The sequence below is a fragment of the Streptomyces daghestanicus genome, from assembly GCF_020521275.1.
In the GTDB taxonomy this organism is placed as follows: domain Bacteria; phylum Actinomycetota; class Actinomycetes; order Streptomycetales; family Streptomycetaceae; genus Streptomyces; species Streptomyces griseoviridis.
This window is the reverse complement of sequence record NZ_BNDX01000002.1, coordinates 57,342-112,770: the sequence shown is the minus strand read 5'-3', so window position 1 is coordinate 112,770 and position 55,429 is coordinate 57,342. Positions and strand designations below refer to the sequence as shown.

54 protein-coding genes (2 of these 54 only partly in view) are annotated in these 55,429 nt (G+C 73.1%); 18 read left to right on the top strand and 36 right to left on the bottom strand.

The annotated features are described in order from the left end of the window. Window positions 1–612 carry the 5' portion of a DsbA family oxidoreductase gene (locus Sdagh_RS00625; RefSeq protein ID WP_189421704.1) on the bottom strand. 99 nt of this gene lie to the left of the window's left edge, so 612 of the gene's 711 nt are visible here — the first part of the coding sequence; it begins with the start codon at window positions 610–612; its stop codon lies beyond the left edge, outside the window. Between the two features lie 94 nt (window positions 613–706). Continuing rightward, window positions 707–2,236, bottom strand: a complete 1,530-nt coding sequence (locus Sdagh_RS00620; RefSeq protein ID WP_190078024.1) for an aldehyde dehydrogenase (NADP(+)) — start codon at window positions 2,234–2,236, stop codon at window positions 707–709. A gap of 103 nt (window positions 2,237–2,339) precedes the next feature. On the opposite strand from Sdagh_RS00620, the gene Sdagh_RS00615 reads away from it, so the two are divergent. The 5 genes from Sdagh_RS00615 to Sdagh_RS00595 all read left to right on the top strand — a co-directional run bounded on the left by Sdagh_RS00615 (window position 2,340) and on the right by Sdagh_RS00595 (window position 7,349). Then, the gene (locus Sdagh_RS00615) at window positions 2,340–3,113 is read left to right on the top strand and encodes an IclR family transcriptional regulator (protein WP_189421702.1); all 774 of its coding nucleotides are present in this window, start codon (window positions 2,340–2,342) and stop codon (window positions 3,111–3,113) included. Window positions 3,114–3,206: 93 nt separating this feature from the next. Continuing rightward, window positions 3,207–4,664 (top strand): peptidoglycan D,D-transpeptidase FtsI family protein, encoded by a 1,458-nt coding sequence (locus Sdagh_RS00610; RefSeq protein WP_190078023.1) that lies wholly within the window; start codon window positions 3,207–3,209, stop codon window positions 4,662–4,664. A 313-nt stretch (window positions 4,665–4,977) separates the two neighbouring features. Then, entirely contained in the window at window positions 4,978–5,538 is a 561-nt protein-coding gene (locus tag Sdagh_RS00605; protein ID WP_189421700.1) for a SigE family RNA polymerase sigma factor, read from the top strand. A 40-nt stretch (window positions 5,539–5,578) separates the two neighbouring features. Continuing rightward, window positions 5,579–6,427, top strand: a complete 849-nt coding sequence (locus Sdagh_RS00600) for a hypothetical protein (RefSeq protein WP_190078022.1) — start codon at window positions 5,579–5,581, stop codon at window positions 6,425–6,427. A 91-nt stretch (window positions 6,428–6,518) separates the two neighbouring features. Next, window positions 6,519–7,349: a pectate lyase gene (locus Sdagh_RS00595; protein ID WP_189421698.1), complete on the top strand. Its 831-nt coding sequence runs from the start codon at window positions 6,519–6,521 to the stop codon at window positions 7,347–7,349. Between the two features lie 55 nt (window positions 7,350–7,404). On the opposite strand, the gene Sdagh_RS00590 is transcribed toward Sdagh_RS00595, so the two are convergent. From Sdagh_RS00590 to Sdagh_RS00515, 16 genes are all read right to left on the bottom strand, one after another. Beyond that, a complete protein-coding gene (locus Sdagh_RS00590; RefSeq protein ID WP_190078021.1) occupies window positions 7,405–8,484 on the bottom strand; it encodes a dienelactone hydrolase family protein in 1,080 nt (359 codons plus the stop codon). Continuing rightward, window positions 8,471–9,586: a pectinesterase family protein gene (locus Sdagh_RS00585; protein WP_189421696.1), complete on the bottom strand. Its 1,116-nt coding sequence runs from the start codon at window positions 9,584–9,586 to the stop codon at window positions 8,471–8,473. The genes Sdagh_RS00590 and Sdagh_RS00585 overlap by 14 nt, the downstream gene beginning before the upstream one ends. 67 nt (window positions 9,587–9,653) lie before the next feature. Further along, a complete protein-coding gene (locus Sdagh_RS00580) occupies window positions 9,654–10,979 on the bottom strand; it encodes a pectate lyase family protein (RefSeq protein WP_189421695.1) in 1,326 nt (441 codons plus the stop codon). 28 nt (window positions 10,980–11,007) lie between these two features. Further along, window positions 11,008–11,799 carry a rhamnogalacturonan acetylesterase gene (locus Sdagh_RS00575; RefSeq protein WP_190078020.1) on the bottom strand — a complete coding sequence of 264 codons (792 nt, stop codon included), beginning with the start codon at window positions 11,797–11,799 and terminating at the stop codon, window positions 11,008–11,010. Between the two features lie 110 nt (window positions 11,800–11,909). Next, on the bottom strand, window positions 11,910–13,268 hold the full coding sequence (locus Sdagh_RS00570) for an ABC transporter substrate-binding protein (RefSeq protein WP_189421693.1): 1,359 nt from the start codon (window positions 13,266–13,268) through the stop codon (window positions 11,910–11,912). Window positions 13,269–13,352: 84 nt separating this feature from the next. After that, the gene (locus Sdagh_RS00565) at window positions 13,353–14,894 is read right to left on the bottom strand and encodes a glycoside hydrolase family 43 protein (RefSeq protein WP_190078019.1); all 1,542 of its coding nucleotides are present in this window, start codon (window positions 14,892–14,894) and stop codon (window positions 13,353–13,355) included. Next, the gene (locus Sdagh_RS00560) at window positions 14,891–15,736 is read right to left on the bottom strand and encodes a DUF6807 domain-containing protein (RefSeq protein WP_189421774.1); all 846 of its coding nucleotides are present in this window, start codon (window positions 15,734–15,736) and stop codon (window positions 14,891–14,893) included. The genes Sdagh_RS00565 and Sdagh_RS00560 overlap by 4 nt, the downstream gene beginning before the upstream one ends. A 14-nt stretch (window positions 15,737–15,750) precedes the next feature. After that, window positions 15,751–16,896, bottom strand: a complete 1,146-nt coding sequence (locus Sdagh_RS00555; protein WP_190078018.1) for a Gfo/Idh/MocA family protein — start codon at window positions 16,894–16,896, stop codon at window positions 15,751–15,753. Further along, complete coding sequence (locus tag Sdagh_RS00550) at window positions 16,893–17,792, bottom strand: carbohydrate ABC transporter permease (RefSeq protein ID WP_190011535.1); 900 nt, start codon at window positions 17,790–17,792, stop codon at window positions 16,893–16,895. Before Sdagh_RS00550 ends, Sdagh_RS00555 begins: the two co-directional genes overlap by 4 nt. Then, entirely contained in the window at window positions 17,789–18,724 is a 936-nt protein-coding gene (locus Sdagh_RS00545; RefSeq protein WP_189421689.1) for a carbohydrate ABC transporter permease, read from the bottom strand. Before Sdagh_RS00545 ends, Sdagh_RS00550 begins: the two co-directional genes overlap by 4 nt. A 203-nt stretch (window positions 18,725–18,927) precedes the next feature. Beyond that, window positions 18,928–20,649, bottom strand: a complete 1,722-nt coding sequence (gene araD, locus Sdagh_RS00540) for an L-arabinonate dehydratase (protein ID WP_190078017.1) — start codon at window positions 20,647–20,649, stop codon at window positions 18,928–18,930. Further along, a complete protein-coding gene (locus tag Sdagh_RS00535) occupies window positions 20,646–21,554 on the bottom strand; it encodes a dihydrodipicolinate synthase family protein (protein WP_189421687.1) in 909 nt (302 codons plus the stop codon). Before Sdagh_RS00535 ends, araD begins: the two co-directional genes overlap by 4 nt. Then, the gene (locus Sdagh_RS00530) at window positions 21,551–22,228 is read right to left on the bottom strand and encodes a GntR family transcriptional regulator (protein ID WP_189421686.1); all 678 of its coding nucleotides are present in this window, start codon (window positions 22,226–22,228) and stop codon (window positions 21,551–21,553) included. The genes Sdagh_RS00535 and Sdagh_RS00530 overlap by 4 nt, the downstream gene beginning before the upstream one ends. Before the next feature lie 567 nt (window positions 22,229–22,795). Continuing rightward, on the bottom strand, window positions 22,796–23,422 hold the full coding sequence (locus Sdagh_RS00525) for a TIGR03086 family metal-binding protein (protein ID WP_190078016.1): 627 nt from the start codon (window positions 23,420–23,422) through the stop codon (window positions 22,796–22,798). 444 nt (window positions 23,423–23,866) lie between these two features. Next, window positions 23,867–25,039 (bottom strand): hypothetical protein, encoded by a 1,173-nt coding sequence (locus Sdagh_RS00520; RefSeq protein ID WP_189421684.1) that lies wholly within the window; start codon window positions 25,037–25,039, stop codon window positions 23,867–23,869. Continuing rightward, complete coding sequence (locus Sdagh_RS00515; RefSeq protein WP_190078015.1) at window positions 25,036–25,980, bottom strand: 5-dehydro-4-deoxyglucarate dehydratase; 945 nt, start codon at window positions 25,978–25,980, stop codon at window positions 25,036–25,038. The genes Sdagh_RS00520 and Sdagh_RS00515 overlap by 4 nt, the downstream gene beginning before the upstream one ends. 225 nt (window positions 25,981–26,205) lie before the next feature. On the opposite strand from Sdagh_RS00515, the gene Sdagh_RS00510 reads away from it, so the two are divergent. The 7 genes from Sdagh_RS00510 (at window position 26,206) to Sdagh_RS00475 (ending at window position 33,786) form a co-directional block, all read left to right on the top strand. Then, a complete protein-coding gene (locus tag Sdagh_RS00510) occupies window positions 26,206–27,015 on the top strand; it encodes an NAD-dependent epimerase/dehydratase family protein (protein ID WP_189421682.1) in 810 nt (269 codons plus the stop codon). A gap of 338 nt (window positions 27,016–27,353) precedes the next feature. Then, entirely contained in the window at window positions 27,354–28,124 is a 771-nt protein-coding gene (locus Sdagh_RS00505; RefSeq protein ID WP_189421681.1) for a DeoR/GlpR family DNA-binding transcription regulator, read from the top strand. Window positions 28,125–28,204: 80 nt separating this feature from the next. Beyond that, the gene (locus Sdagh_RS00500) at window positions 28,205–29,575 is read left to right on the top strand and encodes an ABC transporter substrate-binding protein (protein ID WP_190011540.1); all 1,371 of its coding nucleotides are present in this window, start codon (window positions 28,205–28,207) and stop codon (window positions 29,573–29,575) included. Continuing rightward, complete coding sequence (locus Sdagh_RS00495; protein ID WP_189421679.1) at window positions 29,572–30,513, top strand: carbohydrate ABC transporter permease; 942 nt, start codon at window positions 29,572–29,574, stop codon at window positions 30,511–30,513. Before Sdagh_RS00500 ends, Sdagh_RS00495 begins: the two co-directional genes overlap by 4 nt. Next, window positions 30,510–31,364 (top strand): carbohydrate ABC transporter permease, encoded by an 855-nt coding sequence (locus Sdagh_RS00490; protein WP_189421678.1) that lies wholly within the window; start codon window positions 30,510–30,512, stop codon window positions 31,362–31,364. The genes Sdagh_RS00495 and Sdagh_RS00490 overlap by 4 nt, the downstream gene beginning before the upstream one ends. Further along, entirely contained in the window at window positions 31,361–32,350 is a 990-nt protein-coding gene (locus Sdagh_RS00485; protein WP_189421677.1) for a zinc-dependent alcohol dehydrogenase family protein, read from the top strand. The genes Sdagh_RS00490 and Sdagh_RS00485 overlap by 4 nt, the downstream gene beginning before the upstream one ends. Window positions 32,351–32,580: 230 nt before the next feature. Continuing rightward, the gene (locus Sdagh_RS00475; RefSeq protein WP_189421773.1) at window positions 32,581–33,786 is read left to right on the top strand and encodes a TerD family protein; all 1,206 of its coding nucleotides are present in this window, start codon (window positions 32,581–32,583) and stop codon (window positions 33,784–33,786) included. A gap of 42 nt (window positions 33,787–33,828) precedes the next feature. Here Sdagh_RS00475 and Sdagh_RS00470 read toward each other — a convergent pair whose 3' ends face one another. Together Sdagh_RS00470 and Sdagh_RS00465 are read right to left on the bottom strand one after the other, a co-directional pair. After that, on the bottom strand, window positions 33,829–35,286 hold the full coding sequence (locus tag Sdagh_RS00470; RefSeq protein ID WP_190078014.1) for an alkaline phosphatase PhoX: 1,458 nt from the start codon (window positions 35,284–35,286) through the stop codon (window positions 33,829–33,831). Between the two features lie 173 nt (window positions 35,287–35,459). Continuing rightward, complete coding sequence (locus tag Sdagh_RS00465; RefSeq protein ID WP_189421675.1) at window positions 35,460–36,890, bottom strand: hypothetical protein; 1,431 nt, start codon at window positions 36,888–36,890, stop codon at window positions 35,460–35,462. Between the two features lie 268 nt (window positions 36,891–37,158). On the opposite strand from Sdagh_RS00465, the gene Sdagh_RS00460 reads away from it, so the two are divergent. Further along, window positions 37,159–38,976: a DUF8508 domain-containing protein gene (locus Sdagh_RS00460; RefSeq protein WP_190078013.1), complete on the top strand. Its 1,818-nt coding sequence runs from the start codon at window positions 37,159–37,161 to the stop codon at window positions 38,974–38,976. A 62-nt stretch (window positions 38,977–39,038) separates the two neighbouring features. On the opposite strand, the gene Sdagh_RS00455 is transcribed toward Sdagh_RS00460, so the two are convergent. From Sdagh_RS00455 to Sdagh_RS00390, 14 genes are all read right to left on the bottom strand, one after another. Next, window positions 39,039–39,350, bottom strand: a complete 312-nt coding sequence (locus Sdagh_RS00455) for a DUF3618 domain-containing protein (RefSeq protein ID WP_189421673.1) — start codon at window positions 39,348–39,350, stop codon at window positions 39,039–39,041. Between the two features lie 115 nt (window positions 39,351–39,465). Further along, window positions 39,466–39,687: a hypothetical protein gene (locus Sdagh_RS00450; RefSeq protein ID WP_189421672.1), complete on the bottom strand. Its 222-nt coding sequence runs from the start codon at window positions 39,685–39,687 to the stop codon at window positions 39,466–39,468. A gap of 90 nt (window positions 39,688–39,777) precedes the next feature. After that, window positions 39,778–40,767: a 2,3,4,5-tetrahydropyridine-2,6-dicarboxylate N-succinyltransferase gene (gene dapD / locus Sdagh_RS00445; RefSeq protein WP_190078012.1), complete on the bottom strand. Its 990-nt coding sequence runs from the start codon at window positions 40,765–40,767 to the stop codon at window positions 39,778–39,780. Between the two features lie 55 nt (window positions 40,768–40,822). Then, on the bottom strand, window positions 40,823–41,362 hold the full coding sequence (locus tag Sdagh_RS00440) for a TetR/AcrR family transcriptional regulator (RefSeq protein WP_190011546.1): 540 nt from the start codon (window positions 41,360–41,362) through the stop codon (window positions 40,823–40,825). Next, window positions 41,362–41,682, bottom strand: a complete 321-nt coding sequence (locus tag Sdagh_RS00435; RefSeq protein ID WP_189421669.1) for a DMT family transporter — start codon at window positions 41,680–41,682, stop codon at window positions 41,362–41,364. Before Sdagh_RS00435 ends, Sdagh_RS00440 begins: the two co-directional genes overlap by 1 nt. A gap of 49 nt (window positions 41,683–41,731) precedes the next feature. Then, window positions 41,732–42,724, bottom strand: a complete 993-nt coding sequence (locus Sdagh_RS00430; RefSeq protein WP_190078011.1) for a sulfotransferase family protein — start codon at window positions 42,722–42,724, stop codon at window positions 41,732–41,734. A gap of 136 nt (window positions 42,725–42,860) precedes the next feature. Further along, the gene (locus tag Sdagh_RS00425; RefSeq protein ID WP_030403776.1) at window positions 42,861–43,193 is read right to left on the bottom strand and encodes a metal-sulfur cluster assembly factor; all 333 of its coding nucleotides are present in this window, start codon (window positions 43,191–43,193) and stop codon (window positions 42,861–42,863) included. Beyond that, window positions 43,190–43,663, bottom strand: a complete 474-nt coding sequence (gene sufU, locus Sdagh_RS00420; protein WP_189421667.1) for a Fe-S cluster assembly sulfur transfer protein SufU — start codon at window positions 43,661–43,663, stop codon at window positions 43,190–43,192. Before sufU ends, Sdagh_RS00425 begins: the two co-directional genes overlap by 4 nt. Before the next feature lie 11 nt (window positions 43,664–43,674). Continuing rightward, window positions 43,675–44,931, bottom strand: a complete 1,257-nt coding sequence (locus tag Sdagh_RS00415; protein ID WP_189421666.1) for a cysteine desulfurase — start codon at window positions 44,929–44,931, stop codon at window positions 43,675–43,677. Continuing rightward, window positions 44,928–45,692 (bottom strand): Fe-S cluster assembly ATPase SufC, encoded by a 765-nt coding sequence (sufC, locus tag Sdagh_RS00410; RefSeq protein WP_189421665.1) that lies wholly within the window; start codon window positions 45,690–45,692, stop codon window positions 44,928–44,930. The genes Sdagh_RS00415 and sufC overlap by 4 nt, the downstream gene beginning before the upstream one ends. A gap of 7 nt (window positions 45,693–45,699) precedes the next feature. Then, complete coding sequence (locus Sdagh_RS00405) at window positions 45,700–46,017, bottom strand: non-heme iron oxygenase ferredoxin subunit (RefSeq protein ID WP_189421664.1); 318 nt, start codon at window positions 46,015–46,017, stop codon at window positions 45,700–45,702. Further along, complete coding sequence (gene sufD / locus Sdagh_RS00400) at window positions 46,014–47,204, bottom strand: Fe-S cluster assembly protein SufD (RefSeq protein WP_189421663.1); 1,191 nt, start codon at window positions 47,202–47,204, stop codon at window positions 46,014–46,016. The genes Sdagh_RS00405 and sufD overlap by 4 nt, the downstream gene beginning before the upstream one ends. A 58-nt stretch (window positions 47,205–47,262) precedes the next feature. Beyond that, window positions 47,263–48,684 (bottom strand): Fe-S cluster assembly protein SufB, encoded by a 1,422-nt coding sequence (sufB, locus tag Sdagh_RS00395; protein ID WP_189421662.1) that lies wholly within the window; start codon window positions 48,682–48,684, stop codon window positions 47,263–47,265. Next, a complete protein-coding gene (locus tag Sdagh_RS00390) occupies window positions 48,681–49,451 on the bottom strand; it encodes a helix-turn-helix transcriptional regulator (protein ID WP_190078010.1) in 771 nt (256 codons plus the stop codon). The genes sufB and Sdagh_RS00390 overlap by 4 nt, the downstream gene beginning before the upstream one ends. Before the next feature lie 161 nt (window positions 49,452–49,612). On the opposite strand from Sdagh_RS00390, the gene Sdagh_RS00385 reads away from it, so the two are divergent. The 5 genes from Sdagh_RS00385 to Sdagh_RS00365 all read left to right on the top strand — a co-directional run bounded on the left by Sdagh_RS00385 (window position 49,613) and on the right by Sdagh_RS00365 (window position 53,882). After that, window positions 49,613–50,401 carry an AAC(3) family N-acetyltransferase gene (locus tag Sdagh_RS00385; RefSeq protein WP_190011548.1) on the top strand — a complete coding sequence of 263 codons (789 nt, stop codon included), beginning with the start codon at window positions 49,613–49,615 and terminating at the stop codon, window positions 50,399–50,401. Between the two features lie 298 nt (window positions 50,402–50,699). Then, entirely contained in the window at window positions 50,700–50,900 is a 201-nt protein-coding gene (locus Sdagh_RS00380; protein ID WP_189421659.1) for a type II toxin-antitoxin system VapB family antitoxin, read from the top strand. 214 nt (window positions 50,901–51,114) lie between these two features. After that, window positions 51,115–52,038 carry an ABC transporter ATP-binding protein gene (locus Sdagh_RS00375; protein WP_189421658.1) on the top strand — a complete coding sequence of 308 codons (924 nt, stop codon included), beginning with the start codon at window positions 51,115–51,117 and terminating at the stop codon, window positions 52,036–52,038. A gap of 56 nt (window positions 52,039–52,094) precedes the next feature. Beyond that, window positions 52,095–52,811 carry an ABC transporter permease gene (locus Sdagh_RS00370; protein WP_226534664.1) on the top strand — a complete coding sequence of 239 codons (717 nt, stop codon included), beginning with the start codon at window positions 52,095–52,097 and terminating at the stop codon, window positions 52,809–52,811. 48 nt (window positions 52,812–52,859) lie between these two features. Continuing rightward, window positions 52,860–53,882, top strand: a complete 1,023-nt coding sequence (locus Sdagh_RS00365) for a COX15/CtaA family protein (RefSeq protein ID WP_190078008.1) — start codon at window positions 52,860–52,862, stop codon at window positions 53,880–53,882. Here Sdagh_RS00365 and Sdagh_RS00360 read toward each other — a convergent pair. Continuing rightward, the gene (locus tag Sdagh_RS00360; RefSeq protein ID WP_190078007.1) at window positions 53,837–54,577 is read right to left on the bottom strand and encodes a nucleotidyltransferase family protein; all 741 of its coding nucleotides are present in this window, start codon (window positions 54,575–54,577) and stop codon (window positions 53,837–53,839) included. The two genes, Sdagh_RS00365 and Sdagh_RS00360, sit on opposite strands and share 46 nt — an antisense overlap. Before the next feature lie 78 nt (window positions 54,578–54,655). Continuing rightward, window positions 54,656–55,429, bottom strand: the 3' portion of a protein-coding gene (locus Sdagh_RS00355) for an amidohydrolase family protein (RefSeq protein WP_190078006.1). 333 nt of this gene lie beyond the right edge of the window; the window shows 774 of its 1,107 coding nt (coding positions 334–1,107); the start codon falls outside the window, past its right edge — the gene reads right to left on this strand; the stop codon is at window positions 54,656–54,658.

Below are 55,429 nucleotides of genomic sequence, written 5' to 3'. Positions count from 1 at the left end.
CCGCGCGAAGACCTCGACGGGCTGGGCGCCGGAGACGCCGTAGGCCCGGTCGAGGACGAAGAACGGCACACCCCGCGCCCCGAGCCGCGCGGCCTCCCGCTCGTCGGCCCGTACGTCCTCGGCGTGGGCGGCGGGGTCGGCGAGCACCGCGCGGGCGCCCTCGGCGTCGAGGCCGACGGCGACGGCCAGCTCGACCAGCCGCTCGTCGTCGGCGAAGACGGACCGCTCCTCGGCGAAGTTGGCGCGGTAGAACGCGTCGAGGAGCGCCTCCCGCTTCCCCGCCGCCTCGGCGAAGTGCAGCAGCCGGTGCATGTCGAAGGTGGAGCCGTGGTCCCGGCCGCGCGTGCGGTACGGCAGTCCCTCGGCGGCGGCCTGCGCGCCGAGGTTGTCCTCCCCCGCCTGCGCCTGGGCCTCGCTCATGCCGTACTTGGCGGTGAGCATGCCGAGCACCGGCTCCACGTCGTCCTTGCCGCGCCCCGGGTCCAGCTCGAACGACCGGTGCACCACCTCGACCCCGTCCCGGTGCGGGAACTCCCCGAGGGCCTTCTCGAACCGGGCCTTGCCGACGTAGCACCAGGGGCAGGCGATGTCCGACCAGATCTCTACACGCATGCCCGCGGCAACTTCGCGGCGCCGGGTGGTATTCCCGCTCCCCCCGGGCGCGGGGCCGCGGCGATGTGCGGCCCCGCGGGCCGGCCGGCGGGTCCTACCGCTCCAGGACCCCGTTGAACCGCCGGGGCAGCCCCAGCTCGTTCGCGTCCCGCAGCTCCACCGGCAGCAGCGCCTCCGGCGTGTTCTGGTACACGACCGGCCGCAGCCACCGCTCGATCGCCGTGCCGCCCACCGAGGTGGACGTCGACGTCGTCGCCGGGTAGGGCCCGCCGTGGTGCTGGGCCGGCGCCACCGCGACCCCCGTCGGCCACGCGTTGACCAGCACGCGCCCCGCCAGCGGCGTCAGCTCCCGGAGGATCTCCGCGCCCCGTCCCTCGCCGGCGGCCTCGCCGGAGGACAGGTGGACCGTCGCCGTCAGGTTGCCCGGCAGCCGGGAGAGCACGGCCTCGACCTCGCCCTGGTCCTCGTAGCGGACCACGACCGTGACCGGGCCGAAGCATTCCTCCAGGAGGAGGTCGTACTCCCCTTCCCGCGCCAGCCGGCTCGCCGGCACGGTGAGGAAGCCGGGGCTGACGGTGTGCTCGCCGCCGGCGCCCGGGGTCACCGGGGAGTCGACGTCGGGCAGCGCGGCCCGCTCGGCGACCCCGGCGATGAAGTTGTCCCGCATGCGGTGGTCGAGCAGGACCCCGGCGGCGGTGTCGCTGACGGCCTCGGTGAGCGACTTGACGAGCTGGTCGCCGGCCGCGCCGGAGGGCGCGAGGACCAGGCCGGGCTTGACGCAGAACTGCCCGACGCCCATCGTCATCGACCCGGCCAGCCCGGTGCCGATCGCCTCGGGGCGCTCGGCCGCGGCGGCCTCGGTGACCACCACCGGGTTCAGGGAGCCCAGCTCGCCGTGGAAGGGGATCGGCACGGGGCGGGCCGCCGCCGCGTCGAACAGGGCGCGTCCGCCGCGCACCGAGCCGGTGAAGCCGGCCGCCGCGATCAGCGGGTGCTTGATCAGCTCGATACCGGCCTCGAAGCCGTGCACCAGGCCGAGGACGCCCGCGGGGATGTCGTGCCGGGCGGCGGCCCGCCGCAGCACCGAGGCGACCAGCTCGGACAGGGCCGGGTGGTCGGGGTGGGCCTTGACCACGACCGGGCAGCCGGCCGCGAGCGCGCTCGCGGTGTCGCCGCCGGGGACGGAGAAGGCGAAGGGGAAGTTGGAGGCCGAGTAGACGGCGACCACGCCGAGCGGCACCTTGTAGCGGCGCAGGTCGGGGATGGGCGGCGTCGCGGTGTCGTCGGGGTGGTCGATGACGACGCCGAGGAACTCGCCCTCGTCGACGATCTTCGCGAAGGCGCGCAACTGATAGCAGGTGCGGGCGAGTTCGCCGCCCAGCCGGACCGGGCTGAGGGCCGTCTCGGCGTCGGCGACCTCTACGAGCGAGTCCTTGGCGGCCTCCAGCTCGTCGGCGGCGGTGCGCAGGAAGGCGGCGCGGACGGCGCGGTCGGCCAGCGCCGCGCGGACGTCGTGCGCGGCGCGGACGGCGGCGTCCACCTCCTGGGCCGTCGCCTCCACCGCGACCTGTTCACGCTGCTTCCCGGTACGGGGGTCGACACTCCAGACTGGTGCTGCTGCCACCGCGGGTCCCTCCAGATCTAGGGACGTTCGATATACTGAACGCTGTCTCCATTGATGAATACGCTGCGAGACTATTTCCCGTCCGACGAAGGGGTCAAGGCCGATGCCGACAGGCGAGACAGGCGGCGGAGCGCAGGTCAAGTCCGCCGTGCGGACCGTCGAACTGCTGGAGTACTTCGCCGGGCGCCCCGGCATGCACTCCCTCGCCTCCGTCCAGGAGGCCGTCGGGTATCCCAAGTCGAGTCTGTACATGCTGCTGCGCACGCTGGTCGACCTCGGCTGGGTGGAGACGGACGCCACCGGCACGCGGTACGGCATCGGGGTGCGGGCACTGCTGGTCGGCACCTCCTACATCGACGGCGACGAGGTGGTCGCGGCGGCCCGGCCGACCCTGGACCGGCTGAGCGACGACACCACCGAGACCATCCACCTGGCCCGCCTCGACGGCACCAACGTGGTCTACCTCGCCACCCGCCAGTCCCAGCACTACCTGCGCCCCTTCACCCGCGTCGGCCGCCGGCTGCCCGCCCACTCCACCTCGCTGGGCAAGGCGTTGCTGAGCACGTACACCGACGAGCAGGTCCGCAAGATGCTTCCCGAGACGCTGCCGGCGCTGACCGAGCACACCCTCACCGACCGGGAGGAGCTCATCGAGGAGCTGCGCCAGATCCGGGAGCAGGGCTTCGCGGTGGACCGCGAGGAGAACACGCTGGGGCTGCGCTGCTTCGGCGTGGCGGTCCCCTACCGCACCCCCGCGCGGGACGCGATCAGCTGCTCGGTGCCGGTGGCGCGGCTCACCCCGGCGCACGAGCAACTGGTCAAGGACGCGCTCTTCGACGCCCGCGACCGCCTGCTGCTGGCCACCCGGAGACTGTGACCCGGGTGCGGGCGCCGGGGCGTTCATGAGACGAAGATGAGAAAACGGGCGGGAGGGAACGTTTCCCTCCCGCCCCTCGTCGTCCTGGGCGGGATGAACAAGACGATCAGGCGCGCTTCGGTCTTCACGCTGCTCCTGGTGCTCGCCCTGCTGGTGCGGGCGACCTGGGTGCAGTTCTACGAGGGCCAGGCACTAGCGGACGACCAGCACAACCGGCGCAACGCGATCCAGACGTACGCGGAGCCGCTGGGCAACATCGTCGTGGCCGGCGAGGCGGTCACCGGCTCGGCCCGGACGGAGGGCAGCGACCTCGCCTACAAGCGCACGTACCCGGACGGCCCGCTGTACGCGGCGGTGACGGGCTACGCCTCGCAGGCGTACGCGCCGACCCAGCTGGAGGGGATCTACGAGGATCTCCTCAACGGCACCGACCCGCGGCTGGACACGGTGGTGGACACCGTCACCGGCAAGCGGGCCGACCCGGGGAACGTGATCACGACGATCGACCCGGCCGTGCAGAAGGCCGGGTACGAGGCGCTGGGCGACACCAAGGGCGCCGCCGTGGCGATGGACCCGAGGACGGGCCGCATCCTCGGCGTGGTCTCCACGCCGTCGTACGACCCGTCCTCGCTGACCGACGCCGACACGGCCGGGGCCGCGTGGAAGAAGCTGAACGCGGACGCGGACAAGCCGCTGACCAACCGCGCGCTGCGCCAGCCGCTGCCGCCGGGCTCGACGTTCAAGCTGGTGGTGGCGTCGGCCGCGCTGGAGGACGGGCTGTACACGTCGGTGGACGAGAGGACCGACAGCCCCGACCCGTACACCCTGCCGGGCACGGTCACGCCGCTGACCAACGAGAACCCCTCCGCGCCCTGCGAGAACGCCTCGATCCGGGTCGCCCTCCAGTACTCCTGCAACAACGTCTTCGGCAAGATGGCCGTCGACCTGGGCCAGGACAAGGTGCGGGCGATGGCGGAGAAGTACGGCTTCAACGACGACGAGCAGGACGTGCCGGTCCGGGCGTACACCAGCGTGTACCCGAAGGACATGGACAAGGCGCAGACGGGCCTGTCGGGCATCGGGCAGTTCGACGTGACGGCGACGCCGCTGCAGATGGCGATGGTCTCCGCCGCCATCGCCAACGGCGGCGAGCTGGTCTCCCCGCACATGGTGGCGCAGACCACCGACAGCGGCGGTGACGTGCTGGAGGACTACGACGAGAACGCGGGCACCGAGCGGATCATCAGCGCGGACACCGCGGCGCAGCTCCGGTCGGCGATGCGGACGGTGGTCGAGGACGGCACCGGTTCCAACGCGCGGATCGACGGCGCGACGGTGGGCGGCAAGACGGGCACCGCGCAGCACGGCGAGAACAACAGCAAGACGCCGTACGCCTGGTTCACCTCGTACGCGAAGTCGGACTCGACGGGCGAGGAGGTCGCCGTCGCCGTGATGGTCGAGCAGTCCGACGCGGCCCGCTCCGAGGTCAGCGGCAACGGGCTGGCGGCACCGGTGGCCAAGGCGATGATGGAGGCGGCGCTGGCCGGGTGAGCGGCCCCGGCCGGGCGGGAGGGCGTCGGGGGCCGGTTCGGCTCGTTCCGGGGATCTCGCAGACGTCCTCGGCGAGCCCCGCCGCCCGCGCCGGTCCGCCTGGTCACCGCCCTGGAAGACGGCGGACGGCGGCGGCCCGGCCGCACCTGGACACCCGCCCGTGCCCCATCTCCCGGTCGGCACCGCCTGGTTCGACCCGCCATACGGCGTTCGACTAACCGTACAAATGTCCGGGGAACGCTGGTACAGTGCCGCACCCCGCCCGGTGCGCGGTCGTCCGACGCCGGGAAGCCGCCGCGAGGAGGGACCGTCCGTGGGCACAGTCGTCGACGACGACGCCTCCGTGGAGTTCCATGACTTCTTCGAGCGCCACTACGCCGAACTCTCCCGGCTGGCCCGTCTGCTGACGGGTGAGCCGGACATCGCCGACGACCTGGCGGCGGACGCGCTGCTGGCGCTCTGGCACCGCTGGGACCGGGTGCGCGCCGCCGACCGGCCCGTGGCCTACGCCCGCGGGGTCGTCGCCAACCTGGCCCGGACCCGGGCGCGCAGCGCGGTGCGGGAGCGCCGGCGCGTCGCCCTGTTCTGGTCGCAGCGCGAGGAACGCGCCGAGAACCCGGACGTGGCCGGGGTCGTCGACGTCCAGGAGGCGCTGCGGGCGCTGCCGTTCCGCAAGCGGGCCTGTGTGGTGCTGCGGCACGCCTTCGACCTGTCGGAGAAGGACACCGCGCTCGCGCTGGGCGTCTCGGTGGGTACGGTGAAGAGCCAGACCTCCAAGGCGATGGCCGAACTCCAGCGGAGGCTGGGCACGGAACGGGCCGCGCCGAGGATGCGCGCGGCCGCGGGGGCGACGCCCCGGCCGGGACGGGTGTAGACGTGGGGCCAGGCACCGGCACGGCCGGGGAAGGGGACCGGTGACGGTGCGGCGGGACGGGCATGAGGAGGTGCGGGCCCGGCTGCGGGAGGCGGCCGGGGCGCACGAGCCCGACCGGGCGCGGATGCTGGCCCGGGTGGAGCGCGGCATGGCCGGGTCCGCCGGGCGTGGGGCCGCGCGACCCCCCGTGCGTGGCTGGGTGCGGGTGGCGGGGGCCACCGCGGCGGTGGCCGGCGTCCTCGCGGCGGGCGGCTGCACGGTCGCCGCCGTGCTCCGCGACCCGGGCCCCGCGCACCGCACGGTCGCGGTCCCGCCGGCACCGATGCCGGCCGCGACACCGGCACCGACCGCCTCCGCGCCCGCGTCACCGGCGGCGGCACCGACCGGGGGCGGCACGGCCGGCCCGCCCCCCTCCGCGAGCCCCACCCCCGCCGCGCCCGTCTCCCCCACCGGCTCCGCCCGGCCGCCCGCCGCCGGCCGGGTCGAGGACGGTCCGCTGTGGTCGGACGGCTCGGTCGACCCGCACAGCAACGCGTTCTGGGCGCAGAGCAACGTGACGCTGAAGACGGCCGAACCGCTGACCGCCCTCACCGTCCGGCTGCGGATCGCCCGCACCCCCGGGGTCACCTCGACCGGCGCCTGGCGGTCGCTGCCCGAGGACGACTTCGCCCTGTCCGTGGACGTCCGCGACGGCTTCCTCGAATACACCTGGACGCTCGAGGAGGGCCGCACGGTGCCGGCGGGCACCTGGGTGTTCGCCGGGCAGTACGACCACGCGCGCGGCGGCCGGGACGCGGGGGACGACAGCTACGCGGCGACCGCCGCCACGGGCACCGGCAGCCTGTCGGTGGCGGGCGACTTCGCGCCCCGCGCCGACGGCACGGACTGACCGGGCCGGCGCGGGCGGCAACCCGGCGCGGTCCGGCGGCGACCAGGAGAGGCAAGGACCAGGAACACCTTCCCTCACGCAAGGATCTGTCATGACCGTACGAGTCGCACAGCGCGCCGGCCACCGCCGCCGGACCTCCCGCCGCCGGGCGGTGCTCGCCGGCGCCGCCGCGTTCGGCCTCACCGGCGCCGCGATCGTCACCACCTCGATGCTCTCCACCGCCGGTGCCGCCACGGCCTGGCCCACCCCCAGCGGCAAGCAGGCCGTCTCCGCCACCATCAAGGTGTCGGGCACCTACGACGGCGCGCTGAAGAACTTCTACGGCACCGGCGGCCTCGGCGGCGACGGCCAGGAGGAGGGCCAGGACCCGCTCTTCGAACTGGCCGACGGCGCGGTGCTGAAGAACGTCGTCATCGGCTCCCCGGCCGCCGACGGCGTCCACTGCAAGGGCTCCTGCACGCTCCAGAACGTGTGGTGGACCGATGTCGGCGAGGACGCCGCCACCTTCAAGGGCACGTCGTCCTCGGCGACGTACAAGGTGACCGGGGGCGGCGCGAAGAAGGCCGACGACAAGGTGCTCCAGTTCAACGGCGCCGGGAAGCTCACCGTGACCGGGTTCCAGGTCGAGGACTTCGGCAAGCTGGTCCGCTCCTGCGGCAACTGCTCCACGCAGTACAAGCGGACGATCGTGCTGAGCGACCTCGACGTCACGGCGCCCGGCAAGGCGCTCGCCGGCATCAACACCAACTACGGCGACACCGCGACCCTGTCGGGCATCCGCGTCCACGGCGACGACGACCGGGACATCGAACCCTGCGTCCGCTACACCGGCAACGACGACGGCGACGAGCCCACGAAGACGGGCTCCGGCCCGGACGGCACGTACTGCCGGTACAGCGCCTCGGACATCAGCCACGACTGAGCCGGGACGTCCCCGGTCCGCCGCCCGGTGACGGCGGCGGACCGGGGGCGGGCGGTCACAGCACCGAGTCCAGCCAGGCGAAGACGTCGTCCTGCACGGGAGCGGTGAACTCGTGGGCGGTGTCCGGGCGCAGCTCGGTGCGCAGCCGGTCCCCGGCGCCGCACGACTCCCAGACGGCCCGCAGCTTGGCGTACGCCACCGACACCCCTTCCGGGGTGAACAGCGGGTCCCGGGCGCCGGTGAGGAAGTACATCGGCCGGGGCGCGGCGATGCCCGCCACGTCGGGGAGGTCGAGGTACCGGGAGAGGCCGGGGTGGAGCGTGTAGTACGCGGACTGCCCGCGCAGCGCGTTGCCGCCGGGCGCCAGCATCTCCTTGAGGCCGGTCGTCCAGGCCACGCAGACGGCGGCGGCGACGTCCTCGGTGAGGGCGGCGGTCTGCCAGGCCCGGTAGCCGCCCAGGGAGAAGCCGAGGGCGGCCACCCGCCGGGCGTCGACGCGGTCCAGGCCGGCCAGGAACCCGGCGGCGCGGACGTCCTCGCGGGCCATCAGCCCGGCGAGGGAGGAGCCCAGGTGGAAGAGGTGGGCGGCCAGGGCCTGCTGCCGCTCGTAGCCGACGGGACCGCGGTCGCCCCAGCCGAGGGCGTCCAGGCAGAGCACCGCGTAACCGCGCCGGGCGAGTTCGTCGCCGGGGAACCGGCCGCTGAAGTGCCGCCGCGCCCACTCCTCGGCGGAGGCGAGCCGGGCCGGGCCCCCGTCCCAGGGGCGGACGCACTTCTCCCGGCCGATGTCGAACCGCCCGCCGTGGTCGTGCAGGAGCAGCACCGCCGGGAAGGGGCCGGTGCCGTGCGGGGTGAGCAGGCTGCCGCGGACCCGGGTGTGACGGGTGAGGGAGAGGGCCACCGTCTGCCGCCGGTAACCCTCGCCCTCGGGCCCGTCGGTGAACTCCGGCGCGTACGGGACGCCCTGCTGGTCGTCGACGAGGAGGTGGTCCTCGACCGTCCGCCGCGCGGCGCGCCGCCAGGCCGCGAAGTCCCGCTCGGGCGCGGTGCCCCAGGCGAGCGGGAAGCGCAGCTCGTCCAGGAGCGCCCGGTGCAGGTCCGCGCCGGCGGGCGGCTCCGGCTCAGGGCCGGGCATACGGCCGCCAGTCGCCCAGGTGGGCGGCGCGGGTGTGGACGGCGGCCTCGGCGCGGGTGAGCTGGGGCCGGTTCGCCGGGACGGTGACGGCGGCGCCGGGGCCGGTGTTGCGGTACTCCCGGAAGCGCTGCTCCTGCCACGGGTGGGCGTCGCGCATGTTCGCGTACGGGGCGACCGCGTCGAGGCCGGCGCCGAGGCGGGTCCCGCGGACGGTGAGCATGGGGCGGGCGGTGGGGTCGGAACTGGGCACCCAGGGGCGGGCCAGCTTGTAGAAGCCGTCGGGGGCCTCGCTGCTGATCCGGCTGTCCGTGACGAGGTAGCCGCGCGGGTTGGCGGCCGCCGTGGACGGCGCGAAGACGAAGCCGTACGGCGGGGCCGCGAGGTCGGTGCGGACCAGGGTGCGGAAGTGGCAGTGGTCGTAGACGGCGGTCGCCCGGCCGAAGACGAAGTCGACGTCGCCCTCGGCGTAGCAGTGGGCGTAGTACTGGCGGGCGAGGTGGGTCAGGTCGCGGGTGTCGGCGTACAGGGTGTCCTGGTGGCCGAGGAAGCGGCAGTGGTGGAAGGCGCAGCGGTCGCCCTGCACCTTGATCGCCACGGCCTGGGTGCCGGTGTACTCGGGGTGGTCGGCGCGCAGCCAGTCGTTGGCGAAGGTGATCCGGTGGGCGGTGAACCCGTCGGCGGCGACCGTGGTGGTGGCCGAGCCGCTGGTGCCGTGGGTGCCGGAGCCGTCGGGCCGGGGGGTGCCGGCCGCGTTGTCGTACACGATGACGGTGGCGCGGGGGTCCTCGGCGGCGCCGATCCAGGTGGTGCCGGTGCGGGTGCTGTCGAGGGTGACCGTCTCCCGGTAGGTGCCGGGGGCGAGGACGAGCGTCCAGCCGGGGCCGGTGGCGGCGGTGACGGCGGCCTGCACGGAGGTGAAGTCGCCGCGGCCGTGCGGGTCGACGTAGAGCGTGGCGGGGGTGCGGCGGGCGCGCGGGGAGCCGTACCGGCCGAAGGGGCGGCTGACGGCGGTGGCGGGGCTCGCGGCGAGGCCGAGGGCGGCGCCGGCGGCGGCGGTCGCCAGCAGGAGGCTTCTGCGGGAGGGGGCGGCGGGTCGGGACATGCGGGTGCTCCTTGGAGGTGGCTGCGGGCGGGGAGGCCGGGCGTACGGCCGCCCCGCCCGCGGGGGATCAGCGCAGGCGGCCCGCGCCGGCGCCGCGGCCGACCAGGCCGGGGACGGCCCTGGCGGGGTCGACCTCGGTGCGCAGGGTGGGCGTCCAGCCGGCGCCCGGCCGGAGGGTCTCGGCCGGGATCTCCGCGTTGTGCACGGCGATCAGGTCGACCGCGCGTCCGTTGACCCGGTTGTGCGCGGCGGTGACCGGCGCCTCGCTCCACTTCTTCAGCACCTTCGCGGCGCTGACGCCGTCCGGCAGCGTGAACGCGTTGTACTCGGCGACCAGCGCGGACTCCTTGCCGACGCCGAAGCTGTAGGCGTAGTCGTCGTTCGCCACGAAGTGGTTGTCGTAGACGTCGACCTGCCCGAAGCGGACCCGGGGCGCGCGCTCCACCAGGTTCTCGAACAGGTTGTGGTGGAAGGTCGCCCTCAGGTGGCCCCGGTCGCCGGCGGCCGTGGACTCGCTGTCGCTGTTGCCGATCAGGATCGTCTTGTCGTGGTCGCTGAAGACGTTCCAGGAGGCGGTCACGTGGTCCGCGCCGCGCACGATGTCGAGCTGCCCGTCGTGCTGCTGGTACAGCATGCCGAAGTAGGTGGGCGCGGCGCTGTCGGGGTGCTCGCCGTCGGTGAAGGTGTTGTGGTCCAGCCAGACGTGCGTGGAGCCGTACACCACGGCGCTGTCGTACTCGCTGTTCCAGTTGCCGGTGGCGCCGTCCGTCGGGTCCCACTGCGGGAAGCAGTCGACGGGGCTCTCGAAGGCGAGGTTGCGGACGATGACGTTGTCCACGCCCTTGATCTGGAGGCTGGCGCCCTTGAATCCGGCGTTCCGGCCGACGCCGATGATGGTGGTGTTGGCGGGGACGTTCGCCTTGACGGCCTGGTCCTGCCGGGCGGCGGAGGCGCGCCGCAGCCCCTCGGGACTGTCGTCGGGCTCGGCGCTCAGGTCGGTGTCGTGGCCCCAGGTCGCCGGGTCGTACGCGGCGAGGTAGGCGTCGAAGTCGTAGCCGGGCACGGCGAACGCGTCGCAGCCGTCGGCGACGGCGTCGACGGTGCCCTTGACCTTGATGATGCGGGGTGCGGTGCCGGGCACCGCCAGGGCCGCCTTGAACCCGGCCCAGGTGGTGACGGTGTACACCCGTGCCGCGTCGGCGGCGGCACCCCCGGTGGTGCCGGTGCCGTGGGCGGCCCAGCCGTCGTTCGCGGGCAGCGTCTGCCGGGCGGGGTCCCGGTGCCCCGGGTGCGCCTGGGCGCCCGCGGCCGTCAGTCCCACGACCAGCGCGGCGCAGCCGGCCAGCGCGGCGCCCTTTCTCATGGCATGCGCATGCCATCTCGATGTCTGCATGGTGCGGCTCTCCTTGAGGAACTCGGGGTCAGGCGGCGGGCCAGGTGATCCAGGACGCGGGGATCTCCGCGTCCAGGCGGCGTGTGTCCCGGGGGGCGAGCACCCGGGCGCGGATCAGCTCGCGCGCCACGAGCCGGGCCACCTCGATCGCGCCCGGCGGGTTGAAGTGGGTGTTGTCCTGTTCGGTGGACGTCCAGTTGAAGTACGCCTTCGTGCCCTCGGCGCCGATCCGCTGCCACAGCGCCAGCGACAGCGCCTGCGCGTCCAGCAGCGCCACGCCCTCCTCGGCGGCGAGCGCCCGCATGGCCGCCGGGTACTCGCCATGGCTCGGCTGCGCGGTGCCGGCCGCGTCGAACCGGCGCCGCTCGACGGGCGTCGCCAGCACCGGCCGCACGCCGCGGGCCCGCGCGCCGTCGACGTACCGCCGCAGGTACTGCTGGTACGTCGTCCAGGGCTCGGTGTACCGGAGCGGGTCCTCGCTCTTCTCGTCGTTGTGCGCGAACTGGACGACCAGGACGTCACCGGGCCGGACGGCCTCCAGAAGGGTGTCGAGCCGCCCCTCGTCGACGAAGCTCTTGGAACTGCGCCCGTTCACGGCGTGGTTGGCGACGGCGAGGCCCTCGCGGAGGAAGAACGGCAGCGCCATGCCCCACCCGGTCTCGGGCGCGGCGTCGGCGTACTTCTGCGCGGCGGTGGAGTCCCCGGCGACGAAGACGGTCCGCCGCCGGTTCCGGGAGGCGTGCGCGGTGCCGGTGCCGGCGAGCACCAGGGGGACGGAGGCGACGGCGGCTCGGGTGATCTGTCTACGGCTGAGAGACACGCGGGTGACCTTTCGGCGGAGAGAGGGGAGGCCCCCAGGGGCGCGGGGAACTGCGCGACAAGCCGCGGACGGCCCGCACCCGACGGACCACGGGGCGCCCACGGCGAGCGTCAGCCCTTCTGCTCGTCCCACTCCGCCTGCGCCTCGTTCAGCTGCTCGGCCACCGTGTCCAGGAACTCCTTCGCCGACATCTTCCCGAGCAGCACCTTCTGGAAGTTCGGCTCGTTGTCCGCCTTCGAGATCGTGTTCCAGTCCGGCAGGTAGTACGGCAGCTGCACGATCGTCGTCGACCCGTCCGTCAGCGCCTGCGCCGCCAGCTTCGTCGGCTCGGACTCGGAGATCCAGGCGTCCTCCGCGGCCTCCAGGTTGGCCGGCACCTGCCCGGCCGACCGGTTGAACTTGGAGTTCTCCTCGTGGGAGAGGGCGAACTCGATGAACTTCCAGGCCGCTTCCTTGTTCTTGGAGTTCTTGAACACGCCCAGCCCGTCGACCGGGTTGGAGACCTGGACCCGCTTGCCGCCGGGGCCGGCCGGCTGCGGGATGCCGCGGAACTTGTCCTCGCCGAACGCCTTCACGTGGTCCTGGAAGGAGCCCAGGTTGTGGTTGAGCATGCCGATCGTGCCCGAGTCCCACTGGGCGACCATCTTGGTGAAGTCGTTGTTGAGGTCGGCGGCCGGGGTGACCTTCTTGTACAGCGCGGCGTACTTCTCCAGTGCCTCGACGTTCTTCGGGTCGTTGACGGTCGTCTGCTTCCCGTCGGCGTTCCAGAAGGACGTGATCCCGGACTGCCCGTACATCGCGTCCAGCGCCTGCGCGATGGAACCCGCGCCGCCGCGGATGGTGTACCCGAACTTGTTGGCGCCCGCGTCGGTCAGCTTCTCGGCGGCCTCGTAGAACGCGTCCCAGGTGGACGGCTCCTTCAGGCCGGCCTTCTCGAACAGGTCGGTGCGGTAGTACAGGACGCCGTTGTTGGCGGAGGTCGGCACCGAGTAGAGGGTGCCGTCGCCGCCGCCGGCCGCCTTCAGCGACTCGACCATGTCCTCGTTGAGCCTGCCGTCCAGCGGGGAGCCCGCGAGCCGGTCGTCCAGCGGCTCCAGCGCGTCCTGCGCGGCGAACCCGGCGAGCATGGCCGCGCCGACCCCGCCGACGTCCGGGAGCCCGCCGCCCTGGATGGCGGTGTCGACCTTCGACTGGTACTCGGTGGAGGCGATCCCGACGTACTCGACGTCGATGTCCGGGTTGGCCTTCTCGAAGTCGGCGATGATCTCCTTCCAGATGTCGGTGCGGACACCGCCGTTGTTGTCCCAGAAGGTGATCTTGCCCTTGCCGCTGCCCTCGGCCCCGCCGGAGCCGCCCGAGCCGCTGCCGTCGTCCCCGCAGGCGGTGGCGGTCAGCGCGAGGACGGCCCCCAGGGCGACGGCGGCCGGGACGCGGCGCCTGCCGGTGCTGCTGCGCATGCTGTTCTTCATGAGTCGGCTCTCTTCTTCTGGATCTGGCTGGATGGAACGGAGCGACGTACGGGGGTGCACACGTGGGGGGAAGTCAGGGCGCGGTCAGGGGGTGCCGCGCTGCCGCCTCGGCGGTGCGGCGCCCACCCGGAAGCGGGTGAACTCGGCCGTGCCCGCCGCCGGCGCCCCGGCGGGCGCGACGGCGAAGAGGCCGAGCAGGGCGCCGACCCAGCGCCAGGGAGTGGCGGCGAAGACCTGGCCGGAGGGGCGGAAGCCGTTCCCGGTGTCGTAGTGGAAGCGGCAGCGGGCGTGCGGGCCGATCTCGACGCGCAGCCGGGCGCGGCCGGCCGGGGCGGGCCGGGCGTGCGCGGCGTCCCGCTCGGCCGGCGCGACCGCCTCGCCGAACCGGTGCACCAGGTACGTCCCGCCGTCCGCGCCCCGCTGGAGCCCGATCCAGCAGAACGCGTCCCCGAGCACCGCGAGCCCGGCCCGCGCGCCCGGCACCCCGCTGTCCAGGCGCAGTTCCACCTCGACGGTGGCCGGGGCGCCGGGCAGCCGCTGGGTGAGGACGTTCGGCAGCGCGCGCGGGTCGTGCGCGTCGGCCGAGGGGACGCAGGCCAGCCGCAGCCCGTCCGCGCCGTGCGGGAGAGTCCAGCGGTCCTGCGGGTTGGCGATCCAGGACCACTGGGGGCCGAACCGGCCGCCGGGGAAGTCGTCGTCGGTGGCGGGGGCGGCCGGCGGCCCCGGCGGCAGGGCCGGGCGGCGGTGTTCGGTCACCGGGGCGCCCTCGTCGCCGATCACCGGCCAGCCGTCCGGCGTGTCCCAGCGCATCGGCTGGAGGTGGACGACCCGGCCGTACGCGCCGCGCTGCTGGAAGTGCAGGAACCAGTCCTCGCCGGCCGCGGTGCGCACCCAGCCGCCCTGGTGGGGGCCGTTGACGTCGGTGTCCTTCTGTTCGAGGACGACCCGCTCCTCGTACGGGCCGAAGAAGCCGCGGGAGCGGAAGGCGCCCTGCCAGCCGGTCTCCACTCCCCCGGCGGGCGCGAGGATCCAGAACCAGCCGTCGTGCCGGTAGAGCTTGGGGCCCTCCAGGGTGAACCAGCCGGGGATGCGGTCGGCGTCGACGATCACCGTGCCCTCGTCGAGCAGTCCGGTGCCGTCGGGGCGCATGCGGTGGCCGGTGAGACGGTTCTTGACGCCGGAGCGGGACTTCGCCCAGGCGTGCACGAGGTACGCCTCGCCGCTCTCCGCGTCCCACAGCGGGCAGGGGTCGATCAGGCCCTTGCCCTCCTTGACCAGGTGCGGGCGGGTCCAGGGGCCGGTGATCTGCGGAGCGTTGACCTGGAAGATCCCCTGGTCGGGGTCGCCCCAGAAGATCCAGAAGCGGTCCGCGTGGTGGCGCAGGGACGGGGCCCAGACCCCGCGGTCGTGCCGGGGGCGGGCGAAGGTCTCCGCCGGTTCCAGGTGGTCCAGGGCGTGCCCGGCGAGCGTCCAGTCGACCAGGTTCCGGGAGTGCAGCAGGGGCAGGCCGGGGGCGCGGCCGAAGCTGGAGGCGGTCAGGTAGAAGTCGTCGCCGACGCGGACCACGTCGGGGTCGGACCAGTCGGCGTTCAGGACGGGGTTGCGGTACGTGCCGGGGCCGTTCACGGGCTGACCGCCTTCCGTACGAGGGCGGCGGCTGCGGGCGCGTCCAGGCGGCCGTCGGCGACGACGGTGACGATCCGGCGGACCGCCGTGTCGCCGGGGGCGACGGCCAGCCGGGTGTCGTGGGCGAGCGAGGAGCCGACGCCGGGGTACTCCGCGGTGCGGACGAACCACGGGTCCCGGCGGGTCCGTTCGGTGGCCCCGGCGAACACCAGGGACCAGGTGGAGCCGACCAGCGCGAGCCAGTCGGCGCGGCGGCCGTGGACGGCGGCCTCGCCCTCGGCGTCCGGGGTGAGCACGTCCGGTGCCGCGGCCTCCTTGCGGGCCCGCCAGAAGAAGCCGCCGTAGGCCGCGCCGGGGCGCCCGTTGGTGGCGGGGCTGCCGATGGTGAGGGCGCCGGAGGTGACGTTGGTGAGCGAGAAGGTGAAGTCCAGCGCCCAGGCGCGGTCGGTGAGCGGCGTCGCGGCCACCGTGCGGCGTTCGCGCAGCAGCTCGGCGCCGGCCGCGACCCAGCGCAGCTCCTCCACGAAGCCGTCGGAGTCGCGCAGCGGGAAGGAGGTGTGCCGCTGGGCGCCGTGGTTGTCCAGCTCGGTCGGGCCCTGGTCGCGGACGAAGGTGCGCCCGCCCCAGAAGTTGTGCCCCTCGACGTCGGGAACGGCGACACCGACGCCGAGGTGGTGGGTGTGGTCGGCGGGCGCGAACTCGGTGACCGCCGTACCGGTCAGGGTGGTGACGGGGTGCAGGTAGGGGCGTGGGGAGCAGCGGGCGGGCAGCTCGGGCCGGGTGACGTAGCGGGCGACGGGCCGGCCGGCGACGCGCAGGACCGGGGAGTCGGCGCCGGTCACGGGGGCGGCGGGGCTCATCGGGCGCGCACCTCCTCGGCGGCCCAGGGGGCGCCCAGTTCGGAGAAGAGGGAGAGGGTGCGGGCGGCGTCGGCGACGAGGGCGTCGACGCCCGGGACGACCCGGCGCCGTTCGGCGTCGATCCGGCGGACGGCCGTCTCCGGGAGGGTGGCCGGGTCGGGGGCCCGGCGGATCGCCTCCACGACCCGCATGAAGGCGCCGGTGTCGTCGGGTTCCACCAGCAGCCCGGTGCCGGTGCGCAGATGGGCGACGAGGTTCTCCAGCAGGTCGGTGCGGCCGTGGTCGGTCTCCTCGGGGCCGTGCCCGGCCCGCTGGAGCAGCACCCGGTCCTGCTTGTACCAGAAGGTGATCCGGCCCCGGGTGCCGTGCACCAGGACGTACGGTTCCCCGGCGTGCTCGGCGCACAGGGTGGCGGCGACGGTGATCCGCAGGCCGGTGGTGGCGGTGACGCGGACGCAGGAGGTGTCGTCGGCCTCGATGTCGTTGGCGCGGCGCAGTTCGGTCTCGATGGTGCTGACGTCCTGGTCGCGGGTGACGCCGCCGAGGGCGAGCGCGGTGGCGACGGCGTGGGCGAGGGGGTTGGTGAGCGCCCCGTCGACCACGTCGGTGCCGTCGTCCAGGCGGCGCCGCCCGGCCCAGGGCGAGCGGCGGAAGTACGCCTCGTCGCGGACCCAGGCGCCGGCCCCGCCGATGCCGGTGACCTCGCCGATCGCGCCCTCGGCGATCAGCTCCCGGATCGCGGGCACGGCGTGCGAGCCCAGCGACTGGAACCCGATCTGGCAGGCGACGCCCGCCGCGGCGACCCCGTCGGCCATCCGGCGGAACTCCGCGTACGACGGTGCCGGGGGCTTCTCCAGGAGCAGGTGCACGCCCCGGCGGGCGGCGGTCAGCGTGAGGTCGGTGTGGGTGGGGATCGGCGTGCAGATCACGGCGGCCTCGGCGCCGGTGGCGTCCAGCAGCGCCCCGAAGTCGGTGGACTGATCGGGGAGTTCTCCGCCGTACTCGTCCTCGGTGAGCGGGGTCAGCTCGCACAGGCCGGCCACCCGGACCAGGCCGGCCCGCTCCAGGCGGCGGAGGTTGGCGACGTGCCAGCGGCCGTGGCCGCGGGCGCCGGCCAGGACGACCGGGACAGGAGCGCTCATCCCTTGACCGCCCCGGCGCTGAAGCCCGTGATCAGCCACTTCTGGATGAAGGCGAAGACGATGACGACCGGGACGGCGGCGATGATGCCGCCGGCGGCGAGCGCGCCGAGGTCGACGCTGTCCGCGCTCATCAGGGTGTTGAGGCCGACCGGGATGGTCTGCTTGCTCTGGTTGTTGAGGAACATCAGGGCGAACAGGAAGTGGTTCCAGGAGTGCACGAAGGCGAAGGAGCCGACGGCGATGATCCCCGGCCGCAGCAGCGGCAGGACGACGATCCGGAAGGCCCGCAGCCGGCCGCAGCCGTCGACCCAGGCGGCCTCCTCCAGGGAGTACGGCACGTTCTTGATGAAGTTGCTGATCAGGATCATCGACAGCGGGAGCTGGAAGACCGTCTCGGCGATGATCACGCTGCCCAGGGAGTTGATCATCTGGAGGTTGGCGAAGATCTCGAAGAGCGGGACGAGGAGCAGCGCGCCGGGCACGAACTGGGAGCAGAGCAGCGCCAGCATGAAACCGCGCTTGATCCTGAAGTCGAAGCGGGCGAGCGCGTAGCCGCCGGCCAGCGCGACCAGCGTGGTCATCACCAGGGTGGCGACGCCGACCAGGACGCTGTTGCCGAAGTAGGTGCCGAAGCTGCGTTCCGTCCAGACCTTCTCGAAGTGGTCGAAGGTGACCGGCCAGGGCACCAGCGAGGTGGAGCCGGCCGGGCGTAGGGAGAAGAGGAGGATCCAGTAGAAGGGGATGAGGGTGAAGACGAGGTAGACGCCGAGCGGCAGGTAGATCTGCCAGCGGGGGACCTCGTCCCAGGCGGGGCGGTGCCTCTTCGCCGGGTGCGGCGGGGCGGGAGCGGCCCGCTCGGCGGCGGGGGCGGCCTCGGTGGCCTCCTTGGTGATCACTTGTTCTCGCCTCCGAACTTGCTCAGCCGCAGATAGACGATCGAGCAGAAGAGCAGGATCACGAACGCGACGGTGGTCAGGGCCGACGCGTAGCCGAAGTCGTGCGCGTCGACGGAGGTGTTGGCGATGTACAGCGGCAGGGTCGTGGTCTCACCCGCGGGTCCGCCGCCGGTCAGGGTGTAGAGCAGGTCGACGTTGTTGAACTCCCACACCGCGCGCAGCAGCGTGGAGAGGATGATCGCGTCCTTCAGGTGCGGCAGGGTGATGTGCCAGAACTGCTTGATCCGGCCGGCCCCGTCGACCTCGGCCGCCTCGTACAGGTCCTTCGAGACGGACTGGAGGTCGGCGAGGATGAGGATCGCGAAGAAGGGCACGCCCCGCCAGAGGTCGGCGACCACCGCCGCCGGGAAGACGGTCGAGGTGTCCGACAGCCAGCTCGTGCCGTAGGAGCCGATGCCCAGGTCGGCGAGGTAACGGGTGATGCCGGTCTGGGAGTTGTAGAGCAGCACCCAGATCGCGGAGGTCAGCACGCCGGAGACGGCCCACGGGGAGAAGACCATGGCGCGGCCCAGGCCCCGGCCGACGAAGCTCTGGTTGACGATGAGGGCGAGGGCGAGGCCGAAGAGGAGTTGCAGGCCGACCTCGACGAAGACCCATTTGGCGCTGAAGACCAGGGTGTCCCAGAAGACCGCGTCGTCGGTGAAGATCCGGACGAAGTTGTCGAAGCCCGCGAAGCCGTTCCGCCAGGGTTTGGTGGGGTTGTACTCCTGCAGGCTGTAGTAGAAGACGCTGATGACCGGGTAGGCGATGAAGCCCAGCATCAGCAGGCCCGCCGGGGCGATCAGCAGGTACGGGAGCCTGCGCGGCGTGGCGGAGGCACGGCGCCGCCTCGCTGGCGCGGGCGGTTTCGCCACGGCTGCGGCTTGGGCCATGACTGTTCTCCGTTCTGGTACGTCGTGCGTGGGGCGTACGTGCGCCGGTCGGGCGTGGGTGGCGCGTACGTGCGGTGGTCGGGCCGGGTGGTGCGCCTGTGCGGTGATGCGTACGGGCGGTGGTCGCGTGTGCGTGGTGCGTACAGGAAGCGCTTTCTGCACGGGTAGGGGTGTGCGGGGGTTCCTTCGCCGGCCCCGGGGGGTCAGCCGGCGTACGGGTCCTGGACCTTCCCCGGGCGGGCCAGGAACTCGAAGTCGCAGCCGGTGTCGGCCTGGGTGATCTGTTCGTTGTAGAGCGCGCCGTAGCCGCGCTCGTACCGGACCGGGGGCGGGGTCCACTCGGCCCGGCGGCGGGCCAGTTCGGCGTCGTCCACGTTCAGTGTCAGCGAACGGCCGGGGACGTCGAGGGTGATGGTGTCGCCGGTGCGGACCAGGGCGAGCGGGCCGCCGACGTACGACTCGGGCGCGATGTGCAGCACGCAGGTGCCGTAGCTCGTGCCGCTCATCCGGGCGTCGGAGATCCGCACCATGTCCCGCACGCCCTGCTTGAGGAGGTGGCCGGGGAGCGGGAGCATGCCGTACTCGGGCATGCCGGGACCGCCCTTGGGTCCGGCGTTGCGCAGGACCAGCACGTCGTCGGCGGTGATCTCCAGGGCCGGGTCGTCGATGGTGCGCTGCATCGTCCGGTAGTCGTCGAAGACGACCGCGCGGCCGGTGTGCCGCAGCAGGTGCGGTGCGGCGGCGATGTGCTTGATGACGGCGCCGTCCGGGCAGAGGTTGCCGCGCAGCACGGCGACCCCGCCCTCGCTCGCGACCGGGTTGTCGCGGGGCCGGATGACGTCGTCGTCGTGCACCCGGGCGCCCGCGAGCTGCTCGCGCAGCGTGTCGTGCGCCACCGTGGGCCGGTCCAGGTGGAGCAGGTCGGGGATGCGGGAGAGGAACCCGGGCAGGCCGCCGGCGAAGTGGAAGTCCTCCATGAGGTACTTCTGGCCGCCCGGCCGGACGTTGGCGAGCACCGGTACCGTGCGGGCGATGCGGTCGAAGTCGTCCAGGGTGAGGCGGACGCCCGCCCGGCCGGCCATGGCGATCAGATGGATCACGGCGTTGGTGGAGCCGCCGAGGCCGAGCACGGTGGTGACGGCGTCCTCGAAGGCGTCGGCGGTGAGGATCTGGCTCAGCCGGCGGTCCTTGCGGACCAGGTCGACCACGCGCAGCCCGGCCGCGGCGGCCATCCGGTCGTGCCCGGAGTCGACGGCCGGGATGCTGGAGGCGCCCGGGACGGTGACGCCGAGCGCCTCGGCGGCGGCGGTCAGCGTGGAGGCGGTGCCCATCGTCATGCAGTGGCCGGGCGACCGGGCCAGGCCGCTCTCCAGCTCCTGCATCTCGCAGTCGCCGATGAGCCCGGCCCGCTTGTCGTCCCAGTACTTCCACATGTCGGTGCCGCTGCCGAGGGTCTCGCCGCGCCAGTGCCCCGGCAGCATGGGGCCGGCGGGCACGAAGACGGCCGGCAGGTCGGCGGAGGCGGCGCCCATCAGCAGCGCGGGCGTCGACTTGTCGCAGCCGCCCATCAGCACCGCGCCGTCCACCGGGTAGGATCGCAGCAGTTCCTCGGTCTCCATGGCGAGCAGGTTGCGGTAGAGCATCGGGGTCGGCTTCTGGAAGGTCTCGCTGAGGGTGGCGACCGGGAATTCCAGGGGGAAGCCGCCCGCCTGCCACACCCCGCGCTTGACGGCCTGGGCCCGGTCGCGGAGGTGGACGTGGCAGGGGTTGATGTCCGACCAGGTGTTGAGGACGGCGATGACCGGCTTGCCGAGGTGCTCCTCGGGGAGGTAGCCGAGCTGGCGGGTACGGGCGCGGTGGCTGAAGGTGCGCAGGCCCTCGGTGCCGTACCACTGGTGGCTGCGCAGTTCCTCGGGCCGCCTCATATCGACCACCCGGCGGCGATGGCGGCGACCGCGGCGCGCTCGCTCTCCGGGAGCGGGCGGCTCGGCGGGCGGACGTCCCGGCGGCACAGGCCGAGCGAGGCGAGGGCCTCCTTGACGACGGTGACGTTGTTCGCGGAGCCGTTGGCGGCGCGCAGCTCCTCGAAGCGGCGGATCTGCTCCCAGACCTTCATCGCGGCCGGGTAGTCGCCGGCCCGCAGCGCCTCGATCATGTTCAGGGAGACGGCCGGGGCGACGTTCACCAGGCCGGAGGTGAAACCGGTGGCGCCGGCCGAGAAGTAGGAGGGCGCGTACGGTTCGGCCAGCCCCGCCACCCACACGAACCGGTCCAGGCCCGCGTCCCGGGCGAACCCGGCGAACTTCGCGGCGTCCGGCACGGCGTACTTCACGCCGATCACGTTCGGGCAGCTGTCGGCCAGCTCGGCCAGCCGGGCCCCGGCGAGCTGCGGGTTGCGGATGTACGGCACGACGCCCAGCCCGGGGACGGCCTCGGCGACGGCGCGGTGGTAGTCGACCCAGCCGGCCTGGGAGACGTAGGGGTGGACGGGCTGGTGGACCATCACCATGGGGACGCCGAGGTCGCGGGCGTGCTCGGCGGAGGCGACGGCGGTGGGCACGTCGTGGCCGACGCCGACCAGGATGTCCGCCCGGCCGCCGGCCTCCTCCACGGTCAGCTCGGTGACCTGGCGGCGCTCGGCCGGGGTGAGGGCGTAGAACTCGCCGGTGTTGCCGTTGGGGGTGAGGGTGGTGATGCCGGCGTCGAGCAGGCGGCGCAGCAGGGCCCGGTAGGTGGCCGGGTCGACGGAGCCGTCCGCGGCGAACGGGGTCACCGGGATCGCGACCACGTCGGCCAGGGCCGCCCGCTGGGTCTCGAACGTCGTTGTCATGCCTGTCCGTCCTCTTCCTGGGTCCGTCCGGCCGCGTGGTCCGCGTCCGGGAAGGCCCGTTCGACGAAGGACGCGATGTGTGCGTGGAGGGCGCCCGCGGCGCCGTCCGCGTCACCGGCGAGGGCGAGCCGCAGGATCTCCTGGTGCTCACCGGCCTCCCGGTCCCAGGAGGGGTCGGCGGCCCAGGCCACGGCGGAGACCAGGGCCGCCTGGTCCCGGACCTCGTCGAGCATCCGGCCGAGCAGCGGGTTGCCGCAGGGCAGGTAGAGGGCGCGGTGGAACTCCCGGTTGGCCAGCGACCGTTCGGCGGTGTCCGTGGCCCGGCCGGCGCGGGCCAGCGCGTCCCGGGCGGCGTCCAGGGAGGCGCCGCGGCGCACGGCGCGCCGGAGGGCCTCCGGTTCGAGGAGCAGCCGGACGTCGTAGACCTCGCGTGCCATGTCCGCGTCGACCATGCGGACCGTCGCGCCCTTGTACTGGCTCATGATGACCAGTCCGGTGCCGGCCAGGGTCTTGAGCGCCTCGCGCACCGGGGTCTTGGACACCCCGAACTGCGCGGCGAGCTCGGTCTCGACCAGGGCCTGACCCGGCGTCAGCCGCCCGGTGAGGATGCGGCGCTGGATCTCCTGCAGCACGTACTGCGTGCGGCTGGGGATCGGCGTGGGCACAGAGGTCATGCGCGCCTCTCGGATCTCGCGTGGGACCGCGGGACCGATCGCGTATCGCATCTCGCGTATCGGATCTCGCGTATCGCGTCTCATATATGACGTACGGAGTACGACGCGTTGAAGGTAGGAGGGGCGCGATGTTTCGTCAATGCTTCTGACAGAGGAAGCGCGGATTGCCCGCCGTCCGCTTCCGGGACGCGGCTGGTGAGCCCTTCGCGGGCGGTGCGCCCCGCGTCCCCGGGGTCAGGTGCACCTGTTCGCGGTCGCTACGCCTATCGGTGCCGTCGGTTCCGTCGGCGGTGTCGGTGTCGGCCTCGCAGAGCGGGGCAGGCCGGCGTCCGGCCCGCGCAGGTGGACCGCAGCCCGTACGCCCCGGTGCCGGGCCGGACGGCGTGGGCGGTGAGGACCGGACCGCCGTGCCGGGCGGTGTGCCGCTGCGACGCGGTGAAGGTTCCGGGCCCGCGCCCACCCACACCTCGGCCCCGCCGCCGCGCGGCAGGTGACCGGAGCGGGGGCGGTCCGGTGCCGGGCGCGGGGAGGCGGTGCCGAGGACGGTGAGGGGGAACGCCGTGCCGGTCAGCGGGCGGGCGTCCCGGCCGGCCGGGACCGGGTCCAGCTCGGGTCGCGGCCGCTCAGGCCCACCGCGCGGTCCAGCGGCGGGGCGTCCGCCGGGACGGGGACGACCGGGCCGAAGATGCCGTCCCCGCCGCCGGCCTCCTCCGCCGCGGCGGCGAGGAAGCCGTGGGCGACCCGGAGGGCGGCCGGGTCGGGCGCGTACTCCTGGCCGGTGGCGCGGGCCAGGTCCCAGCCGTGGACGACCAGTTCGCCGGCGGCGACGGCCGCGGCGACCGCGCCGGGCAGGTCGATGCCGCCGGCCCGGGTCATACCGCTCCAGGCGTCCGGGACCTGCCAGGCGGCGGTGAGGCCGTCGAGTGCCCGGGCCAGGTCCGCGCGCCAGCCCGGCCCGATGTCCGGCACGGTGGCGTCGGGCCGGGTGTCGGTCGTCACGCCGAGGTCCTTGCGGGCGGCGTCGCGGAAGGCGACGGCGAGCCCGGTGAGATGCCCGAGGAGGTCGCGGACGGCCAGCTCCGGGCAGGGCGTCGGGTCCGCGAGCCGCGCGTCGTCCACGCCCTCGGCCAGACGGGCGACGATCCGGGCCTGCGGGCCGAGGTCGAGGACGGCGGGGGCGGGGTCGGCTGTCATCGGCTGCTCCTCCGGACGGGCGGGGTTCCTGGGAGGTGGACCGGCCGGGGCGCCGGAACTCATCGGTCGCCGGGGCCGTTCCCGGGCAGCTCCCCGGCGCCGGGCCGTCCCGGCGCTCGACCGGCGCGGGGCCGTCACTGCCGGCTTACGGGTTCCGGCTCACGGGGCCCGGCTCACGGGGCCCGGCTCACGGGGCCCGGCTCACGGGGCCCGGCTCACGGGCTTCGGCTCCCACGCGGGCTTCGGCTCGCGACCGCACCGAGGCCGTCACCTTCGCCTCACGAGCCCCGTCCCATGAACCCCGCCTCACGAATGCCGCCCCACCACCCCCGCCTCACGAGCCCCGCCCCGCGAGCAGGCCAGAGTCGTCACCCCGCCCACGCCCCGGGCAGGACCGCCCCCCTGCCCCTGCCCTGCCCCTGACCGTCCCCCTGCCCAGAACCGTCATCCCAGCCCCCTCAGCCCCTCCCGGACCGCCGCCAGATCCGCGTCCGAGGCCAGCCCGGCGTGGTAGAGCCGCAGCTCCGTGGCGCCGAGGTCGCGGGCGCGGGCCGCGTCGGACGCCAGGGTCCGCGGGCTGCCGCCCATGCCGGAGACGACCGTGAGGTTCGCGGCGAGGACCGTACCGTCCCTGGCGTGCTCGGCGAACGGCGTGAGCAGGCCCGGCCCGCCCGTGCAGGGCACGACGACGCCGTCCGCGACGGACAGGATGTGCGCGGGGTCGACGCCCGCGTTGGCACCGCAGTGGTAGGAGACCGGGTCCGCGTGCAGCAGCACCCGGAACCCGGCGGGCGCCGCCGCGCGGACCGCCGCCACGGCCGCCTCCTGGAGGCTGCGGGCGGTCGTGTCCCGCCAGGCGCGGGTGGCCTCCGCCCGGCCCTCGCCGAGCAGCTCCGCCACGCCCGCCCAGCCGCCGTCGGACCCGGCGGCGCCCCGCCACACCGGTTCCAGGGCCTCGCGCACGGCGGCGGCCAGCTCATCGGGGTCCTGGCCCTGACCGCCGTAGCCCGCCCGGCAGTCGGGGCAGAAGCACAGCGACATCAGGTACTGCCCGGCGTCCCCGAGGGCGACGCCGCCGGTCTTGTCGTGGGCGTGCAGATGGGCCAGGCCGTACCAGCCGAGGGACTCCAGTTCCGTGCCGCGCGCGCCCGGCCGTACCGCCGCCTCGGCGGCCAGGTCGACGAGGTAGGCGCGGGTGGCGGGCCGGGCGATGCAGGGTGCCCAGGGGTAGCGGTCGCCGTAGGCGTTGACGACGCTGGTGCGCGGCAGCTCGGCGCCGAGGCGGGAGTTGTGGGCGAGGACGACCCAGGTGTGCACCTCCAGGCCGGCGTCGGCGAGCGAGCCGGCGGCGGCGCCGAAGGCGTCCCCCGGCGCCCAGTCACCCGCCGGGTACGGCCGTATCGCGCGGTCCGCCCAGCGGCGCTCGTCCGGCGGGTAGAGGACGGCGGCGTGCTCGGCCGTGACGACGCGGTGGCGGGGGTGCCGGGGGGTCAGGGCGCGGGTGGAGTGGTAGGCGGCGGCGAGTGTCACCTGCCCGACGCCGAGGTCCGTGATCCTCTGTGCCGCGTCCGGGTCGCCGTTGACGTCCCAGGGGTAGACGAACGCCGATGCCTTCACGGGGCCTCCTCCTCCAGCAGCGCGCGGCCGCGCTCGATCACCTCGGCGAGCCGCTTGACGTGGTCCCCGGCCGGCTCGTGCAGCGGCGGCCGCACCTCCCCGACGTCGAGTCCGCGCAACCGTACCCCGGCCTTGACGAGGGCGACGGCGTATCCGCGGCCCTGGGCGCGCAGTTCGGTGAAGGGCCGGTAGAAGCCGTCCAGCAGGCGGTGCGCGGTGGTGTCGTCACCCGTGCGCAGCGCCTCGTGGAAGGCGAGGGCGATCTCGGGGACGAAGCAGAACACGGCGGAGGAGTAGAGGGTGACGCCGAGGCCCCGGTAGGCGAGCTGGGTCTGCTCGGCGGTCGGCAGCCCGTTGAAGTAGAGGAAGTCGCCCGGTACCCCGGTGCGCACCGCGCTGACGATCCGCTGCATCAGGTCGAGGTCGCCGAGGCCGTCCTTGAGGCCGACGACGCCGTCCGTGCGGGCGAGTTCGACGACCGCGCGCGGGCTGAACACGGCGTTGTCGCGCTGGTAGACGATGACGGGCAGGGCGGTCGAGGCGGCCACCTCCCGGTAGTGCCGCAGCAGTCCCTCCTCCCCGGCGACGACCAGGTACGGCGGCATGGCGAGCAGCCCGTCCGCCCCTGCCTCCTCGGCGAGGCGGGCGTAGCGGACGGCCAGGGCGGTGCCGTAACCGGCGCCGGCCACGACCGGGACGCGGCCCGCGGTCTCCTCGACGGCCGCCCGGACGCAGAGCTGGAACTCCTCCGGCGTGAGCGCGTGGAACTCGCCGGTGCCGCAGCAGGCGAAGACGGCGGCGGCGCCCGCCTCCACCCCTTGGCGCACATGCGCGCGGTACACGTCGAGGTCGACCTCGCCGCCGGGGCCGTAGGCCGTCACCGGGAAGAACAAGGGCCCGCGCGGGGCGGTGAGTCGAGCGGCGAGCGGGACTGTCGTCACGGGCTCCCCCGTTTCCATGCGTGTTCCGCGTTTATATTTCTGAACATGCTCACGCTAAGACGCCCCCGGGGGCGGGTCAAGCATGCGGCACCCTTGACGCCCGACGATCCGCTTCCCTAGCGTGTCCACGCTTGTGAATGCCATATGCGGATGTGTACGACACCGAGCCCGGCCCCCGGTACCGCGCCGTACGGCGCCGTACCGGCGATTCAAGGAGACCCGAGGATGCCCGCTCCCCGCACCGTCCTGCTCACCGGCGCCGCCGGCGGCCTCGGCACCCTGATGCGGAATCTGCTGCCCGCCTTCGGCTACGACCTGCGCCTGTTCGACCTGCGCCCCATCGACGGGGAGCCGGACGCCGTCGTCGCCGACCTCGCCGACCGGGACGCGGTGCGCGAGGCGGTCCGCGGGGTCGACGCGATCGTCCACCTCGCCGGCATCTCCCTGGAAGCCTCCTTCGAGAAGATCCTCAAGGCCAACATCGAGGGCACGTACCACGTCTACGAGGCCGCCCGCGAGGAGGGCGTCGGCCGGATCGTCTTCGCCTCCTCCAACCACGCCCTCGGCTGGACCCCGCGCCCCCAGGGCGACGACCCCCTGATCCCCGTCGACGCCCCGCGCCGCCCGGACACCTTCTACGGCCTGTCCAAGTCCTTCGGCGAGGACCTCGCCCAGTTCTACTGGGACAAGCACGGGATCGAGACCGTCTCCGTCCGCATCGGCTCCTGCTTCCCGGAGCCGACCAGCGTGCGGATGCTCTCGGTGTGGATGAGCCCCGCCGACGGCGCCCGCCTCTTCCACGCCGCGCTCACCGCGGAGGACGTCGGCCACACCGTCGTCTACGGCTCCTCCGCCAACACCCGCCTGTGGTGGGACCTGAGCACCGCGCGGGCGCTCGGCTACGAGCCGTGCGACGACTCCGAGCCGTACGCCGCGAAGCTCATCGCCGAGCAGGGCGAACTCGACCCGGAGAACCCCGCGCACGCCCGGCTCGGCGGCCACTTCGTCACGGACCCGCCGATCTGGCCGTACTGACCCGCGCGCGGCCCGCGCGCCGGCCCCGCCGGCGCCTTCGGGCCGGTCGGCCGACCCTCGCGTACCGGCCGTGCTGGCCGAAACGCACAGCAGTCATACAGAGGACGGGCACCGAACGGGCCCGTCCTCCTCCCGTTCGGGCATCCGCGCTGCCCGATCAGACGCCCCGCGCCGCCGCGCCCCAGGTCCACGGCGGTGACCCGCCGACCGGAACGGGCACAAGCGGGCAGTATCGGCTCGGCAACAGACCTGGTCAGCGCCGCACGCCCGCTGTAGAACTCTTCACCGGGGCCCCACCGGGCCCGAACGGGCAACGGCGCGCGCAAGGCAGGTGTGACATGGGCACGAGAACGGCGGAAGAGCGCCAGCGGGAGATCGTCCGGGCCGCCCGCGCCGCCGGCTCGGTCGACGTCACCGTCCTCGCCGCCGAACTCGGCGTGGCCAAGGAGACCGTACGCCGGGACCTGCGGGCCCTGGAGGACCACGGCCTGGTCCGCCGCACCCACGGCGGCGCCTACCCGGTGGAGAGCGCCGGGTTCGAGACCACCCTCGCCGTCCGCGCCACCAGCCACGTCCCCGAGAAGCGCCGGGTCGCCGCCGCCGCGGCACAGCTCCTCGGGGACGCCGAGACGGTCTTCGTCGACGAGGGCTTCACCCCCCAGCTCATCGCCGAGGCCCTCCCCGCCGACCGGCCGCTGACCGTGGTCACCGCCTCCCTGCCGGTGGCCGGCGCGCTCGCCGGCGCCGACCACGCCTCCGTCCTCCTGCTCGGCGGCCGGGTACGGGCGGGCACCCTGGCCACCGTCGACCACTGGACCACCAAGATGCTGTCCGGGTTCGTCATCGACCTGGCCTTCATCGGCGCCAACGGCATCTCCCGCGAACACGGCCTGACCACTCCCGACCCGGCGGTCAGCGAGGTCAAGGCCCAGGCCGTGCGCGCCGCGCGGCGCACGGTGTTCGCGGGCGTGCACACCAAGTTCGGAGCGGTCAGCTTCTGCCGGTTCGCGGAGATCGGCTGCCTGGAGGCGATCGTCACCAGCACCCTGCTGCCCGCCTCCGAGGCCCACCGCTACTCGCTGCTGGGCCCCCAGGTCATCCGCGTCTGACCCCGTCCCGTTCCTCCCCCTCGCGGGGCGGGGTCACCTCTCTGCCGCCCGTTACCTCCCCATATGTACAGGAGCGATCCATGCGAACCCAGAGCCGACGGAGGCCGCGAGCCACGCTCGCCATGGCCGCCGCAGGGACGCTGCTCGCCCCGCTGCTCTCCGGCTGCTGGGTCGGGGCGGGCGGGGCGGGTTCCGGCGGCGACGCCATCAACGTGCTGATGGTGAACAACCCGCAGATGGTCGAGTTGCAGAAGCTCACCGCCGGCCACTTCACCAAGGAGACCGGCATCAAGGTGAACTTCACCGTGCTGCCGGAGAACGACGTCCGCGACAAGATCAGCCAGGACTTCGCCAACCAGGCCGGCCAGTACGACGTCGCCACCCTCTCCAACTACGAGATCCCCATCTACGCCCGCAACGAGTGGCTGCGCGAGATGGACTCCTACGCGGCGAAGGACACCGCCTACGACGAGCAGGACGTCCTCAAGCCGATGCGCGAGTCCCTCACCGGGGACGACGGCAAGCTCTACGGCCAGCCCTTCTACGGCGAGTCCTCCTTCCTGATGTACCGCAAGGACATCTTCGAGAAGGAGGGCCTGACCATGCCCGAGCACCCCACCTGGCAGCAGGTCGCCGACCTCGCCGCGAAGACCGACGGCGCCGAGTCCGGCATGAAGGGCATCTGCCTGCGCGGCCTGCCCGGCTGGGGCGAGGTGATGGCGCCGCTGACCACCGTGGTGAACACCTTCGGCGGCACCTGGTTCGACAAGGACTGGAAGGCCCGCCTGGACTCCCCCGAGTTCGGCAAGGCGGTGAAGTTCTATGTCGACCTGGTCCGCGAGCACGGCGAGTCCGGCGCCCCGCAGGCCGGTTTCGCCGAGTGCCTGAACAACATGACCCAGGGCAAGGTCGCCATGTGGTACGACGCCACCTCCGCGGCCGGCTCCCTGGAGGCGGCGAACTCCCCCGTCAAGGGCAAGCTCGGCTACGCCCCCGCCCCGGTCGAGAAGACCGAGTCGGCCGGCTGGCTCTACACCTGGGCCTGGGGCATCCAGAAGGCATCCCGCAACCCCGACAAGGCGTGGAAGTTCGTCTCCTGGGCGTCCAGCAAGGAGTACGAGCAGCTCGTCGGCGACACGATCGGCTGGTCCAACGTCCCGGCCGGCAAGCGCGCCTCCACCTACGAGAACCCGGCCTACCGGCAGGAGGCCGCCGCCTTCCAGGAGATGACCAAGGAGGCGATCGAGGGGGCGAGGCCCACCGACCCCGGGGTGCAGCCGCGTCCGGCGCCCGGCATCCAGTTCGTCGGCATCCCGGAGTTCACCGACCTCGGCACCAAGGTCTCCCAGGAGATCAGCGCGGCCATCGCCGGACGCCAGTCCGTCGAGGCGGCCCTGAAGAAGTCACAAGCGCTCGCCGAAGAGATCGCCGAGGAGTACGAGGGACGATGACCGCCACGACGACGGCCCCCGTGGCCGCACCCGACGTCAGCACCCGGCCGCGGCAGCCCTCCGCGCGGCTGCGCGCCTGGGCCACCCGGGCCCCGCTGCTCCCGGCCCTGATCTTCATGATCGTGGTCACCCAGCTGCCCTTCGTGGCGACGCTGGTGATCTCCTTCTTCGACTGGAACGCCCTCTACCCGGACGCCCGCCACTTCGCCGGCCTCGCCAACTACGGCGACGTCCTCACCGATCCCGACCTGCGCAAGTCGGTGTGGACGACGATCCTGCTCACCGTCGCGGTGGTCCTGGCCAGCCTGGTCCTGGGCCTGGCCCTCGCGCTGCTCCTGGACCGGAGGTTCAAGGGCCGGGGCGTGGTCCGCACCCTCCTGATCGCCCCGTTCCTGGTCGTGCCGGTGGCGGCGGCCCTGCTCTGGAAGCACGTCCTGTACAACCCCGAGTACGGCCTGCTGAACGGGTTGCTGCACTACGTCGGCGGCCCCCAGCCCGACTGGATCTCCAACACCCCGCTGCTCGCGGTGGAGCTGTCCCTGATCTGGCAGTGGACCCCGTTCATGATGCTGATCCTGCTGGCCGGGCTGCAGAGCCGGGACCAGCAGCAGATCGAGGCCGCCCGGGTCGACGGGGCGGGCGACTGGCAGATCTTCGTCCACCTGACCCTGCCCCACCTGCGCCGCTACCTCGAACTGGGCGCCCTGCTCGGCTCGATCTACATCGTGCAGAACTTCGACGCGGTCTTCACGATCACCTCCGGCGGCCTGGGCACCGCCAACCTGCCGTACACCGTCTACCAGAGCTTCTACCAGGCCCACGAGAACGGCCTCGCCTCGGCCGCCGGCGTCCTGGTCGTCATCGGTTCGATCATCATCGCGACCTTCGCGCTGCGCGTGGTGTCGTCCCTGTTCCGCGAGGAGGTGGGCCGCGCATGAGCAGCACCGTGGCCGCTGTACGAAGCCGCCGCCGTACCGGCGGTGCGACCCTGGGCCTGCTGGCCTGGCTGGCCGGGATCGTCTTCTTCCTGCCCATCGCCTGGATGGCGCTGACCTCCTTCCACTCGGAGGAGGACGCCGCCACCAACCCGCCGTCCTTCGCGGCGTCGCTGACCCTGGACGGCTACCGGGAGTTCTTCGGCGCGGGCGGCGGCGCGAGCCCCTGGCCGGCTTTGACCAACTCGGTCGTCGCCTCGGTCGCCTCCACCCTCTTCGTCCTGCTCCTCGCCCTGCCGGCCGCGTACGCCCTGTCCATCCGCCCGGTGAAGAAGTGGACGGACGTCCTGTTCTTCTTCCTCTCCACCAAGATGCTCCCGGTCGTGGCCGGCCTCCTGCCCCTCTATCTGTTCGCCAAGAACACCGGCCTGCTGGACAACATCTGGCTGCTGGTCATCCTGTACACCTCCATGAACCTGCCGATCGCGGTGTGGATGATGCAGTCCTTCCTCGCCGAGGTGCCGGTGGCGATCATCGAGGCGGCCCGGGTGGACGGTGCCCGGCTGCCGACCGTCCTGGCCCGGGTGGTCGCCCCGATCGCTCTCCCCGGCATCGCGGCGACCTCCCTCATCTGCTTCATCTTCAGCTGGAACGAACTGCTCTTCGCCCGGGTTCTGACCGGGGTCGTCGCCGAGACCGCCCCCGTCTTCCTGACCGGCTTCATCACCAGCCAGGGCCTGTTCCTGGCCAAGGTGTGCGCCGCGTCGCTCGTCATCTCCCTGCCGGTGCTCGCCGCGGGGTTCGCCGCCCAGGACAAGCTGGTCCAGGGCCTGTCGTTGGGAGCCGTGAAATGAAGGCCGCCGTCATCGAGTCCGTGGGCCGCGCCGTCGTGGCCGAGGTCCCGGACCCGACGCCAGGGCCGCGCGAGGTCGTCGTCCAGGTCGCCGCGTGCGGGCTGTGCGGCACCGACCTGCACATCCTCCAGGGCGAGTTCGCGCCGAAGCTGCCGATCACGCCGGGGCACGAGTTCGCCGGCGAGGTGGTCGGGGTGGGCACGGCCGTCACGGAGGTCGCGGTCGGCGACCGGGTCGCCGTCGACCCCTCCCTCTACTGTCACGAGTGCCGCTACTGCCGTACCGGCCACAACAACCTCTGCGAGCGCTGGGCGGCCATCGGCGTGACCACGGCCGGCGGGGCCGCCGAGTACGCGGTCGCCCCCGTCGCGAACTGCGTGAAGCTCCCCGACCACGTCCGCACCCAGGACGCGGCGCTGATCGAGCCGCTCTCCTGCGCGGTACGCGGCTACGACGTCCTCCAGTCCCGCCTCGGGGCGCACGTCCTGATCTACGGCTCCGGGACGATGGGCCTGATGATGCTGGAGCTGGCCAAGCGGACGGGCGCGGCCAGCGTGGACATGGTCGACCTCAACCCGGCCCGTCTGGAGACCGCCAGGGGCCTGGGCGTCTCGGGCGCCGCCGCCACCCCGGACGAGCTGGACCGTCCCCAGGGCTGGGACCTCGTCATCGACGCGACGGGCAACGCGGCGGCCATCCAGGACGGCCTGGACCGCGTCGCCAAGGCCGGTACGTTCCTCCAGTTCGGCGTGGCCGACTACGCGACGCGCGTGCAGATCGACCCGTACCGCATCTACAACCAGGAGATCACCATCACGGGCTCCATGGCCGTCCTGCACAGCTACGAGCGCGCCGCGGAACTCTTCGCCAACGGCGTCCTCGACCCCGACGTCTTCATCAGCGACCGCATCCCCCTGGACCGCTACCCGCAGGCCCTGGACCAGTTCGCGGCGGGCGTCGGCCGCAAGATCGTGGTGACGCCCTAGCGATCGTTCCTCCCGTCCGGTGCTTGAGGAGGAGGCCGTCCGCTTCCAGCGCGTCCGGCGCTTGAGGACGAGACCGTCCAGGCCGAAGAGGGGTCCGGGGGCGCAGCCCCCGGGGACGGGACGGGTAGGGGCGGCGGGGGCGAAAACCCCCGGTCAACCCCTGCCGGTCCCCCGTTCGCCGGGTAAGGGAACGGTAAAACGCCCTCGCTCGTTCATCCGGCATGACAGCTATGACCCCCGGCTCGAACATCCCCCTGTCCGCCGCCCGCGTAACGGTGGACGTCGCCGCGCCCGTGCGCCTCGACGTATCGGGCCTGCTGCTCACCGCCGACGGCAAGGTGCGCTCCGACGACGACTTCATCTTCTACAACCAGCCCGCCGGCCCGGGCGTGACGTACCGCTCCGGCGGCGGCACCGCCCCGGACGCGATCACCATCGACACCACCGCGGTCCCCCCGGGCATCGAGAAGATCGCCGTCACCGCCAGCCCGGACGCCGCGGGCCAGACCTTCCAGGGCATCGAGCCCACGGCCACGATCCGCGACGCCGCCGACGGCTCCGTCCTGGCCACCTTCACACCCCCGCGGCTCGGCACCGAGACCGCCCTGGTGATCGTCGAGGTGTACCTCCGCAACGGCGTCTGGAAGGCCCGCGCCGTGGGCCAGGGCTACGCCGACGGCCTGGCCGGCATCGCCACCGACTTCGGTGTCACGGTCGAGGAACCGGCCGCCCCGGCCGCCGCGCCCCAGCCGGTCGCGCCCCCGGCGCCCGCCGCCGTCCAGCCCCCGCCCGCCCCGGTCACCGCCCCGGCCGCGCCTGCCGCCCCCGCCGCGCCGCCGGCCCCCGCGCCCGGCACCGGGAAGATCAACCTGGACAAGGGCCGGGTCAGCCTCCAGAAGAACCAGACCGTCTCCCTGGTCAAGGGCGGTCGCCCGGTCCTCTCCCAGGTCAAGATGGGCCTCGGCTGGGAGCCGGCCTTCCGCGGCAAGGACATCGACCTGGACGCCTCGGTCATCGCCTACGGCCCCCAGCGCAATCACATCGACAGCTGCTACTTCGGCAAGCTGTCCATCGTGGGCGGCGCCATCAAGCACTCCGGTGACAACCTCACCGGCGAGGGCGGCGGCGACGACGAGGTCATCGTCGTGGACCTCGGCCGGCTCCCCCAGGAGGTCACCGGCCTGGTCTTCACGGTGAACTCCTTCTCCGGCCAGAAGTTCACCGAGGTCGCCAAGGCGTACTGCCGTCTGCTGGACGCCGCGACCGGCGAGGAACTGGTCCGCTTCGACCTCACCTCCGCCGAACCGCAGACCGGCGTGATGATGGCCAAGCTGATCCGGCAGTTCTCCGGCGAGTGGGACATGACGGCGATGGGCGAGTTCGTCAAGTCCCGCACGGTCCGCGGGATGGTCAAGCCGGCCGCCAAGTCGCTGTGACCGCGGACGGCCCGGGTCCCGCGCGGACCCGGGCCGTCCCCCTCAGCGCCGCTTCTGCCGCTTCCACGGCCCGGTGATCGCGAGCATGATGCCGGGCGTCTGGATGTTGGCGTAGAGCGTGCGCCCGTCGGGCGAGAAGGTCACGCCGGTGAACTCGCTGTACTCGGGCTCCTCCTCGGTACCGAGGTTCAGCTCGTTGCGGGCGATGGGGTACGTCTTCCCGCTCTCGGTCGCCCCGAACAGGTGCTGGACGCCGTCGCCGTCCTCGGCGACGACCAGGCCGCCGTACGGGGAGACGGTGATGTTGTCGGGGCCGTCGAAGGCACCGTCCGCGGCGGGGTCCGGGTTGACGCCGAGGAGGACCGTGAGGGTGAGGGTGCGGCGCCTCGGGTCGTAGAACCAGACCTGGCCGTCGTGCGGCACGCCGGGGCTCTCGGAGCGGGCGTAGGAGGAGACGACGTAGGCGCCGCCGTCCGCCCACCACATGCCCTCCAGCTTGCGGGCACGGGTGACCTGGCCGGTGGTGAACTGCTTGCGGACGGAGACGGTCCGGGCGTCCCGGTCGGGGACCTCGGCCCAGTCGACGCCGTACACGGTGCCGGTCCTGGTCGCGCGGGAGAGGTCGTCGACGAACTTCCCGCCGGAGTCGAAGCACTTGAACGCCTCCAGGCGTCCGGCGTCGTCGGCGAGGGTGCGCAGCCTGCCCCGCCCGTGGCGGAAGCCCTCCGGCGGGGTCCAGCGGTAGAACAGGCCGTTGGGCCCGGAGGCGTCCTCGGTGAGGTAGGCGTGGCCGCGCCTCGGGTCGATGACGACGGCCTCGTGGGCGTACCGGCCGAAGGCCCTGACGGGCTTCGGGTCGCGGCCCGCGCGGCGGTCGGCGGGGTCGACCTCGAAGACGTACCCGTGGTCCTTGGTCATGCCGTTGGAGCCGGCCCGGTCCTCGGTCTCCTCGCAGGTCAGCCAGGTGTCCCAGGGGGTGGAGCCGCCCGCGCAGTTGGTGGCGGTGCCGGCGATGCCGACCCATTCCGCGACCGCGCCGCCGGGGCGGACCTCGACGACGGTGCAGCCGCCGGAGGCCGCCGGGTCGTAGACGAGGCCCTCGGTGAGCGGGACGGGGTGCGGCCAGTTCGCGCGGGGGCCGCCGAGTTCGTGGTTGTTGACCAGCAGGGTGGTGCCGCGCGGGCCGGCGAAGGCGGCGGTGCCGTCGTGGTTCGAGGGGGTGTACTCGCCCGTCTCCAGTCTGGTCCGGCCGCTGTGGGTGATGACGCGGTACGAGAAGCCGGCGGGCAGGGCGAGGATGCCGTCGGGGTCGGGCAGCAGCGGCCCGTAGCCGACGCCGTGCGCGTGCCCGTGCTCCTCCTGGCCGGCGTCCTCGACGTCGGTGTCTGTGGCGGCGAGGGCGTGGGGGGCGGTGGCGAGGGCGCCGACGCTGCCCGTGAGCGCGACCCCGGCGCCGGTGAGGGCGGAGCGTCTGGCGAAGTCCCTGCGGGTGAGCGGCATGGTGTCTCCTGTGACGTGGGCGTGCCAGGAAGGGGGTGGCGGAACGGGCTGCCGCGCCACGGTCCCGCCCGCTCCTTAACGCCGCCTGAACACCGGACGACACCCCGGTACCCGCGCACGCGAATCCACCGCCGCGCCCGCCGCCCTGCTCGGCCCCCTTCGCCCCGGCCGCGTCAACTCACTTGCTGCGAGCGCGCCTTGAACGCCGCCTTGCGGGCCTCCTTGGCGATCTTCTTGTCGGGGTGCAGCCGCCCCATCGCCTCCAGGACGTCGGCGGTGGCCGGGTGGTCGACCCGCCAGGCGGTGGCGAAGAACCCGCTGTGCTGGGCGGCGAGCCCCTCCACCAGGGCGCGCAGTTCCTCGGAGTTGCCCTCGGCGGCGAGCTGCGCGGCCACCGTGTCGACGGTCAGCCAGAAGACCATGGACTCCGGCGGCGGGGGCACGTCCCGCGCCCCGTGCTCGGCCAGCCAGACCCGGGCCAGCCCGCCCAGCTCCGCGTCGTCGAGGACCTCGCGCAGCGCGGGCTCGGCGTCGGGCCCGACCAGGGCCAGCGCCTGCTGGCAGCGCAGCCGGCGCAGCGGCGCCCCGGCGTCCGTGCCGCGCGCCGCGGCCAGCAGTTCCCGGGCGGCGGCGAGGGCGTCGCGGCGGGCCAGCCAGCCCTCGGTCTCGGCGTGCGCGGCGGCCGGCGGGTACCCGGCCGTGCCGTCGAGCAGCACGTCGGCGCCTTTGTCGGCGAGGTCGCCGACGGCCGGGGCGGTGAACCCGGCCTCCAGCAGCCGGGCCCGCAGCCCGTACAGGCCGAGCGGGGTCAGCCGCACCATGCCGTAGCGGGCGACGTCGGTGTCGTCGACGGGCGCGGCGGGCTCCTCGTCGGTGTCGGTCATCAGGGCCTCGTCCACCGGCCGGTAGGCGACGAGGCCGATCGGCTCCAGCAGCCGGAACTGGTCGTCCAGCCGCATCATCGCGTCGGAGACCTGCTGGAGCACGTCGTTGCTGGGTTCCCCCATGTCGCCGGGGATCAGCACCGACGCGGCGAGCGCGGGCAGCGGCACCGGGGCGTCGCCGGTGGCGTCCTCACCGACGGTGAGGAGGTAGAGGTTGCCGAGCACCCCGTCGAGGAACGCCGCCTCGGCCTCGGGGTCCCAGTCCAGGGAGGACAGGTCCAGCTCGCCGTCGCTCTCGGCCACCGCGTCGACCAGGGCGCCGAGGTCGGGGGCGCTCGCGTCGGCGAGCACGGTCTCCAGGGCGGCGAGCCACACGCCGAGCACGTCCTGCGGGGAGCCGCCGGTCAGCAGGGCGAGGTCCGCGCCCGCCCGGACGGAGCCCCGCTCCTCGTCGACGATCTCGACCAGCCCGGCGTCCACGGCGACCCGCCAGGCCCCGCCCGCGTCCGCGGCGGCCTGCTCGCCGTCGAGCCCGAGCGCCTCGGCCGCCGCGCCGAGCTGCTCCTCGGCCAGGTCCCCGCCGGCCTCCACCCGGGTCCCGGGACCGGCCCAGCGGGCCAGCCGGACGGCCCGGGCGAACAGGGGGGCGGCGAGCGCTTCGCGGGCCAGCTCCGCTTCGGGGTGGAGCCGCGCGGGCGGCAGGGTGGAGCTGTCTGACATGGGCTGTTATCTCCTCGCGCGCCTCGACGGCCGTACGGCCACCTGGACGCCGTACGGCTCAGCCGCTCAGCCTAGACGGGTTTCCACCCATGCCGCCCGGTTCATCTCCCCGTCGGCCGTCGTACATGGCCGAAACCTTGACAACGGCCGTGGCCGCGCAGGAGATTGACGCGCGTAGAAACAGGGGGGCACAAGTGTTCACTCAGGCATGCGCGCGCCCCCTCCTCCCGCTCCACGGCGCCTGAATCCACGTCCCCGGAGGGACCCCATGCCGAGCAAGTCGTCCGCGCGTCTCGCCGCGCTCACCGTCGCCGCCGTCTGCTCCGCGGCGTCCGCCCTCGTCCTCGTCCCGTCCGCGCACGCGGCCTCCGCGCGCGTCCACGACATCCAGGGCACCACCCGGCTCTCCCCGTACGCCGGTCAGCAGGTCACCGACGTGACCGGCGTCGTCACCGGCGTGCGCGGCTACGGCTCGTCCCGCGGCTTCTGGATACAGGACCCGGCCCCGGACGCCGACCCGGCCACCAGCGAGGGTGTCTTCGTCTTCACCGGCTCCGCCCCGAAGGTCGCCGTCGGCGACGCGGTCACCGTCTCCGGCACCGTCACGGAGTACGTCCCCGGCGGCGCCTCCTCCGGCAACCAGTCGCTGACCGAGATCACCCGGCCCACGGTCACCGTGGTCTCGTCCGGCAACACGGTCCCGGCCGCGACCCGGATCACCGCCCGCTCGGTGCCGGCCGCCTACACCCCGGAGGCGGCCGGCGGCTCGGTCAACTCCCTGCCGCTGCGCCCGTCCCGGTACGCCCTGGACTTCTACGAGTCCCTGGAGGGCATGAACGTCCAGGTCGCCGACGCCCGCGTGGCCGGCGCCACCGACCCGTACACCGAACTGTGGGTGACGGTGAAGCCGAAGGAGAACCCGAGCGCCGGCGGCGGCACGGTCTACCGCTCCTACGACTCCCAGAACACCGGCCGGCTCCAGATCCAGTCCCTGGGCGCGGTCGCCGACTTCCCCGAGGCGACCGTGGGCGACACCCTCACGGGCACCACCGCGGGCCCGCTGGACTACAACCAGTACGGCGGTTACACGCTGGTGGCGAACGAGATCGGCGCCCTGCGCGACGGCGGCACGGAGCCCGAGACCACCAGGGCGGCCCAGCGGGGCGAGCTGGCGGTGGCGACGTACAACGTCGAGAACCTGGACCCGTCCGACGCCACCTTCGCCGCGCACGCGGCGGCCATCACCCGCCATCTGGCCTCGCCCGACATCGTGTCCCTGGAGGAGATCCAGGACGACAACGGCGCCACCGACGACGGCACGGTCACCGCCGGCGCGACGGTGACGAAGCTGATCGACGCGATCGTCGCGGCGGGCGGCCCGCGCTACGACTGGCGCTCGGTCGACCCGGCCGACGGCGAGGACGGCGGCGAACCCGGCGGCAACATCCGCCAGGTGTTCCTGTTCGACCCGGAGCGGGTCTCCTTCACCGACCGCGCGGCCGGTGACGCCGGCACCGCGACCGGCGTCACGAGGATCCGCGGCAAGGCGGCGCTCACCCACTCCCCCGGCCGCGTCGACCCGGCGAACGCCGCCTGGGAGAACAGCCGCAAGCCGCTCGCGGGCGAATTCGTCTTCCGCGGCAGGACCGTCTTCGTCATCGCCAACCACTTCGCCTCCAAGGGCGGCGACCAGGGCCTGACCAGCCAGTACCAGCCCCCGGCGCGCGGCTCGGAGATCCAGCGCCACCTCCAGGCGGCGGCCGTCAACACCTTCGTGAAGGACATCCTCGACACCCAGAAGAACGCGGACGTCGTCACCCTGGGCGACATCAACGACTTCGAGTTCTCCACGACCGCCCGCCTCCTGGAGGACGGCGGCGCCCTGTGGTCGGCGGTCAAGTCCCTGCCGCGCGCCGAGCGGTACTCGTACGTCTACCAGGGCAACAGCCAGGTCCTGGACCAGATCCTGATCAGCCCGTCGATCCGGCACGCCGGCCGCTTCACGTACGACAGCGTGCACATCAACGCCGAGTTCCCGGACCAGATCAGCGACCACGACCCGCAGGTGCTGCGCTTCCGCCCGTAAGGGTCACACGGGCCGGGGACTCCACTGTCCCCGGCCTCGCGCTCCCGTCAGGTCCTCCACCGTCAGCGACGCCCCCGCCGCAGCACCCCCGCCGCGACGACCGCCCCCGCCACCGCCCCGGCGACCAGCACCGGCCGGGACCGGGGCAGCCCGGCCCGGCTCGCCCGGTCCTGGACGGTGTGCCCGGCCTGTGCGGCGCTGCTGCGCAGCTGCACCGTCAGCGCACCGGCCTTGTCCCGCAGATCCGCGGCGCGGGCCTGCGCCCGCCCCTTCACGTCCACGCGGCCGGCCGGTGCCCCGCCCCGGCCACGCGCCCGAGCGATCTGCCGCCGCAGCTCATCGGGCCCCTTGACCCCGGCCTGCCGTTCCGTCATCGACGCGTCCTCCCTCGTCCACACGCCTGCGCCCCCTGGGTACCCCGCCCGAACCCGTTCACGCGGCCCCCGCCGGGACCGCGCGACGGCCCCGGCGCTCACCGGCGGGCGGAGGTCACCCCCAGCTGTACCCGTCCCCGAACAGCAGCGTGTGCTCCAGGACATCCTCCAGCGGGTCGTCGATCTGCCCTACGTTGACGAGCCCGACCCGGGGCCCGTTGTGCGAGGCGGTGTTGGTCTCGTCCGCGTGCGCGACCCCCGGCAGCCAGCAGGCCACCGCCACGGCCCCCGCCCCCGTCACCCACCGCGCCACGACCTTCGCCCGCTCGTTCCTCATACCAGACCTCGTTTCGTCGGTTCGGCCTCTGATCGGACTGAAACGCCCACCCGTTCATCTGCCGAACCCACGCGAAGGTCACGGTCGTGATCAGTTGTGACTGTGCAGTACGTCGTTCAGTCCGCCCCAGACCGCGTTGTTCGGCCGGGCCTCCACCGCGCCCGTCACCGAGTTGCGGCGGAAGAGGATGTTGGACGCGCCGGAGAGGTCGCGGGCCTTGACGATCTCGCCGTCCGGCATCGTCACGCGCGTGCCGGCGGTGACGTAGAGGCCGGCCTCGACCACGCACTCGTCGCCGAGGGCGATGCCGACGCCCGCCTCGGCGCCGATCAGGCAGCGCTCGCCGATGGAGATGATGACGTTGCCGCCGCCGGAGAGGGTGCCCATCGTGGACGCGCCGCCGCCGATGTCCGAGCCGTCGCCGATGACGACGCCCGCGGAGATGCGGCCCTCGACCATCGACGTGCCGAGCGTGCCGGCGTTGAAGTTGACGAAGCCCTCGTGCATGACCGTGGTGCCCTCGGAGAGGTGCGCGCCGAGGCGGACCCGGTCGGCGTCGGCGATGCGGACGCCCTTCGGGGCGACGTAGTCCGTCATGCGCGGGAACTTGTCGACCGAGGTGACCTGGAGGTGGAGGCCCTCCGCGCGGGCGTTGAGACGGACCTTCTCCAGGTCGTCGACGGCGACCGGGCCCAGCGAGGTCCAGGCGACGTTGGCCAGGTGGGCGAAGATCCCGTCCAGGTTCTGGCCGTGCGGCTTGACCAGGCGGTGGGAGAGCAGGTGCAGCCGCAGGTAGACGTCGTGCGCGTCGATCGGCTTCTCGTCCAGGGAGGCGATGACCGTACGGACCGCGACCACCTCCACGCCCCGGCGGGTGTCCGGGCCGACGGCGGCGGTCGCGCCGCCGCCGAGAAGCCCGGCGGCCTGTTCGGCCGAGAGGCGCTCGGTGCCCGACCGGCCGGGCCCGTCGACCAGTTCGGGCGCGGGGAACCAGGTGTCGAGAACGGTGCCGTCGGCGGCGATCGTGGCGAGGCCGGCGGCCACGGCACCGGTGGTGCGGGAAGCAGTCGTGTCGGTCATGGGGGAAACCTAACCGGCCGGGCGCGGCGAGGGCGAACCAGCCCTCACCCGCGTCTCACGTGCCGAGCACCCGGGCCAGCACGTCCCGCGCGTACTCCTCGTCGTACGGCGCGCCGGTGAGCAGTACCTGGAGGCAGATGCCGTCCAGGAGCGCGACCAGCGCCCGCCCGGTGACCGGGTCGACGCGCCGGGAGAGCAGGGCGGTCACCCCGTCCGCCCACTCCGCGGCCACCGGGCGCAGGGCGGGCCGGCGCAGGGCGGCCAGATACAGCTCGTACTCCAGCTCGACGCCCGTGCGGTCGCCGGCCAGCCACTCGCCGAGGACGCGGGCGAGCGCGGCGGGCAGGTCGACGGCCGGGTCCGCGAGGGCCGGGTGGGCGGCCAGCACCTCGGCGAACCCCTCGTTCGCCTGCCGCAGCGCCGCGACCAGCAGGTCGTCCAGCGTGGCGAAGTGGTACGTCGTGGAGCCGAGCGGTACGTCCGCCTCGGCGGCGACGGTGCGGTGGCTGAGCCCCGCGATGCCCGCGCGCCCCACGACCCGGATCGCCGCGTCGATGATCCGCTGCCGGCGGCCCGGATCGTGCCGGCGGGGCATCAGTGCGCCCCACCGAGATTGAGCACCACCACGCCGAGGATGATCAGCGCGATACCGGCGGCCTTGACCGCGGTCATGCCCTCCCCCATGAAGAGGACGCCGATGCCGGCGATGGCGGCGGTGCCCAGGCCGGACCAGATGGCGTAGGCGGTGCCGACCGAGAGCGTCTTCAGCGTCTGGGCCAGCAGCGTGAAGGAGACGAGGTACCCGGCCACGGTGAGCAGGGACGGCACCAGCCGGCTGAAGCCCTCGCTGTACTTCATGGCGGTGGTGCCGGCGACCTCCGCGGCGATGGCGCCGACGAGCAGCAGGTATCCCATGCGGAGGAGCGTACACAGCGTCGTGTACGGGCGTACACATGAGGGCTCGTCAGATGCCGGCCGGCAGCGCGGCGACCGGGCCCGGTTCGCGCAGCCGGGTCCGCCGGTCGCGCAGCCGGCGGCGGGCGTGGGCCGCGCGGCGCAGCGCCGACACCCGGCGGTAGCGCAGCAGTTCGGCCGGGTCGGGGCGGATCGCGCCGCTCGGCTCGTACCCGGCGTGGAGCAGCCGGTCGCCGAACGCGGCCTCGCAGAGCCCGATCTGGTCGGGGGTGAGCCGTCGCCGCCAGGTGCCGGCGCGGGCGGCGTCCGGCGCGCTGCGGGTGTGGCGGTGCCAGGTCTTGCGCGCGGGCACGGCGAGGCCCGCGAGCCGGTGCGGCGCGGTCATCGCCGGGTCGTACTCCTCGCCCAGGTAGGCGCAGAGGCCGCGCAGGACGGGCTCGGGGCCGGTCAGGAGGTCCTCGTAACGCAGCTCGTGCCAGCGTTCCGGGCCGAGGCGGCGGGCGTGGCGGCGGGTGGTGTCCATGACCTGCGCCCAGGTGGCGACCGCCTCGTGGAGGCCGGCGTGCCACCACGGCATCCCCAGCAGCGAGGCGACGCAGTCCCGTCCGTCGCGGACGAGGTGCACGAACTGGGCGTCGGGGAAGAGCCGCAGGATCTCGGGGACGTGCAGGGCGTACGCGGGGCGCTTGTCGCCCCAGCGGGCCTTGCCGTGCCGCTCGGCGTACGCCCGCAGCGGCACCCCCAGCGCCGAGCCGAGGGTGGGCGGCCCGTCGGTGATGCGGGCGGCCACCGTGTCCGCGTCCAGGCCGAGTTCGTCGAACCGGGTCTCCCGGCGGGTGGTGATCCACTCGGCCAGGGCGGCCCGGCCGGCACACCGGCGGAGGTCGCCGAAGCTCAGCCGCCGCTCGTACGCCGGCAGCACGAACCGGTTCTCCGGCGGCAGCGCGATCCTCGGATGCGCGTGCAGCATGAGCTGGAGCAGGGTCGTGCCGGACCGGGGACAGCCGAGCAGGAAGACGGGGCGGGCGGGGGCGGTGCTCATCACCCGCGCACACTGCCACCGGCGGCTGAGGACGGGCTGGGAGGAGGGGGAGAAAGGGATGTGAAACGGCTGGCGGCCCCCGGCGCGGTGCACCGGGGGCCGCCGGCCGTGGAACGGCGTCGGTCGTCGGACGGCGTCAGACGTTGAAGCCGAGCGCGCGCAGCTGCTCGCGGCCGTCGTCCGTGATCTTGTCCGGGCCCCACGGCGGCATCCAGACCCAGTTGATGCGCAGCTCGCTGACGAGGCCGTCCGTGGCGGACTTGGCCTGGTCCTCGATGACGTCGGTCAGCGGGCAGGCCGCCGAGGTCAGGGTCATGTCGACGGTCGCGATGTTCGCGTCGTCGACGTGGATGCCGTAGATCAGGCCCAGGTTGACGACGTCGATGCCCAGTTCGGGGTCGACGACGTCCATCAGGGCCTCACGGAGTTCCTCCTCCGAGGCCGGCTTCATCTCCACGGTCTCGCTCATGCCGTCTTCCTTTCGGCGTCGGTGCCGGCGCCGTCCAGCGCCTGGGCCGTCGCGTCCTTCCACGCCATCCAGCTGAGGAGGGCGCACTTGACCCGGGCCGGGTACTTGGAGACCCCGGCGAACGCGACCGCGTCCTCCAGGACGTCCTCCATCGCGTCGTCCGGCTCCAGCTTGCCCTTGGACTGCATCAGCTCCAGGAAGGTCTCCTGGATCTTCTGCGCCTGGGCGAGGTCCTTGCCGACGAGCAGGTCGTTCAGCACGGAGGCCGACGCCTGGCTGATGGAACAGCCCTGGCCCTCGTACGAGACGTCCTGGATCGTCGTGCCGTCGTACTTCACTCGGAGGGTGATCTCGTCACCGCACGTCGGGTTCACATGGTGTACCTCGGCGTCGCCATCGCGCAGACCACGCCCGTGCGGGTTCTTGTAGTGGTCCAGGATGACTTCCTGGTACATGGAGTCCAGCTTCACGCCTCAGCCCCTCATCCGAAGAAGTTCCGTACGTGCTCCAAGCCGTCGACCAGGGCGTCGATCTCGGCCGGCGAGGAGTACAGATAGAACGACGCTCGGGTGGTCGCGGGAATTCCGTAGCGGAGGCAGACGGGCCGGGCGCAGTGGTGGCCGACCCGCACCGCGATGCCCTGCTCGTCGAGGACCTGGCCCACGTCGTGCGGGTGGATGTCGCCGAGGGTGAAGGAGATCGCGGCGCCGCGGTCCTCGGCCGTGGTGGGGCCGATGATCCGCAGGTCCGGGACCTCCAGCAGGCGCTTCACCGCGTACTCGGTGAGGGCCTGCTCATGGGCGAGGATCTTGTCCATGCCGATCGAGGCGAGGTAGTCGATCGCCGCGCCGAGCCCGACCGCCTGCGCGACCGGCGGGGTGCCGGCCTCGAACTTGTGCGGTGCGGGCGCGTACGTCGACGAGTGCATCGACACCGTCTCGATCATCTCGCCGCCGCCGAGGAACGGGGGCAGGTCCTCCAGGAGTTCCTGGCGGCCCCACAGGACGCCGATGCCGGTCGGGCCGCACATCTTGTGGCCGGTGAAGGCCACGAAGTCGGCCTGGAGGGCCTGCACGTCCAGCGGCATGTGCGGCGCGGCCTGGGAGGCGTCGATGCAGACCAGGGCGCCGACCTCCTGGGCGCGGCGGACGATCGCCTCGACCGGGTTGTGGGTGCCGAGGATGTTGGAGACCAGGACGAAGGAGACGATCTTCGTCTTCTCCGTGATGATCTCCTCGATGTTCGACAGGTCCAGGCGGCCGTCGTCGGTGAGGCCGAACCAGCGGAGCTTCGCGCCGGTGCGCTGCGCGAGCAGTTGCCACGGCACGATGTTGGAGTGGTGCTCCATCTCCGTGATGACGATCTCGGTGTCGGAGTCCACGCGGTAGGGCTCGTCGGCCCAGCCCAGCATGTTCGCGACGAGGTTGAGCGACTCCGAGGCGTTCTTGGTGAAGACCACCTCGTCCCGGGAGGGCGCGTTGATGAACTCCGCGACCTTGTCGCGCGCGCCCTCGTACAGTGCCGTGGCCTCCTCGGCGAGGACATGCACGCCGCGGTGGACGTTGGCGTTGTAGCGCTCGTAGTACTCGCTGAGCGCGTCGAGCACCTGGCGCGGCTTCTGCGAGGTCGCCGCGTTGTCCAGGTACACCAGCTTGCGTCCGTCGTGGACCTGGCGGTCCAGGATGGGGAAGTCCTTGCGGATCGCCTCGGTGTCGAGGAGGCCCGGCAGCTGTGTCACTCGGATGCGCCACCCTTCGTGTAGGCCTCGTAGCCCTCGTTCTCCAGCTTGTCGGCCAGCTCGGGGCCGCCGGACTCGACGATCCGGCCGCCGGCGAAGACGTGGACGTGGTCGGGCTTGATGTAGCGCAGGATGCGCGTGTAGTGCGTGATCAGCAGGGTGCCGACCTCGCCGCTCTCGCGGACGCGGTTGACGCCCTCGGAGACGACGCGCAGCGCGTCGACGTCCAGGCCGGAGTCGGTCTCGTCGAGGACGGCGATCTTCGGCTTGAGCAGTTCGAGCTGGAGGATCTCGTGGCGCTTCTTCTCACCGCCGGAGAAGCCCTCGTTGACGTTGCGCTCGGCGAAGGCGGGGTCCATGTTGAGGCGCTCCATGGCCTCCTTGACCTCCTTCACCCAGGTGCGCAGCTTGGGGGCCTCGCCGCGGATGGCGGTGGCGGAGGTGCGCAGGAAGTTGGAGACGGAGACACCGGGGACCTCGACCGGGTACTGCATGGCGAGGAAGAGGCCGGCGCGGGCGCGCTCGTCGACGGACATCTCGATGACGTCCTCGCCGTCGAGGGTGACGGTGCCGCCGGTGATCGTGTACTTGGGGTGACCCGCGAGGGAGTAGGCGAGGGTCGACTTGCCGGAGCCGTTGGGGCCCATGATGGCGTGCGTCTCGCCCTGCTTCACGGTCAGGTCGACACCCTTGAGGATCTCCTTCGTGGCGTTGTCGGCCTCGACGGTGACGTGCAGGTCTCGGATTTCAAGCGTTGCCATGGGTGCCTCAGGACTCCTGGGTGAGGGAGACGAGCACGTCGTCCCCTTCGATCTTTACGGGGTATACGGGGACGGGTCGCGTCGCCGGAAGACTGTCGGGCTTGCCGGAGCGCAGGTCGAAGCGCGAGCCGTGCAGCCAGCACTCGATGTGGCAGTCGTCGACCTCGCCCTCGGAGAGGGAGACGTTCGCGTGCGAGCAGATGTCGTTGACCGCGAACACCTCGCCCTCCGTGCGGACGACGGAGACCGGCGTGCCGTCGAGTTCCACCCGCTTCGGGGTGTCCTCCTCCAGCTCGTCCAGCCCACAGACGCGTACGTAGGTCATGCGACCGACGCCTCCAGCTCCTGCTCGATCTTGGTGAGCAGGCGCTCCTCGATGTCCGGGACACCGATCTGCTGGACCAGCTCGGCGAAGAAGCCGCGGACCACCAGGCGGCGGGCGTCCAGCTCGGGGATGCCTCGGGCCATCAGGTAGAAGAGCTGCTCGTCGTCGAAGCGGCCGGTGGCGGAGGCGTGGCCGGCGCCGACGATCTCGCCGGTCTCGATCTCCAGGTTGGGGACCGAGTCGACCCGCGCGCCGTCGGTGAGGACGAGGTTGCGGTTCATCTCGTAGGTGTCGGTGCCCTCGGCCTTGGCCTCGATGAGCACGTCGCCGATCCAGACCGCGTGCGCGTCCTGGCCCTGGAGCGCGCCCTTGTAGACGACGTTGGACGTGCAGTGCGGCACGTTGTGGTCGACCAGGAGGCGGTGCTCCTGGTGCTGGCCCTTGTCGGTGAAGTAGAGGCCGAACAGCTCGGCCTCGCCGCCGGGGCCGGCGTACCGGACGCGCGGGTGGAGGCGGACGACGTCGCCGCCGAAGGTGACGACGACCGACTTGAAGGAGGCGTCGCGGCCGATCAGCGTGTTGTGCTGGGCGACGTGGACGGCCTTGTCGTCCCAGTCCTGGACGGAGACGACGGTGAGCTTGGCGCCGTCACCGAGGACGTAGTCGACGTTGGCGGCGAGCACCGCGTCACCGGTGTGGTCGATGACGACCACGGCTTCGGCGAACGCGCCCAGTTCGATCACCTGGTGGGCGTAGGCGACCCCGCCCTGGCCGTGCACGGCGATCCGGATCGGCTCGGTGAGCACCGTCTCCTTGGGGACGGTGACGACCGAGGCCCGCTCGAACGCCGAGTACGCCTGGGCGGCGACGCGGTCCACCGGGGTGCCGGCCGTGCCGAGCCGCGCGTCGTCCCGGCCGACGGTCTCGACGACGACGCCCTCGGGGGCCTCGATGTCGGCCTTGACGCCGTCGCCGGTGGCGGTGGCGGTGCCGTCGTGCAGGCCGCGCAGCCGCTCCAGCGGAGTGAACCGCCACTCCTCCTCGCGGCCGTGCGGGACCGGGAAGTCGGCCACGTCGAAGGACGGGGGCGCGCTCATGCGGGTGGCGACGGTCGAGTCCGCCTCGGCGGCCACCGCGATCGCACCGGCGGTGGTGGAGCCCACCGGGATGTTCTGAGCCTCAGCCATGGCTGTCGTAGTGCTCGCTTTCCGTTACGTAAGGGGCTTCAGGGGCGCGGGGCGGGGGTCAGCCGACCGCGCCTTCCATCTGCAGCTCGATCAGCCGGTTGAGTTCGAGGGCGTACTCCATCGGCAGCTCCTTGGCGATCGGCTCGACGAAGCCGCGCACGATCATCGCCATCGCCTCGTCCTCGGAGAGGCCGCGGCTCATCAGGTAGAAGAGCTGGTCCTCGGAGACCTTGGAGACGGTCGCCTCGTGGCCCATGGACACGTCGTCCTCGCGGACGTCCACGTAGGGGTAGGTGTCCGAGCGGGAGATGGTGTCCACGAGCAGCGCGTCGCACAGCACGTTGGACTTGGAGCCGGGGGCGCCCTCGCCGATCTCGATCAGACCGCGGTAGGAGGTACGCCCACCGCCTCGCGCCACCGACTTGGAGACGATGTTCGAGGAGGTGTTCGGAGCCATGTGGACCATCTTGGCGCCGGCGTCCTGGTGCTGGCCCTCGCCCGCGAAGGCGATGGACAGGGTCTCGCCCTTGGCGTGCTCGCCCATCAGGTAGACGGCCGGGTACTTCATCGTCACCTTGGAGCCGATGTTGCCGTCGATCCACTCCATGGTCGCGCCCTCGTACGCCACGGCGCGCTTGGTGACCAGGTTGTAGACGTTGTTCGACCAGTTCTGGATGGTCGTGTAGCGGCAGCGGGCGTTCTTCTTGACGATGATCTCGACGACCGCGGAGTGCAGGGAGTCCGACTTGTAGATCGGCGCCGTGCAGCCCTCGACGTAGTGCACATAGGCACCCTCGTCGACGATGATCAGGGTCCGCTCGAACTGGCCCATGTTCTCGGTGTTGATCCGGAAGTAGGCCTGGAGCGGGATCTCGACGTGCACGCCCTTGGGCACGTAGATGAAGGAGCCGCCGGACCACACGGCCGTGTTCAGCGCGGCGAACTTGTTGTCGCCGGCCGGGATGACCGTGCCGAAGTACTCCTTGAACAGCTCCGGGTGCTCCTTGAGCGCCGTGTCGGTGTCCAGGAAGATGACGCCCTGCTCCTCCAGGTCCTCGCGGATCTGGTGGTAGACGACCTCCGACTCGTACTGGGCGGCCACACCGGCGACGAGGCGCTGCTTCTCGGCCTCCGGGATGCCCAGCTTGTCGTAGGTGTTCTTGATGTCCTCGGGCAGGTCCTCCCAGGACTCCGCCTGCTTCTCCGTGGAGCGCACGAAGTACTTGATGTTGTCGAAGTCGATGCCGGAGAGGTCCGAGCCCCAGTTCGGCATGGGCTTCTTCTCGAAGAGCTTCAGGCCCTTGAGGCGGAGCTTGGTCATCCACTCCGGCTCGGACTTCTTCGCGGAGATGTCGCGGACGACGTCCTCGTTGATGCCACGCTTGGCGGAGGCGCCGGCCGTGTCGGAGTCGGCCCAGCCGTATTCGTACTTGCCCAGGCCGTCGAGCTCGGGGTGGGCAGTCTCCGTGGGGAGCGTCATGCGGGGTTCCTCCCGGCCGTGCTTGCAGAAGCGATATCGCTGATCTTGGAAAACTTGTGGGACATCTCCGGGGAACCCTTGGGGGCGTTCCTGGGGATGAACGTCGTGCAGACGCCGTCGCCGTGCGCGATGGTCGCCAGCCGCTGTACGTGCGTACCGAGCAGCTCCGCGAAGAATTCCGTCTCCGCCTCGCACAGCTGCGGGAACTTCTCGGCGGCGTGCGCGACCGGGCAGTGGTGCTGGCAGAGCTGCTCGCCCTGCTCGGGGCGGGGGGCGCTGCGCGCGGTCGCGGCGTACCCGTCCGCGCTCAGGGCCTTGGCCAGTGCTTCCGCGCGCCGCTCCGGGGGTGCCGCCTCGACCGCCTTGCGGTACGCGCCGGACTGCGCGGCGATCCGGGCGCGGGCGAAGGCGGCCACCGCCTGCTCCCCGCCCTCGCGCTCGGCGATCCAGCGCAGCGCGTCCACGGCGAGCTTGTCGTAGGACTGGTCGAAGGCGTCCCGGCCGCAGTCGGTGAGGGCGAACACCTTCGCGGGCCGCCCGCGCGTGCGCGTGCCGTAGATCCTGCGCTCCCGGGGTTCCACCACATTGTCGCCGGTCAGCGCGTCGAGGTGACGGCGGACGGCGGCCTGGGTGAGGCCGAGGCGGGTGGCCAGCTCGGCGACGGTCGACGGCCCGTGGTCCAGGATGGACCGCGCGACCCGGTTGCGCGTGGAACGCTCCCCGGTCGCCAGCTCCTCCTGCTGGGATGCTTCGCCGACGTTTTTCACAACGCCATTGTTGCGTAATTACTCGGAGCCCGGCAAGCGGCGTCCGGGCGGCCCCACGGTGCCGTACGTCACTTAGGTTTACCTAATCTGACCTGCGAAAACGATCATTGGTCGATCAAAGACGGTAGCGTACGCCCCGTCGCTCGGGGACACTCGCGAACATGCCCGCACCCGCCCCCACCGGCCCACTCGTCACTCGCGGCGCCCTCGCCGCCGGCCTGCGCGCCCTGGGCGTGCGCGACGGCGAGACCCTGCTCGTGCACTCCTCGCTCCGCTCCCTCGGCTGGGTCTGCGGCGGCGCCGTGGCCGTGGTCCAGGGCCTCCTCGACGCGCTCGGCCCGGATGGCACGCTGGTCGTGCCGACCCAGACCGCCGACCTCTCCGACCCGGCCCTGTGGCAGGACCCGCCGGTGCCCGAGGAGTGGTGGCCGACGATCCGCAACGCCATGCCCCCGTACGACCCCGCCACCACCCCGAGCCGAGGCGTCGGGGTCGTCCCGGAGACCGTACGGACCTGGCCGGGCGCCCTGCGCAGCGCGCATCCGCAGACCTCGTTCGCGGCGGTCGGCCCGCGCGCCGCCGAGGTCGTGTCCGGGCACGCCGCCGACTGCCGGCTCGGCGAGCGCAGCCCCCTGGCCACGCTGGAGCGCACGGGCGCCAGGGTCCTGCTCCTCGGCGCCGGCTACGGCTCGTGCACCGCCTTCCACCTGGCCGAGTACCGGATACCGTCGCCGCTGGTCGAGGTGGGCCGGCCGGGCCCGTACGGCTGGGAGCGGGTGACCGAGGTGTCGATCACCTCGGACCGCTTCGACGAACTGGGGCACGACTTCGAACGGGACCGGCCCGTCGTCCGCGGGACGGTCGGCGCGGCGGACGCCCGGCTCTTCCCGGTGGCGGACGCGGTGGCCTACGCCGAGCGCTGGCTCGCACTGCACCGGCCCCGGGACTAGCGCCTGTCGTTCGGATCAGGTCGCGGGGAATCGGCTGTGCCTTCCTCGCGCCGGTGAGCGGGGCCTGGTGCGTGCGGACGCAAGGCGGAGGAGGGAGTCGACGCGGAGCGCCGGCGAGTGACGACAACGCGGCAGGTGCGCGTGCCAGGCCCCGCGTCCGCGGCGTGATCCGAACGACAGGCCCCAGCGCGGCATCGAGCGACGTCGCCCTGTTGCCGTCCCGTGGCCATCGAACCGGAGCGCAACCAGTGGCTGCCGTACGCCTGTAGAGTCCCGGCTCGACGAAGGGGGGCCGCCCGTGGCCAAGGTCAACATCAGTCTCGATGCCGAACTGGTGGTGGAAGTGATGGTCCTGGCCGGGGTCGGATCGCCCCAGGACGCCGTCGAAGCGGTCGTGCGTGACTACATCGCCCGGGGGCACCGCACCGAGGCACGCACCGAACTCACAGAGCAGAGCCTGCGCGAGGTCGAGGCCACACCGCAGGAGCCCCAAGGCTGACCACGGGACCGCGTGACATCGCTCCGGCTCAACGTCGTCATCGACAGGGCGGACGTTGCCTGGCGCGGCACCGGACACTCGCGCCGCGCCGGCCCCGGGACCAGCTCCGGACAGAGAAAGCCGCCCCCGGCCCCCCCCTGCCGGAGAACCCGTGCGGAGGACAGCCCGCACCCCCGCGCCCGGTCCGGCGCGGCCGTACCTAGACTCGTGACCCATGCGAAGCGAGCCCGTGGTCCAGGTCCAGGCCCTGGTGAAGCGGTACGGCACGAAGACCGCGGTGGACGGCCTCGACCTGGTGGCCCGGACGGGCGTGACCGCCGTCCTCGGTCCCAACGGGGCGGGCAAGACGACCACGGTCGAGACCTGCGAGGGGTACCGGCGGCCGGATTCCGGCACGGTCCGCGTCCTGGGCCTCGACCCCCTGCGCCAGGCCGCCGAGCTGCGGCCCCGGGTCGGGGTGATGCTGCAGTCCGGCGGCGTCTACTCCGGCGCCCGCGCCGAGGAGATGCTGCGGCACGTCGCCAGGCTGCACTCCCACCCGCTGGACGTGGACGCCCTGATCGAGCGCCTCGGCCTCGGCTCCTGCGGCCGGACCGCGTACCGCCGGCTCTCCGGCGGCCAGCAGCAGCGGCTCGCCCTGGCGATGGCCGTGGTGGGGCGCCCCGAGCTGGTCTTCCTGGACGAGCCGACCGCCGGACTCGACCCGCAGGCCCGCCGCGCCACCTGGGACCTGGTCCGCGACCTGCGCGCCGACGGCGTCTCGGTCATCCTCACCACCCACCACATGGACGAGGCCGAGCAGCTCGCCGACGACGTCGCCATCATCGACGCGGGCCGGGTCATCGCCCAGGGCTCGCCCGACGAGCTGTGCCGCGGCGGCGCCGAGAACACCCTGCGCTTCACCGGCCGCCCCGGCCTGGACGTGGCGAGCCTGCTCAAGGCGCTCCCGGCCGACTCCGCCGCGGCCGAGCTGACCCCGGGCGCGTACCGGGTCACCGGAAAGATCGACCCGCAGCTGCTGGCGACGGTGACCTCGTGGTGCGCCCAGCACGGGGTGATGCCGGACCGGATCTCGGTCGAGCGGCACACCCTGGAGGACGTCTTCCTGGAACTGACCGGCAAGGAGCTGCGCCCGTGACCGCCACCCCCGCCGGGACGTACGCGCCGAGGCCCGGTGCCGCGCCCCTGCCCCGCATGATCGCCGCGCAGGCCGTGCTGGAGACGAAGATGCTGCTGCGCAACGGCGAGCAGCTGCTGCTGACGGTGATCATCCCGACGCTGCTCCTCGTGCTCTTCAGCTCGGTGGACATCATCGACACCGGGGCGGGCGAGTCCGTCGACTTCCTCGCCCCCGGCGTCCTGGCGCTCGCGGTGATGTCGACGGCGTTCACCGGCCAGGCCATCGCCACCGGCTTCGAACGCCGTTACGGAGTGCTGAAGCGGCTGGCGTCCTCACCGCTGCCGCGCTGGGGCCTGATGACCGCCAAGACGCTGTCCGTGCTGGTCACCGAGGTGCTCCAGGTCGTCCTGCTCACGGTGATCGCCTTCGCGCTGGGCTGGTCCCCGCACGGCGACCCGTTCGCCGTGCTCCTGCTGCTGGTCCTCGGCACGGCGGCCTTCTCCGGCCTCGGACTGCTGATGGCCGGCACGCTGAAGGCCGAGGCGACGCTGGCCGCCGCCAACCTGGTCTTCCTGCTGCTGCTCGTCGGCGGCGGCGTGATCGTGCCGCTGGACAAGTTCCCGGCCGCCGCGCAGGACATCCTGGGCCTGCTGCCCATCTCCGCGCTCTCCGACGGACTGCGCGACGTCCTCCAGCACGGCGCCGGGATGCCCTGGGGCGACCTGGGCGTCCTCGCCGTATGGGCGGTCGCGGGACTGGCGGCGGCGGGGAAGTTCTTCCGCTGGGAGTAACCCGGCGGCGGTACCCCTCGTGAAAGAGTGCACAAGCACCCCCCTACGATGGACCGCGTGCCAAACGTGACCCGCGACGACATCGCAGCCGCCGTGCGCAACCCGCTCGCCTTCATCGCCGCGCGCTGGACCCCGCGGCCCCGGACCGTGCAGCGGTCGGCCCTGTCCGCCCTCGTGATGGCGGTGATCATCGTCGGCACCGGCGGCGCCGTCCGGCTGACCGGCTCCGGCCTGGGCTGCCCGACCTGGCCGAAGTGCACGGACGAGTCGCTCACCACCACCAGCGAGATGGGCTTCCACGGCGTCATCGAGTTCGGCAACCGGCTGCTGACCTACGTGCTGTGCGCGGCGGTCGGCTGGGCGATCATCGCCGCCCGGTCCGAGAAGCCGTACCGGCGCTCGCTGACCCGGCTCGGCTGGGCACAGTTCTGGGTCGTGATGGGCAACGCGATCCTCGGCGGCATCGTCGTCCTGGTCGGTCTGAACCCGTACACGGTCGCCGCGCACTTCCTGCTGTCGACCGCGCTGATCGCGGTCGCGACCCTGATGTGGCAGCGCACCCGGGAGGGCGACGCGGCACCGCGCCCCCTGGTCGGTGCCTCCGTCCAGCAGCTGGTGTGGGTGCTCACCGGCGTCACCGTCCTGCTGATCGCGGTCGGCACGGTGGTCACCGGCGCCGGTCCGCACGCGGGTGACTCCAGCGAGGTCCCGCGGATGCCGTTCGACTGGGAGACGGTCAGCAAGGCGCACGCCGTGCTGGCGTGGGTCGTGGTGACGCTGACCTTCGCCCTGTGGTTCGTGCTGAAGGCCGTCGACGCGCCCAAGGGCCCGCTGGCCCGCACCCGCGACCTGTTCCTGATCCTGCTCGCCCAGGGGGTCATCGGGTACGTGCAGTACTTCACCGACCTGCCGGAGGTCCTCGTCGGCGTGCACATGGTCGGCTCGTGCCTGGTGTGGATCGGCGCCCTGCGCGTCCTGCTGGCGCTGCGCGAGCGTCCGGCGGGCCCGGCCGACGCGCTGCCGGTTCAGGAGTACGGCGCGACCAGCGTGTCGATCGCCGGGCCCAGGTAGGCGCGGGTCAGCGCGGCCCGGCGCGCGAGCCACTCCTCGGTGGGCGGCGCGGGATCGCCGTAGCGCCGGGCGGTGATGTCCTCGACGACCTCGGCGGGGGCGCCCAGCCGGGGCAGTTCCGCAAGGGCCTCCCGCTTCGAGATCAGCCGGCCGTCCCGCAGGGTGACGGTGGCGCGGGCGAGGACCAGCAGGCCGAGGTCGACCCACACGTCCTCCCGCCACAGCGCGGGACGGGACACGACCGGCCGCCAGTACTCCCGCATGTTCCGCACGATGTACCCGGCGAGTTCCGCGTCCGGCACCGGCGGCAGCAGACCGGCGGGCGGGCGGCCGTGCAGCACCCGGCCGAAGGAGTGCAGCTCCCGCCGGGTGACCGGGGTGACCGTACGGCGGTAGAGCTGCTCGTGGGCCCAGGTCAGGTGGCGCCGTTCGGCGTCGGCCGCGCTGCCGGGGGCCAGGTAGGAGCAGTGCAGCTTCGCGGCCAGCGGCTCGGCGCGCAGCCGGGCGTGCAGCAGGGCGAGCCGCCACACCGTCCGGGCCGCCGGTGGCTCCCGCAGGACCGCGATCAGGTCGAGGTCGCTGCGGCCCTCCTGGTAGTCGCCGCCGGCCAGTGACCCGTGCGCCCAGACGGCGACGGGGTCCAGCGGCGCGAGGCCGGTGAGGAAACGGTCGAGCAGGGCGTCGGTCTGCCGCATCCGCCCAGTCTCGGTGCGCGCCGCCGTTCTGTACACCGGCTTTCCGCACCCCTTGTCCGCCCCGGGTCACCGGCTTCCTCACCGCAGCCGGTACACCCGCTCCGCGTTCCCCGACGCGATCAGGCCCGCCACCCGCCGGGCGTCCCCGAGCGACCACGCCCCCTCGGCCACCCAGGTGCCGAGCACCCGGCCGAGGACCTCGCGGAACAGCCGGGCGCCGACGACGTGCAGCTCGGGCAGGCCCCGGCCGCCGCTGGAGAAAAGGATCTTGCCGAAGGGGGCCAGCTCCAGGATCTCGGCGAGGACGGTGGCGGCGCGGGCGCCGGTGCGGACCAGGGCGGCCCCGGAGTCGGCGTAGACGTGCGGGAAGACACCGGCGAGGTGGGCGGCGTGCCGGTGGTACGGATAGCCGTGCAGCAGCACCAGGTCGGTGCCGAGACCGGCGGTGGCCCGGACGAAGTCGGTGAGCAGCACCGGGTCGGTGCGGTCGGTGTGCCGGCCGGGTTCGCCGAGGCCCGCGTGGAGCTGGAGCGGCAGTCCGGAGGCGACGGCGGTCCACAGCAGGTGGCGCAGGAGCACCGGGTCGCTCAGCTCGCCGCCGACCGGCCGGGCGGCCAGCCAGCGGCCTGCGGCGCCGCGCACCGCGCCCGGCTCCGGCGGTTCGGGGGCCAGCGCCAGGCCGTGCCGCAGGGCGGCGACGGTGGTGAAGGCGGCGGCGTGGGCGGCGGCCCCGTGCACCGCCTCGGCGAGATTGGCGAGGAAGGACTCCACCGTGCCGGAGGTGTCGGCCACCTGCTCGGCCAGCGGTTCGAGCCGCACGACCTCATGGGCGTCGGCCCCCGCCGCCGCGGC

Excerpts from the sequence above, each read along its gene's own strand:
- Sdagh_RS00615 (WP_189421702.1), top strand. The coding sequence starts at position 2,340 with ATGCCGACAGGCGAGACAGGCGGCGGAGCGCAGGTCAAGTCCGCCGTG.
- Sdagh_RS00610 (WP_190078023.1), top strand. The coding sequence starts at position 3,207 with ATGAACAAGACGATCAGGCGCGCTTCGGTCTTCACGCTGCTCCTGGTG.
- Sdagh_RS00595 (WP_189421698.1), top strand. The coding sequence starts at position 6,519 with ATGACCGTACGAGTCGCACAGCGCGCCGGCCACCGCCGCCGGACCTCC.
- Sdagh_RS00590 (WP_190078021.1), bottom strand. The coding sequence starts at position 8,484 with ATGCCCGGCCCTGAGCCGGAGCCGCCCGCCGGCGCGGACCTGCACCGG.
- Sdagh_RS00585 (WP_189421696.1), bottom strand. The coding sequence starts at position 9,586 with ATGTCCCGACCCGCCGCCCCCTCCCGCAGAAGCCTCCTGCTGGCGACC.
- Sdagh_RS00580 (WP_189421695.1), bottom strand. The coding sequence starts at position 10,979 with ATGCAGACATCGAGATGGCATGCGCATGCCATGAGAAAGGGCGCCGCG.
- Sdagh_RS00570 (WP_189421693.1), bottom strand. The coding sequence starts at position 13,268 with ATGAAGAACAGCATGCGCAGCAGCACCGGCAGGCGCCGCGTCCCGGCC.
- Sdagh_RS00555 (WP_190078018.1), bottom strand. The coding sequence starts at position 16,896 with ATGAGCGCTCCTGTCCCGGTCGTCCTGGCCGGCGCCCGCGGCCACGGC.
- Sdagh_RS00545 (WP_189421689.1), bottom strand. The coding sequence starts at position 18,724 with ATGGCCCAAGCCGCAGCCGTGGCGAAACCGCCCGCGCCAGCGAGGCGG.
- araD (WP_190078017.1), bottom strand. The coding sequence starts at position 20,649 with ATGAGGCGGCCCGAGGAACTGCGCAGCCACCAGTGGTACGGCACCGAG.
- Sdagh_RS00535 (WP_189421687.1), bottom strand. The coding sequence starts at position 21,554 with ATGACAACGACGTTCGAGACCCAGCGGGCGGCCCTGGCCGACGTGGTC.
- Sdagh_RS00530 (WP_189421686.1), bottom strand. The coding sequence starts at position 22,228 with ATGACCTCTGTGCCCACGCCGATCCCCAGCCGCACGCAGTACGTGCTG.
- Sdagh_RS00525 (WP_190078016.1), bottom strand. The coding sequence starts at position 23,422 with ATGACAGCCGACCCCGCCCCCGCCGTCCTCGACCTCGGCCCGCAGGCC.
- Sdagh_RS00510 (WP_189421682.1), top strand. The coding sequence starts at position 26,206 with ATGCCCGCTCCCCGCACCGTCCTGCTCACCGGCGCCGCCGGCGGCCTC.
- Sdagh_RS00505 (WP_189421681.1), top strand. The coding sequence starts at position 27,354 with ATGGGCACGAGAACGGCGGAAGAGCGCCAGCGGGAGATCGTCCGGGCC.
- Sdagh_RS00500 (WP_190011540.1), top strand. The coding sequence starts at position 28,205 with ATGCGAACCCAGAGCCGACGGAGGCCGCGAGCCACGCTCGCCATGGCC.
- Sdagh_RS00495 (WP_189421679.1), top strand. The coding sequence starts at position 29,572 with ATGACCGCCACGACGACGGCCCCCGTGGCCGCACCCGACGTCAGCACC.
- Sdagh_RS00490 (WP_189421678.1), top strand. The coding sequence starts at position 30,510 with ATGAGCAGCACCGTGGCCGCTGTACGAAGCCGCCGCCGTACCGGCGGT.
- Sdagh_RS00485 (WP_189421677.1), top strand. The coding sequence starts at position 31,361 with ATGAAGGCCGCCGTCATCGAGTCCGTGGGCCGCGCCGTCGTGGCCGAG.
- Sdagh_RS00475 (WP_189421773.1), top strand. The coding sequence starts at position 32,581 with ATGACCCCCGGCTCGAACATCCCCCTGTCCGCCGCCCGCGTAACGGTG.
- Sdagh_RS00470 (WP_190078014.1), bottom strand. The coding sequence starts at position 35,286 with ATGCCGCTCACCCGCAGGGACTTCGCCAGACGCTCCGCCCTCACCGGC.
- Sdagh_RS00465 (WP_189421675.1), bottom strand. The coding sequence starts at position 36,890 with ATGTCAGACAGCTCCACCCTGCCGCCCGCGCGGCTCCACCCCGAAGCG.
- Sdagh_RS00460 (WP_190078013.1), top strand. The coding sequence starts at position 37,159 with ATGCCGAGCAAGTCGTCCGCGCGTCTCGCCGCGCTCACCGTCGCCGCC.
- Sdagh_RS00455 (WP_189421673.1), bottom strand. The coding sequence starts at position 39,350 with ATGACGGAACGGCAGGCCGGGGTCAAGGGGCCCGATGAGCTGCGGCGG.
- Sdagh_RS00450 (WP_189421672.1), bottom strand. The coding sequence starts at position 39,687 with ATGAGGAACGAGCGGGCGAAGGTCGTGGCGCGGTGGGTGACGGGGGCG.
- dapD (WP_190078012.1), bottom strand. The coding sequence starts at position 40,767 with ATGACCGACACGACTGCTTCCCGCACCACCGGTGCCGTGGCCGCCGGC.
- Sdagh_RS00440 (WP_190011546.1), bottom strand. The coding sequence starts at position 41,362 with ATGCCCCGCCGGCACGATCCGGGCCGCCGGCAGCGGATCATCGACGCG.
- Sdagh_RS00435 (WP_189421669.1), bottom strand. The coding sequence starts at position 41,682 with ATGGGATACCTGCTGCTCGTCGGCGCCATCGCCGCGGAGGTCGCCGGC.
- Sdagh_RS00430 (WP_190078011.1), bottom strand. The coding sequence starts at position 42,724 with ATGAGCACCGCCCCCGCCCGCCCCGTCTTCCTGCTCGGCTGTCCCCGG.
- Sdagh_RS00425 (WP_030403776.1), bottom strand. The coding sequence starts at position 43,193 with ATGAGCGAGACCGTGGAGATGAAGCCGGCCTCGGAGGAGGAACTCCGT.
- sufC (WP_189421665.1), bottom strand. The coding sequence starts at position 45,692 with ATGGCAACGCTTGAAATCCGAGACCTGCACGTCACCGTCGAGGCCGAC.
- Sdagh_RS00405 (WP_189421664.1), bottom strand. The coding sequence starts at position 46,017 with ATGACCTACGTACGCGTCTGTGGGCTGGACGAGCTGGAGGAGGACACC.
- sufD (WP_189421663.1), bottom strand. The coding sequence starts at position 47,204 with ATGGCTGAGGCTCAGAACATCCCGGTGGGCTCCACCACCGCCGGTGCG.
- sufB (WP_189421662.1), bottom strand. The coding sequence starts at position 48,684 with ATGACGCTCCCCACGGAGACTGCCCACCCCGAGCTCGACGGCCTGGGC.
- Sdagh_RS00385 (WP_190011548.1), top strand. The coding sequence starts at position 49,613 with ATGCCCGCACCCGCCCCCACCGGCCCACTCGTCACTCGCGGCGCCCTC.
- Sdagh_RS00375 (WP_189421658.1), top strand. The coding sequence starts at position 51,115 with ATGCGAAGCGAGCCCGTGGTCCAGGTCCAGGCCCTGGTGAAGCGGTAC.
- Sdagh_RS00370 (WP_226534664.1), top strand. The coding sequence starts at position 52,095 with ATGATCGCCGCGCAGGCCGTGCTGGAGACGAAGATGCTGCTGCGCAAC.
- Sdagh_RS00365 (WP_190078008.1), top strand. The coding sequence starts at position 52,860 with ATGGACCGCGTGCCAAACGTGACCCGCGACGACATCGCAGCCGCCGTG.
- Sdagh_RS00360 (WP_190078007.1), bottom strand. The coding sequence starts at position 54,577 with ATGCGGCAGACCGACGCCCTGCTCGACCGTTTCCTCACCGGCCTCGCG.